The following is a 57,671-nucleotide window of genomic DNA, read 5'->3' as shown; positions in this document are numbered from 1 at the left end:
CGCCGATCAGGTCGACGTAGTGATCGGCGCAAACCAGTTCGATGTCGAGTTCCGGATAGACGGCGCGCAGATCGACGAGCGCGGGCGCGACGATCTGCGCGCCGTAGTCGACAGGCGCGCTCACCCGCAGGGCGCCGCGCGCGGGCGTGGCCTCGTCCGAGACGGCCGCGAGCGCCTCTTCCGTCATCTGCAGGATACGGCAGCTGGCGTCGTAGAACGCGCGGCCTGCATCGGTCACGGAGAGCTGACGCGTGGTGCGCGTGATCAGGCTCGCGCCGATCTCGCGTTCGAGGCGCTGCATGTGCGCGCTGACCATCGTCTTGGCGATGCCGAGCCGCTCGGCCGCGGCGGTCAGCGAGCCCGCTTCGACCACGGCGACGAACACCGCCAGCCGGTTCAGATTCACGTCGCGTACGTCGGTCATCGGCGATTGTCCACTCTCGATAGAAAATGAATGCAAGCTTAGCAGTCTTCTGGCGCGCGCAGCCATTGCCTATTCTGAACGCTCACTGACGCTTCATCCCGAGGCGCTTTCGTTATGGAGAATGCGATGCCCGCTGCCCGTCCCGCCACGCCGATCCGCTTGTACACCATGCTGCTATCCGGCCACGGACACCGCGTCCGGCTGTTCCTGTCCATGCTGGACCTGCCGTTCGAGATCGTGCCGGTGGATCTCGCCGCGGGTGAGCACCGCCAGCCCGCGTACTTGAAGCTCAATCCCTTCGGCCAGGTCCCGACCATAGTCGACGGCGACACGGTGTTGTTCGATTCGAACGCGATTCTCGTCTATCTGGCGAAGCGTTACGGCGATCCGTCGTGGCTGCCCGACGACCCGCTCGGCGCGGCTGCAGTGCAACGCTGGTTGTCGCTCGCAGCCGGTCCGATCGCGTTCGGCCCGTGCGCCGCACGCCTCGTCCATGTATTCAAGCGCGATCTCGATCTCGCGCGTGCCCAGCAAATCGCGCAAACGCTGCTGCCGCTGCTCGATGCCGAACTCGCGCACAAGCCGTTCGCCGCGGGCGAGCAGGTGACCATCGCCGATATTGCCGCGCATACCTACATCGCGCATGCACCGGAAGGCGGCGTGTCGCTGGAGCCGTATCCGCATCTGCGCGCATGGCTCGACCGCGTGGCCGCGTTGCCGGGCTTCGTGCCGATGCCATCGACGAAAGCGGGCCTGCTCGCCGCCTGAACCCCACTTGCGCGCCGCTAGATCGAGGCCGTCATGACCGCTCTCCCCGAACTGAATCCGTACCGCGCCGCCGGGCCGTTTCACGACGGCGAGCGCGAGGCCCAATTGCGCGCGGGCGTGGCCGACGTTGCGCTCGAAAACGGCTCGCGCGGCATCCGCGACTACATGCCGGACCAGCATCGCGCGTTCTTCGCGATGCTGCCGTTCATGGTGTTCGGCGGCGTCGACGCAAACGGTCAGCCCTGGGCCACGCTGCGTGCGAACACGGCGGGCTTCGTGTCGACGCCGGACAGCCGCACGCTGCGCATCGACGGCGGCGCGCTGGCGGGCGATCCGCTCGAAGGGAACTGGGTGCCGGGCGCGCGTATCGGCGGGCTCGGCATCCAACCGCATACGCGGCGGCGCAACCGCGTGAACGGCGTGATCGAAGCGGTCGATGGCGGCGTGGTGACGCTCGCCGTCGAGCAGAGCTTCGGCAACTGCGCGAAGTACATCAATGGAAGGGAACCGGTATTCGTCGGCGATGCGCCAGCGCACGCCACGGTCGAGCATGTGCAGGCACTCTCGGAGGAAGACCGCGCGCTGATCGCGCGCGCCGACGTATTTTTCATCGCCACCGCCAATCTCGACGATGCAGCGGGAGCGGCGGGCGGCGCCGACGTGTCGCACCGCGGCGGCATGCCGGGCTTCGTGCGGATCGACGACGCGCGCACGCTGACTGCGCCCGACTTCAGCGGCAACAAGTTTTTCAACACGATCGGCAACCTGCTGCGCGATCCGCGCGCGGGATTGCTGTTCGTCGACTTTGCGCGCGGCGATCTGTTGTATCTGGCGGTACGCGGCGAGGTGATCTGGGACGGTGCCGAAATCGCGCAATTCCCGCTGGCACAGCGGCTGGTGCGCTTTCATGTGGCTGCAGTGCGCCGCGTGCGGGACGCGTTGCCGTTGCGGTGGTCGGCGGTCGACTATGCGCCGCAGTTCGCGCAGGCTTCGACAGAATCCTCGCCAGCCGCTGCACCGAAGAACGCCGACACGCGCCCGTGGCGCACGCTGCGCGTCGCCGAGGTGCGCGACGAGTCTCCGACGATCCGCTCGTTCCATTTCGAAGCGGTGGACGGCGAACCACTCGCCCCGTTCGAAGCGGGACAGTACCTTCCGCTGCGCATCGCCATGCCTGGCTCGGACAAGCCGCTCATGCGCACCTATACGCTCTCCGCGGCGCACGATGCCGCGCATCCGGCGCGCTACCGGATCAGCGTGAAGCGCGACGGCGCGGCGTCGCGCTGGCTGCATGAACACGCACGCATCGGCGCGCTGATCGACACGCTGGCGCCGCGCGGATCGTTCACGCTCGATGCACGCAGCCCGCGCGCGATCGTGCTGGCGGCGGCGGGCATCGGCATCACGCCGATGCTGGCGATGCTCGACGCGGCGCTCACGCTCGAACCGCAACGCCGCATACACGTGTTTCATGGGACGCGCGGCGAGCACGAAAGGCCGTTCGCAGCGGCGCTGCGGGAGATCGAACGCGCGCATCCGAACGTCTCAGTGCATCTGTACGACAGCGCCGCGCAGCACGACTCGCCCGATGAAGACCGGCTCGCGGGCCGCGTGAACATCGATGCGTTGCGTCGCTTCCTGCCGTTCGACGACTACGACTTCTATCTGTGCGGCCCCGAAGCGTTCATGCGCGATCTGTACCAGGGGCTGCGCGCGCTGAATATTGCGGACGAGCGGATCCGCTTCGAGGCGTTCGGGCCATCGAGCCTGAAGCGTGCGCCCGATCACGCGCCCGTGGCGAACGAGGCAACGCCAGCCAGACCGGTGACCTTCGCCCGCACGGCGCAAACGGTGCAATGGCAGCCGCAGCAGGGCTCGCTGCTCGAAACCGCCGAGCGCTGCGGCACCGACGCGGTGTCCAGCTGCCGCTCCGGCATGTGCGGGACCTGCGCCACGCGCGTGCTCGATGGCAGCGTGGAATACGACGAACCGCCCGAGTTCGACGCCGAGCCGGGGTACGCGCTGATCTGCGTCGGGCATCCGGCAGCGGGCGGCGTGACGCTCGATCTCTAGCCGCCATGCTCGCTGCGCGCGCGACGAGCGTCAGCTCGGCGCGCGCAGAAATCGCACGACTTCGTCGTTGAACCTCTGCAGGAGAACGCACCGATGATTTATTCAGGCAACACGCCAGCTGCGCCGGCGCATCAAGACGTTCTGGCCATCTTGCTGCGCAGCTGGCCAGCCGAAAGCCACAAGGCAGAGATCAGAAAGTAGACGGCGCCGACCGCTGCATAGCCCGCCACTTTGTCGATCGCAGAGGCCAGAGGCGCGCCGCCCTGCACGATGAAAAACACCCCTGCCAATGCCGATTGAGCACCGCTTAGTATCATCGCCCATTGCGCGCCGAAGCGTTTCCAGCGACGCACGGCGGTGCCGAGCTGAAGCAACCCGGCAAGAATGGCCCACACGCCAAACACGCCCAGCACCCCGTGCGCGCCCAGCTTCAACGCCACCATCACGGCGACCGTCGTCAAGATGCTGATGCCGACGTTGACGACCTGTGTACGGTTTTCCTCCGCCCCGCCGCTGCGCAACATGTCGAGATAGTTGGCCACGGCATCCCACGCCGGATAGACGACGAGCAGCGCCGCGATTCTGGCCGGCGAATGCTGCCCGAGCGAGAATGCCAGTGCGACCCAGGCGACGGAAAACGCGGTCCGCACAAAGTAATACTGCTTGAGCCAGCTCGCTTCGCGAGTGAGCGTGATATCTGCGTGTCGATCAGCCATGGCAACTCCTGAACAGTTCGTGACAACGGTGCAAAGGATCGCACTCGCCTCGTTTTTGCGGCATCGGTCGAATGACCGACCCTCGCGGGGTCGAATGGCGTTGTGACGTATAGTGATCGAACGCCTGACGTGCGCCCTGCCTCCCATGCCGATGACCGACGACCAAGCTGGCCTTTTCCCGCTGCGCGTGTTCGATGCCGTGAAAGCACTCGCCTTCATCGGCGATCTGAGCATGGGCCAGCCCACCGATCATTCGCCGCGCACCGCATGGCTCGCGGCGCGCCTCGCGCAAGCCGCCCGGCTCGACGCGTCGACGATCGATACCGTGCGGGAGACGTCGCTGCTGCGCTGGTCGGGATGCACGGCAAACGCGGCGGGCTTCGCCGACGTTTTCGGCGACGACATCCAAAGCCGCGTCTCGATGCTGGACGGCCGCACAGACTGGGTCGCGCCACTCGAGTCGCGTGGCGGTGCCGCGGCGGTGCTCACGCCGCTCGCGCAGACCCACTGCGAAGTGGCGGGCGAAGTGGCGCGCGTGCTGGGCCTCCCGCTCGCAACCGAAACGGCGTTGCGTCATATCTTCGAAATGTGGGACGGCAACGGTGTGCCCGAGCATCTTGCACGCGAAGCCGTGCCGATGCCGGTGTTCGTCGTCGCGCTTGCCGGAGATCTGGAGATTTTCAGTCGCACGTATGGTGTCGAGCAGGCGCTCGGTCTCATTGCGCAACGCGCCGACATACGCTATCCAGTGCGGCTCGTCGAGACCGTGCAGCGCAGTGCGGCCCTTTGGCTCGCGGAACTGGAACATGCGTCACTCGCCGCGCTCGACGCTGCACTGACGACCTCGCCCATGCAGCAGGCAACGTCGGCGGAGTTGATCGCCGACGTCATCGACCTCAAGCTGCCCTGGATGACCGGCTTTTCGCGCGCGGTCGCGGCAACGGCCGCCCGGTGCTGCGAACGTCTCGCAACGGACAAGGCCGCGCACGAACGCGTCTATCGCGCAGGATTGATTCATGGGATCGGGCGGGCGGCAGTGCCCAACGGCATCTGGAATCTGAGCGTGCGTTTGCCCGCAAGCGCCTGGGAGAAGGTGCGCCTCGTGCCCTACTGGACGTCTCGCGCGGGCAGGCAGGCCGGCGCGCTCGGTGACGCGGCCGAACTCGCATCGTATGCGTATGAGCGGCTGGACGGCTCGGGTTATTTTCGCGGCGCACGCGGCGAGGCCATGACGCTGGAGGCGCGCGTGCTGGCTGCTTCGGTGGCGTGGGTCGCGTTGCGCTCGGCGCGCCCGTGGCGGCCCGCGCTCTCCGACGACGCCGCCGAGCAACAGCTGCGCGACGAGGTCACGAGCGGCCGGCTGAGCGGCGAAGCGGTCGATGCGCTGCTGGCCGAAGGCGCAGTTGCCGTCAGGCGCCCGATGAACAGCACGCCGCAGCGCGCGCCGCTGACGCCGCGCGAAATCGATGTGCTGCGTGCCATCTCGCGCGGTGCGAGCAACAAGGAAGCCGCGCGAGAACTGGCGCTGAGTCCGAGCACAGTGCGCACGCACGTCGAAAGCGTGTTTCGCAAGTTCGAATGCTCCACCCGCGCGGCGGCGACACTCAAGGCATCGGCAATGGGCCTGCTTTAGCGATCATGCCGATGCGTTCCGGAAGAGAACGCCGCGCGTTGCCATGTCCGGTGGCAGCAACGCGTTGCGGCTAGTGCAAGTTAATGGTTTTTCCCCTGCTTTTTTGGTGGTCTCTCACGCTTCCCGGATTTTTAGGTGGTCTCTCACGCTACCCCAACTTGTTTGATCTCCTCTGCTCCCCCGAATCAGGCATGACTCAGTCTATTTCTTGTCCCCCGGCTCTGGCCGCGAACCGATCCAGCAAACACTGCAGCCGACGCTCCTGAATGTGCAGGATCCCCGGTGTGGAACGGAGCTCGAGCACGCGGGAGTGCCAATAACTCGCACCGAAAATCGCCATCGCCTTGTCCGCGCTGATCGCGCTTTCGAGGTGAGCAATTGCCGTGTCGAGCGTGTGGACAGTGTAGGGACTCTGCGGCCGCCTTCCTGTCTCTGTCTTTATCTGAATCGTTTTCTCGCGCCCTGCCCGCTTGCCTCCCGCCTGGCTATCGCGCTCCTGCGAGAGCAGGGATTGCAGGCGCTGCTCATCGAGCGCGTCGTACCGGATGGAGTTGTCTCGCATCGCACGGTCTCCTCGTCGGCGATCGCTCACCAATTACCGTCGAGCATGTTCCGGCGCTCGCTGATGATGACCGTCGGGCCCGGATTGTCGTGATTAACCAGGGTCGCATCGGTGCACACGGTGCGGGCCGCTTTGGCGCCACGGCGGTGGCGTGCGACGGACTCCAGCAGGCTCAACGTGATGCAGAAACTCCGGTCGATCTGCTCCGTCCAGCACTTCTGGTCATAGGCGGCCAGCGCCTGCACGAAGACGTCGTAGATCTGGTCCGGAAAAGTCACGCCGCTCGACTCGATGCGAACCATGAGCGCCCTTGCCCGAAGCAGTTCGGCCAGGATCGTCGCGTCCGGCTGCGTCGCCGGTTCAGGCTCCGGCTTGCAAGGGCGTGCGCGCGTTTCGTCGTCCGACGCAAAGCGGAAAATATTCAGCAGACTTTTGAAGTCGGGATGCGGCGTATGCATGATGGTGTCCCTCATCGTCCGAACTGCAGCGACTCCATCCTGCGCGTCCCGGGGCGCTGGCAAAACCGGCCATGGCGGGGGAAAAACGCCTCCAGAAGGCGGCCCCACAAGCGTCCCCCGCTATGGGGGGATCGCAACCTGCAGGATTACGGGTACAGTGGGGACGACTAGAGAGGCGCTCGATGGACAACCTGTATTTCCGGCACGTACTGCTCGTCGAAGACGAGGGCTTGACGCGTATCGCGATGAAGAGCCTGATCCTGACGTCGGAACCGACGCTCGACATCGACGAGGCCGGCTCGTACGACGCTGCTGTCGAACGGCTGCAGAACAAGGCTTACGACCTGGTCTTTCTCGACTACCAGATCGGGGACAATCACACCGGGCTTGATTTGCTGCGCTGGCTGCAGGAGAACGAGCGCGCGGCGCACGTGGTCATGCTGTCCGCGCAGGACGACCGCGAGACCGTGCTGGACTGCATCAAGAATGGCGCCGGCGGCTTCATCTCGAAGGCCAGCGAGGAAGGCGGTGCGGTGTTCCGGGAAGCCCTGCAGACGATCCTGAATGGACGGGTCTACCTGCCCAACAGCGTGCTCGGCAAAGGCGGCCATACCCCGCAGTCACCGGGTCCGAGCAAGGCCATTCCGATCGACTCGCTGAACCTTCCGCCGCGCCTCGCGCAAACCCTGGGCTTTGTCCTGCAGGGCATGTCGAACAAGGCCATCGCGCGCAAGATGAATATCTCGGAGAACACCGCGAAGGAGTACATCAGCGATCTGCTGAGCCGCTTCAACGTATCGCGGCGCACTTTCCTGATCGTCGAGATGGCACGCCGCGGCATCGAGATTCCCACCGTTGCGCACGCCCCGGCGGTCTAGGTCGCCCGCGCCGATGCCTCCGTCAATTCGAGCATGCGCGCAATCAGCAGGTCGGGAGCCAATGGCTTGCTGAGCACGCAGCGCTCGGGCAACACGCCCTGCGTGCTTGCCATGGCTTCCCCCGTCACCACGAGGCACGGCACGGGCCGCGCAACGTGCTCGCCCAGCAGACGGATGACGTCGTGGGCGGTCGAATTCTCCGGCAGCCGGTAGTCGCTGATCACGAGGTCCGGCACGCGCTCGATCGTCTGCAACAGTTCATCGAGTTCGGCAGCGGAGCGAACCGAATCGGACAGCACGCCCCAGCGTGCAAACAACGCCTCCATCGAGGCACGCACCAGGCTGTCGTCCTCGACCAGCAACACGTAGAGACCGCGCAGCGACGACGGTGACAGCGACGATGCCGCATCGGCGGGCGATAGCGCGGCATCCTCGTGCGCGAATGGGTCCGCCACCGGCATGCGCACCGAAAAGCGCGACCCGTGACCCTCGATCGACTTGAGTTCGAGACGATGGCCCTCGAGCAGGGACACCACCGCATTCACGATCGACAAACCGAGTCCGAGCCCTTTCTCGCGGTCCCGCTCCGGGTTGCCGAGCTGGACGAACGGCTGGAAGATCGCATCCCAATGCTCCGACGCGATGCCGATGCCGTTATCGAGCACGTCGAGACGCACATAATTAGGCATACGGACCAAACCCACGAGCACCGTGGAGCGCCCTGCTTTCGCGGGATCCGAATATTTGATGCCGTTCGCAATGAGGTTGCTCAGCACGCGGGGAATCCAGTCGGCGTCGGTGCGTACCCATGCGGGCTTTTGCAGCGCCTTCGCATAGCGTAGCACCACGCCGCGGCTCGCCGCGAACGACGCGAGCTGCTCGACCGCCTCCTCGGTCACGCGGCTCAGGTCGACGCTCGTATAGGTCGGGTTGACGTGCCCCGATTCGAGCTTCGACAGGTCGAGCACCGCGTTGAACAGGCGTGCCGTCAATACCGACGCCTTGCGCGCTTCGCCGATCAGCTTGCCCGATGCTTCGATGTCGCGTGCTTCCAGCGCTTCGTCTGCCGCCGCGAGAAACAGGTTCAGCGCATGCATGGGCTGGCGCAGGTCGTGTGCGGCCGCGGCCAGAAAGCGCGACTTCGCCCGGCTCGACTGCTCGGCGGCTTCGCGCTGCTGCTCGCGCAAGGCGATCAGGGCTTCCGACTTGGTCTGCTGGTCGCGCCGTGCGCGCTCGAGGTCATGATGCTTTTGCGCGAGTTCGGCGTTGGCGCTTTGCAGCGCGGCGTTGCTCTGCGCGAGTGCCTGCACGGCGACATAGCGGTCGCGCACATGCCTCTCGGCATTCACGTTGACGCTATGCCCCAGCACGGCGACGTTCAACAGATAGAACATGCCCGCGGCGAAGTTGTCCGGCTCGACCGCCTGGGTGACCAGTTGCGCCATCACGATCACGGCGATCACGCATGCGGTCAGCATGAGCGTCGCCTTGGCCCGCAGGCGCAGAAAGCCGAACAGATAAAAGAGAATTAAATAAAAGCCGACAAAAAAATGGGTGAAATTGAATGGGCGCGGGGCAAGGACCGTTTGCATCAAGAGGCAAAAGCACATGAACGCCAGGCCCGACAGCAGGATCCAGTGTGCAACCTTGTCCCGATGAAATTCGAGCCTGAAGGCCAGCACGATGCCGACGGTCGCGCCGAGCGCACCGGCGCAACGGAACGCGAAAACCTCCGGGAAGTACGGCCGGAACACCGGACTGGTCTGCGCAAGGCTGATTTCCCAAAAGCCGAAGCACACCCAGATCAGGGTTCCGAGCACCAGCGCCGCACGGCGAAAGTCGGCGAAGCGCCGGCCATACTCCTCCGTAAATTCCCGTTCGACCTGCGGATCCTCGAAGCGGGCAGGCCAGCAAAGCATATCGACCAGCCATGCGCGAACCGCACTGGGCGCATGCGAGCGTTTGAGGAATGCCGATTCCGTCGCCGATTGAAATCTGAATATGCTCATCGCATCTCGCCGGTATGCTCGCTGGCTAACGAAGCAGGAAGCACGTCTCGCGCTTAGGCATGCCAATCCATTCTAGCCGGTCACAGCCTGCCCCGCCCGCTTCCCCGCTGGAAGCGAGGATATCTTACGCCTGCGGACCACAAGAGATGTCATATAACATGGTGTTCGGCGCGCGACGATCCGGTATCGCGGCGGCTCTCTCCAGGCATCTGCGATACTTCGTATTCCTTCCGAATTTGGACAAAGCATACCGATGCCGGGGTCGAGGCGTTCCTCAATGTGCGACGTGGCCGGCCTCCCCTCCCAATCCACGCATCAATCTATTTCCCATTTTGAGCAGCATTCATCAGATGTTTCCTGGGCAACGAACGTAATGCCATGATTAAGCTGCAAAAATCGGCATACGCGAGGTTGCGCCAATCACACGAAAATGACGCTGGGATGGCCAATAAACTTTCAATTTCCTTTTTATTTAACGAAACTGAAACGGTGTTTTATCGCCATAAATGCGATCGTGTCATGTTTTCCCTCTAAGATCTGTCGCGACGTTTTCACGCAGCCTGGACTGGAGAACAGTATGGATCTGGCAAGAATCCGCCGCGATGCATTCGCGATGCCCATGCACAATCCCGCGTATCCGCGGCCGCCGTTTCGCTTCGTCAATCGCGAATATTTCATCATCACGTACGAGACCGATCCCGATGCGCTGCGCGCCATCGTGCCGGAGCCGCTGAAGGCGGAAAACAATCTCGTGCATTACGAATTCATCCGTATGCCCGACTCGTCGGGTTTCGGCGATTACACCGAAAGCGGTCAGGTGATTTCCGTACGCGATCCGCAAGGCCGCCTCGCGAATTACACGCATTCGATGTATCTCGACGACGAAGGCCCGATTGCGGGCGGCCGTGAAATCTGGGGCTTCCCGAAGAAGCTCGCGCGCCCCGTGCTCGCGGTCGATGGCAACGACACGCTGCTCGGCACGCTCGATTACGGCACGCAGCGCATCGCGACCGGCACGATGGGCTACAAGCATCACGTGCTCAACAGCGAAGACGAGCGCCGCAAGCTCGCCGACACGCCCAACTATCTCCTCAAGATCATTCCGCATGTGGACGGCACGGCGCGCATCTGCGAACTCGTGCGCTTCTATCTGCGCGACGTGACGGTGCGCGGCGCATGGAGCGGCCCGGCCGCGATCGAGCTGCATCCGCATGCGCTCGCGCCCGTCGCCGATCTGCCGGTGCGCCGAGTGGTGGGTGCACGCCACGTCATTGCGGACCTCACGCTCGATATCGGCGAAGTCGCCTTCGACTATCTCGCCGCGACATCGAGCCAGGACGCCGCCCTGGGCGAGCCCGAAGTCGAGCTTGCCTGATCTGCTTAACAATCGCTTTTAGTAAGGAATACATATGTCGTTGAAGGACAAGGTTGCAGTCATCACGGGCGCCGCGAGCGGCATTGGCGAACATTGCGCGCGCACGTTTGCGAGCCAGGGTGCGGCGGTCGTGATCGCCGACCTCAATCTCGCGAACGCCGGCAAGGTGGCGGACAGCATCGTGGCCGCGGGCGGCAGGGCCCTCGCCGTGGCGATGGATGTCACCAACGAAGAAGCCGTGAATGCGGGGATCGACGAAGCGGCAAAAGCCTTCGGCGGGATCGACGTGCTCGTGTCGAACGCGGGCATCCAGATCATCAGCCCGGTGGACGAGTTCCCGTTTGCCGACTGGAAGAAGATGCTCGCGATCCATCTCGACGGCGCGTTTCTCACCACCAAGGCCGCGCTCAAGCACATGTACGGCAGTGGCAAGGGCGGCTCGATCGTCTACATGGGATCGGTGCACTCGCACGAGGCGTCGAAGCTCAAGGCGGCTTATGTCACGGCGAAGCACGGTCTGCTCGGCCTGGCCCGCGTCGTGGCGAAGGAAGGCGGTCCGCGCGGCGTGCGCGCCAACGTCGTGTGCCCGGGTTTCGTGCGTACGCCGCTCGTCGACAAGCAGATTCCCGAGCAGGCCAGGGCGCTCGGCATTTCGGAAGCCGACGTCGTCAAGAACGTGATGCTCAAGGACACCGTGGACGGCGAGTTCACCTCGCTCGACGACGTGGCCAACACGGTCGCGTTCCTCGCGGGCTTCGGGTCGCAGGCGTTGACGGGCCAGTCGGTGCTCGTCACGCACGGCTGGTCGATGCACTGAGCAATCAACGAACGAAGGGAGAACGTATGCGCAGCAGCAATCTAACCGCCCGCACGGAGCGCAAGCCGTTTGAGCTGCCGCGCTACGACGAAATCGCCCTTGTTTTGCAGGGCGGCGGCGCGCTCGGGTCCTATCAGGCCGGCGTGTTCGAAGGGCTCGCGCAGGCCGGCGTCGAACCGCATCGCATTGCGGGCGTGTCGATCGGCGCGCTCAACACGGCGATAATCGCGGGCAACGAGCCCGCGCGGCGTGTCGAAGCGCTGCGTGGTTTCTGGGAGTCGATCTGCCATCCGCTCGACTGGTTCGGCAACCTCGGCGCGCTCGCCATGCCGATGTTCAGCCAGCAGGAATTTTCGCGCCGTTGGGCCAGCATGTGGGCCGCGGGTCGCGCGCTCACCGAAGGTCAGCCGGGCTTTTTCGCGCCGCGCCGCCCGCTGCCCGTCGCGGGCTGGCAGAAGGCGACGCCGAATGCGGTGAGCTACTACGACACGGCCGCACTGAAGTCGACGCTGCAACGTTTCGCCGATTTCGACCGCATCAACGACGGCCCGATCCGCGTTTCCGTGGGCGCCGTGAACGTGCGCAGCGGCAATCTCGTCTATTTCGACAACGCGAAAATGCGGCTCGAGCCCGAGCACTTCATGGCGTCGGGCGCGCTGCCGCCGGGCTTTCCGGCCGTGGAAATCGACGGCGAGTATTACTGGGACGGCGGCCTCGTGTCGAACACGCCGCTCACGGAGGTGCTGCGTGACGCGGACCACAAGGACACGCTCGTATTCCAGGTCGATCTATGGAGCGCGAGCGGCAACGTGCCCGCCGATTTTCTGGACGTGGCCGAGCGCGCCAAGGACATTCAATATTCGAGCCGCACGCGCGCCATCACCAACATGCTTGCCGATCGGCAAAAGCACGCGCGCTTCATCAAGGAACTCCTCGAGCACGTGCCCGCCGAGGCGCGCCGCAGCGATCCCCTCTTCCAGCTCGCGGAGAAGGTGGCCGATGGGTCGTCGATCAACGTGGTCCATCTGATCTACAAGAACAAGCCTTACGAAGGGCATTACAAGGACTACGAATTCAGCGCCGACACCATGCAAGAGCACTGGTCGAGCGGCGTCGAAGACATTCGCGCGTCGTTCGCGCAACCGGACTGGTTCGCGATCCCGAGCCGCGAGCAAGGCTTCGTCACGCACGACATCCATCGGCGCGCGGGCGAAGTGCCCGAGTCGGATCGCGCCGAGCTGAGCGCGGGCGCATCGGGACAGGTGGATCTGACTCGCAAGGTCGCGTAGGCGTAGCGCAAGAGCCGACCCGGCGTCGGGCCCGCGCCCGAGGGTTTTCCTTGACGCCGGCCCGGCAACATCGCCAATGGTTGACCGACGGAGGACGTGCTAGGCTCCCTTCAAACAACTCCGGAGACAGCGATGCCGTTCATCTGCGAAAACGTTGAATGTCGTGCCGTACTGGCTCGCGGTCAGGTCAGAGCCAGTCACGAGGACGACGGGTGGTGTTTCTACTGCCCGGACTGCAAGACCCGGAACGAGTTGAAGGATGTCGGCATCCCCGGCGGTCCTGCCGAGTTGGTTCAGCCGGAACGATCCGGCCCCCCGCACAGGATCATCGCGACGGCTCGCCCCCTCGAGGACGGCGGCTACGCAGCGCAATTGCGCGTGCAAAGGGCGCTCGCGATAAAAGGCACCTACGCGGTCGAGGAGCGCTGGGAGCAGCTCGGCGTGTTCCCGAACGCGCAGGAGGCCGTAGCGCATGCAAATACTTTCGCGTCCGAACTGCTGAAGGCCTGATCGCAGGCGGCCCGGAGGATCGATTACCCGGGCCGAAAGCCTCAACGCGAAGCCATCGTGCCCACCGGACCGGCTTTCGGCACGACCACGTCGTCCTCCGCTTCGAGCGGCGCCTGCAGATCCCGTTCGTCCAGTTCCCACACCACCAGTTTGGGCGGCGTCTGGGCGTACGCGGCGCTCGCGAAATACGCGCGCGCCGAGCCGCCGAACTTGCCGCCTTCGCGCGCGAAATTCCCCACGCCCTGGCCTGATGCCAGCGCCAGCTGCGGCACGAAATCGGAGGTCGTCGAATATGAGGTGCCGATGACCGCGATGCCCGGCAGATCGGCATCGCCGAACAGATCGTCGGCCGACGCGGCCGCCTGGGCCACGTGAAGGTACGCCCGGCCAGTCACGATCTCCGCTCGCGGCTGCCAGGAGACCGGCAACGCATCGAGGCCGGCCAGCCGCACGAGGTCGCCGGGCCGCCGGGCGGGCGCCTTGTCGGCCACGCGGTAGCCGGGCTGGCTCGAACCCGGCGGCTCGTCCAGCGCCCGAATGCGCTGCGCCACCGCGCGCGCCGCGGCGCCCGCGCCGTCCTGGGTCCAGTGCGTGTCGGTCCGGAAAAACGCGTCGCCCGGCACGCCGCGCAGCGCCGGGCCCAGGTCCACCACGGGCACGCCAACGGCGGCGAGACGCGCTGTCCAGTCGCCCAGACGCGCACTCAGCGATGCCGGCCGATACAGGCCGCATAGATGCTGCGGTTCGATGCGCGACTTGTCGGGCACCACGGCAACGAGCAACGCAATGCCGTGCCGCGCCAGTTCGCGCTGCACGGCGGCGACCGTCGCGGCGCGCGCCGCGAGATGGCGCTCTGCGTCGGGGTAGACATTCAGTTCGTCGCGCAGGAACAGCCAGCCGGGGCAGCCCTGCCGCACGCGCGGGCCCAGATCGCCCAGCGTCAGCCAGCCCAGCGCGCGCTGCATGCGCGCGGCGTCGGCGGCGATCGGCGTATCGGCCATGCGGCTGGCGAGTGCCTTCGGCACCGTGCCGTCCAGCATGCCCGCGCGCGTGACGGCGTGCGGCAGCAGCGCTGCCGTCGTCGCCGCGAACCGGAGATTGAAGAACAGGCCCGCGAACAGGAAGCCCATCAGCATGACGGCAACGGCCTTGCCGGCGCGCGTAGCGGGTAATGGCGGAAGCGGCTTGGGATCTTCCATGGCGTCAGAACTGGAAGTAAAGGAAAGGCACCGCGCCGCGCGCGACGATCAACCCGAACGACAGCAGAAAGCCCGCGAGCGGCCACACGGCCTGCCACAACCGGCCCGGCACCGTGTCCGCGAGGCGTTCCCAGCGCGATTGCCAGACCGGCAGCAGCACACAGACGATGCCCAGCGTGGCGGCCAGCCCATGCACGGGGCGCAGCAGCACAAGCGTGGCGTCGCTGAAGCCGATCCCGTTCAAGCCGAACTGGCCACGATACATGGCGAGCGCCGCATGGAAACCCACCGCGCGGAACAGCGTCCACGCGAGCATGACGAAAACGAGCGTCAGCACGTGCGATAGCCACAGCGGCACGGCGGGCATGCCGGCGCGCCGCCAGAGGCGCGCCACCGTCAGCGCCACGCCGTGGGCGATCCCCCACAGCAGGAAGTTCCAGCTATCGCCGCCGTGCCACAGGCCCGCGATGGCCATGGTCAGCAGCAGGTTGCGGCAGGTTTGCCACTCGCCGTCGCGGTTGCCGCCCAGCGGGATGTACAGGTAGTCGCGAATCCAGCTCGACAGCGACAGGTGCCAGCGGCGCCAGAAGTCCTGAATGCTGCTGGCGAGGTACGGATGGTCGAAGTTCTCGGGGAAGCGAAAGCCCAGCATCTGCCCCAGCCCGATGGCCATGGCGCTATAGCCCGCGAAATCGAAGAACAGCTGCAGCGTGTAGAAGCCGCAACCGAGCCATGCGTCCGCCAGCGTGGGCGCATGCATGGCGAACACCGCATCGACGATGGGCGACAGCGTGTCGGCCACCAGCACCTTCATGCTCATGCCCACCATGAGCCGCCGCGCGCCGGCCGCAAAAGCGTCCCAGTCGACCGTGCGCGACGCCAGCTCGCGCTTGACCCACGCATAGCGGATGATCGGCCCGGCGATCAGGTGTACGAACATTCCCTGATAGGCCCCATAGCGGATCACGCTGCGATCGGCCGGGACCGTGCCGCGCTGCACGTCGATCAGGTACGAAATGGATTGCAGCACGATGAAGGACAGCCCGATGGGCAACACGACGTGCTGCCACGGAACCGGCCCCGCGTGGCCTGCCGCCAGCACGTTGTCGAGGCTGTCGACCACGATGTTGGCGTACTTGTACCAGCACAGGATCGCGACGTTCACGACGATGAAGACCGCGAGCCAGCCGCCGCGCGCACGCGGGCTCGGCGCCCGGTCGATGACCACGCCGCCGAACCAGCCGCAGAAGGTCAGCGCGATGAACAGCAGCAGAAAGACCGGGCTCCACCAGGCATAGAAGAACCAGCTGCAAAAGAGCAGCACGCCGTTGCGCCAGCGGGCCGGCGACACGACGTAGATCGCCAGGAAGACCGGCAGAAACAGCGTCAGGAATTCGAGGGACGCGAAGACCATGCGATCAGCGGCTCACCGCGTCGTTCGCGAAGAAGATGCGCGACTGCGCGCCGGCCGGCACGAGGAACACCGTGTAACGCTGGCCCGCCGCGAGCGTGCCCAGGTTCAGCGGCTGGCCCACCGGCTGCCCGCCGCAGGCCAGTTGCACCGACAGCGCGACCGGGTTGACCTGGCGGCGCTTGCTCTGCCCCGCGGCCACGCCGTCGAGCAGCACGATGTCGCGGCCCGGCACTTTCAGCGTGGGCGCCGCGCAGTGCGCATCGAGGTTGTAAAAGCCCACCGAGGCTTTGAGCGCGTTGAAGTCGTCCGGCTTTTCGCGCACCGTCACGACCTGCGAATGCGCGCCCTTCTGCGCCCCGTCTAGCGCGACGATGCTAACGAACTCGCCGGGCTTCACGGTCGCGCTGACGTCCTGCTGCGCGCCGCCGCCCGTCAGCGTGCCGGCCACGGGTTTGCCCGCGGCAATTGGAAAGAAGCGGCTGGCCGGGTTCGCGGCATCGAGCGTCAGGCGCGCTTTCGAACCTGCCGAGGTCACATCGACGGGATGCGATCCGCCATCGACGAAACGCACGAACGACGCATCCTCCGCCGGACCGCTCGGGTACAGCGGGATATCGGCGGCCATGGCCGGTTCAATGGCGAACGGCGCGGCAAACGGTGCGGCCAGTTGCGCGGACAGCGCGAAGCCGGACAGCGCAAGGCCGCGAAGCACGAAACGCAACGGCTGGGAAAGGACGTTTTTCATTGTTTTTCTCAGACTCTCGATGTGACGAAGCAGCGGCGGCAGTGCCTTACTTGTGCTGCACGACCGGTAGCTTGACCAGCGCCTTCATGATGTCCGCGCCCCAGTACTTGTAGCCGGTCGTCGTCAAATGCTGACCGTCGACCGTCGCCCATTCGCCCGGCTTCGAAAACGTGAGCGAGTCGATGTACTGGCACGGCGCGACGTTGGTGGCGAGGAAGGACGAAAGCTGCTTCACGCGCGCAAAGCTCTTCTGGTACTTGCCGCCTTCCGAGCCCCACGCCGGCCCGACCCAGATGCACGCCGTCTTGCTGGCCGCCAGGTCTTGCGTGAGCGCCGTGACCTGCTGCCACACCCAGCTCTTGGGGAAATCGTCCTTGCCGTAGCCGCCGATGGTGTCGCCTTCGACGATGATGACGAGGTTGGCCTTGTTCGCTGCGACGAGTTGATCGATCGGCTGCGTCTTCGCGCTGTGATCGACGACGAGCGGCGCCTTGCCGTTGCGCGTGGCGCCGCCGCAGGTGCCCGGCACCGACTTCACCCAGTCGCCCGGCACGCTGCCGCACACCCCGTAGGTGTGCACCTGCGCACCGGCGGCGATCAGCTGGTCCTGCAACGTGTCGATGAGATAACCGGGCTCGCTCAGATGGCTGTCGCCAATCATGAGAATGCTGAGACCTGCAAGTACGGAAGCAAGCATGAACTTGAAACTCCTGAAAAACGATCGATCTGCGATCGATCGGGCTACTGATCGTTGTAATGCGACTGGTAAGGCATGACCGGCATATCCAGCGACTTCGTCTGCGGTGCGAAGCTAAAGCGCAGATACAGTCCGGCCACCCACTGGCGGTAGCTGGACGCATTGTTGGCGCCCACCGATGCGCCGCCCGTGAGGTGATTGCTGAAGCGGTACTCGGCCGCGGCCAGCAGGTTGTAGCCGACGCCGGTCTTCGACTGCGCGGGATGGACCGCGCCATCGCTCAAGCCAAGCGACGTCGCTGCCGAAGCGGCCGCCGCCTGCAGCGTGCTGTCGGTCGGGAAGTACGGCGCGCCGGCCTCGTGGTAGTACTGCAGACCTGCCGAACCCTGCAGCTTGTAGGTCCAGCGATCCGAGCGCTGCGCCCACGTGATGGGCACGGTGAACGCATAGAAGCGCTGCGGACTGAAATAGCCGCCGTTGCCATAGGTGAAGTTGTTCTGGTCGTGGCGGTAGAACTCGCCGCTCAGGTTCATGCCGATGGTCAGCATGTTGCTGGCGCTGCGCAGCAGGTACCAGTACGTGCCCGCGCCGACCTCGGCGCCCTCGTTGGACTGGACGCTGTAGCCGTCCAGGTATTTCACGGCGCCGTAACCGTAAAAGCCGTAATCCTGGTTGTCGACGCCGATCGCGCCATGCAGCCCCGTGGCGGTCACGCCGCCCCAGCGCAGGCCCGAGCGCGCGTCGGTCGAACCGGCGAACGACGTGATGCTGTCGGTCACAGCGCGGCGCGACACGCCCGCGTTGAACCAGCCGCCCTTCGCACCGATGGCGCTCTTGAACGACACGCCGCCGACCACATTGGTGTACTGGAAACCCAAAGGCGTCGTGCCGATGTCGAACGCCCACTTGCGCGTCTCGTAGCCCACGCCCAGACCGACGCCATGGACGCTCTGCGCACCCGGCGCAGCGACCGTGCCGCTTTTCTGATCCTGTGCCGCAACCGGGCCGCCGCCGAACTGGCTGCTGCTGTAGACATCGGTGCCGAGCGTGCCGCCCTCGAGTTCCACCGGCGTCACGCGCAACGACAGCTTGCCGTTGCCGACCGGCAGCAGCGCTTCGAGCGGCTGCTGCACATTCGTCAATTGGGAGGTCCCGCCGGCGCTGTTGTTCGACGAGACGAACAGGCCGCCGCGAATCTCCGCTGAACGTTCCGAGCGGATATCGTCGAGTTCGTTGCGCATGTCGTCGAGCGAGATCGCGCCCTCCTGAGGCGCGCTCGTGGCCTGCGCGTCCTGCGGCGCCTGCTCGCCGATCGGCGTGCCGGCCACGGAAGGCAGCGCAGAGGCACGCGCCGCCTTCGACGTCGTTGCGGACGAGCCACCGGAAGCCGTTCCAGCATCGCTCGCGAGCGCGCCATCGGACGCGGTGCCCCCAGAGCCCTGCGCGGCAAACGCAGTGGCAGCCGGCTGGCGCTTGTCGCGAGCCGCACGGCGGCGGCGATCGTCGTCGTGGACGAAGGGATTGCCCGCCACATGGACGCCTTGCGCCTGCACGCCGAGACGCTTTTCCTTGGCGGCGATGGCCGTCACCAGCAGCGCCTGCGCCTCGCGGGTCTTGCCCTGCATGGCATAGATGCGCGCAGCGCCCGCCAGCACGTCCGGATCGTTCGGCGCCTTCGCAACAGCCCGTTTCAGGGCTGCGTCCGCCACGTCGCCCTTGCCGGCCTGCACCGCGGTCATCGCCACGCCTAGCTCCAGACCGGGGTTGTCGGGGTCGTTCGCGAGCGCCTTCCGGTAGAGCGACAGCGCCTCGGCGTACTGGCCATCGGCCGCATACATGCGCGCGAGCGCGGCGTTGGCCAGGCTGTCGTTGGGCCGCTTCGCGAGAACCGGCGCGAGCGTGTCGTAGGCCTGCGCAAGATCGCCTTGCTGACGTTGCTGCTCGGCCAGACGCACGGCGTAGAGGTAATTCAGGTCGTCCAGTTGCCGGCGCTGGTCCGCGGTCAGCGTCTCGCCCTGCAAACCGCGGATTACGTCCTGGGCCTGAACGTTCTGGCCGGTCTTGAGCAGCAGGCCCGCGTAGGCCAGTTGCACATCGGGACCGCTGCCCTTCAGGCCATTCGGCATCAGTCCATGCATCAAGGCCATGGCGCGCGGCAGATTGCCCGCGTCGACATAGGCCTGGGCCAGCGCGCTCACCCGCGCCGGGTCCTTGCCCGCCGACGCTTCGAGCCGCGCCAGCATATTGCGCGCGTCGTCCAGGTTGCCGTCGCGCGCCAGCTGCGAGGCCTGCGCCGCCACGGCCTGGAAATCGATCTGCTGCGCCGTCGCGACCATGTTCGGCGTCCGCGCGGCAGTGGGAATGCGCGCCATCGTGTCCTGCGCGCGCGTCCAGTCGCCCATCTGCATGGCGAGCAGCGCGCTCGCGTAGAGGGCGTCGGGATTGTCGGGGTTCGAGGCGAGCAGGCCGTCGACGAGTTCCCTCGCCTCGTCGGCATGGCCCTGCCGCAGTTCGTAGCGCGCCAGTTCCAGACGGATCCACGGATTGTCGGGATCGCGGTGCTGCGCGTCTTCGAGGATACGTCGCGCCGCGTCCAGATCGCCGCGCTGCTCGGCGGCGTCGGCGCGGCCCGCGGCGACCGCCGCACGCAAACGATCGAGGCCGCCGATGCCGGCCTGCTGCTCGGGCGACATGCCGTCGACCCACTTCTGGGCCTCGTCGGCGCGCCCCGTCGCAGCGAGGATATCGACGAGCCCGCTCACCGCCTCGCGGTTGTTCGGGTGCGCCGCCAGCACCTCGCGGTAGACCTTTTCGGCTCGGGTCAGATCGCCCTGCGCCGCATACAGCCGGGCCGACGCATTGCGCCCGCCCGGCTCGGCCGGGTCCATGCGCAGCGCCTGGTCGAGCTTGCTGCGCGCGGCGGCGTAGTCGCCCGCGCTTTGCGCGCCTTCGGCCTGATTCACGAGCAGCCAGTAGCGTGCCGAAGCGAGCGCCTTGTTCCAGTTGGCGCCGGCCCCAGGACGCGCGACGGCGCGCGCGAGCAGCGCCTGCGCCTGCGCCAGGTCGCCCTGTTGCATGCGCACCAGACCCAGCCCGCCGAGCGCGTCGGTATCGTTGGGTTTGTCGCGCAGCACGTCGGTAAAGGATTGTTCGGCGGTCGTGATGTCGCCTGCCTTGAACGCCGCGAAGCCGCGCGTCAGGCGCGGGTCCATGACCGGCGCGGCAGGGGCGCCAGCTGCGCGCGGCGACACCATCTGATGGCGGATTTCATCGTCATCGGGATGCAGCTTCAGATAGTCCTCGAACCACGACTTGTTCTTCGGCGTGGGCGTGACCCAGGTCAGCACGGAGCGCCAGGCTTCCGTGGCCGCGCCGCCAATGTCCGGGCGCGCGGCCAGCTTTTCCAGCAACGCGACGCCTGCCGCGCGATAGCGTTCGTCGCGCACCTGATGCTGGGCCAGCGCCAACTGGGTATACGGATCGGGCGTCTCGGCGTTCAGGCGCGTCAAGCCCTGAATGGCCGGATCCACGCCGCCGTCCGTATAGCCGAGGAAGGTGTAGTACTCGCGCGCCACATTGCCCTGCGGAGTCTTGCCGCCCAATGCCCTGTCGTATTGCGCGAGCGCGGCTGCCAGCGCTTTCGGGTCGTTCTGGTTGACGGCGTCCTGGGCCATCTGGCGCGCCTTCGCGAACGTGGACTTGTTGGGCTCCACGGCAAGACGCAGGTCCTGCTCGAGCAGCGGCACGTAGCGGCTGTCGGGCGCGGCAGCGCGCAGCCTCGTCAGATAGTCGTTGGCGACCGCAAACTGCTTCTTGCCGACGGCAATCGCCCCCATGCCATAGAGGCCTTCGGGCTGCTTCGGGTCGGCCAGCAGCAGCTTCGACCAGGACTGCGCGGCCAGATCGGGCTTGTCATGCGCCTGCCAATAGCGGCCCTGCTCGAGCAGCATTCTGGAGCTGGCGTCCTGCGCCCACGCGGGGTGGCTGACCGAGGTGAGCAACAAACCCAGAACACAGGCCTGGCTGCGGCTGACTAACATGACGGCTTCCTGATTATTGTTGTGCGTGCTGCTTTGCGCGCAGCCGTGCCTCGGCTTCCGCATCGCGCCGCGCCTGACGGCGCCGCAAGGCCACGAACCCACCCGCCGCCAGCAGCACGAGCACGACGACACCGAACGCCTTCAGCAGCGACGCCAGCGACACGCCGAACGAAGCCAGCCACCAGTCGAGGCCGCGCCACAGGCCCAGATGCCCGACGTAGTACGTGTGCTCGCCCACGAGCGCATCGACTTCATTGCCGCGGATCGACACGAGGCTGCCCTGGATGGGCTGCTTGTCGTAGTTCGGCACGCCCAAGAGCGCCGCGACCGCATCCTTCAGGCCATCGGGTTGATTGCTGACCAGCATGACCACGCTGCGGCCCTTTTCCTTCGGCGACTCGAAGCCCGCCAGCACGGCGCTCACGCCCGGCCCGGTCCAGGCGAGCGACAGGCGCCCCGGTGCCGCGTCCAGACGCGGATTGGCGTGGAACCATCCGCGCACGCGGCCCGGCAGATCCGAAACCGAGAACTGCGCACCGTGGTCGTACGCCGCGGGCATGTACGGCGCCCAGTCCTTGAGCCACGCCTGATCGGCGCCCGAGGCGATCACGAGCAGATCCTTCGCCGCGGGCATGGCGTCGATGCGCTGGCCGCGCAGCACGGTGACGCCGCGCGCCGGATAGCCGGTCGAGTCGCCCATGCGGCCCATCACGGCCAGATACGTGCTGTATTCCTGCGTCCCTGCATTCGCGCCGAGCACGACGTCCGTGTCGGACAGGTCGGCCATACGCGTGAACGGGAAGCCCGCCTGGGCGAACGCGGCCAGGTTCGGCATCGCGATGTAGTGCGGATAGGTCGACAGATCGATCGTCGACTCGGGATCGATCGCGCCGCGCACGTTGTCGATGATGATGTCGCGGCACTCGCCCTGCTTGATGTAGTCGTACATGTAGCGGAACTGCAGCTGCGTGTTCGGCTGCAGGAGCGACTCCAGCGGCACTTCCAGTTTCGCCTGACGCGGCAGGCTGCTGTCGGGCAGCACTTCGGCGCGCAGCTTGTCACCGCCTTCGAGACGCTCGAGCGGCAGCAGCGGAATCGACTTCATGAACTGGTCGCTGACGTTGAACAGCAGCGACGAATTGACCATGTAAGGCTGCGGCGTGTAGCGGTAGTGCAGGTCGATCGGCACGTTGGGCGCATGCCAGCCGAACAGGTCGGGCGGCACGCGCGTATTGATGCGGATGAGGTCCGGGCTGTAGCCCGACACACTCAACTGTTTGGTGTCGATCAGCTCACCGAACGACACGGGGCGGTCGGTGCGCAGCCAGCGCGGGGCGTCGTAGGGCTTGCGCGGCGCGAGGTCGGCGAAATGCGTGATGAGCGCGCTCGAGCCCGACAGCGTCTGGCTGCCGGTGACCAGCGCGTCGGCCGCCTGCTTGAGTTCCTTGCCGTCGCGGCCCATGACGAGCAGCAGCTTGCCGTTGGGATCGTTCGGGTTGCTGACGATGGCGAGCGTCGGACCTTGCAGCGGCGCCCCCGCGATTGCCGCCTGCTGCGTGCCTTCGACGATGACGACCGCGTTGCCCTGCGCGGGCACGGCGGAGAGCGACACCGGGAAGTCCGCGCCGCGGAAGCTTGCCAGCGCGCCGAACCACGACGACACGGCCCCTGCGGCCTCGAGCGCGGCCGTATCGGGATTGCCCGCGAACACGACTGGCAGGTTCAGCCGGCGGATGTCCTGGCCGTCGAAGAACGGCTTGGGCAGGCGCGCCAGATCGTTGGCCTGCGGCAGCGGCTGCGTGTCGATGCTCAGCGTGCTTTCGTTGCTGATGTTGGCCCACAGGCTCGAATGCAGCGGGTCCTCGCACTGCGTGGTGTAGTGGCCGATCAGTTGCAGACGCAACTTGCTGTTCGAGGCGAACAGATACGCCGGCAGCGCGATCGTGCGCTGCAGGCTCGCGCCGGCCGTGTCCTTCGGCACCGCGATCGAGGCCGCCACCTGGTCGTTGACCAGCACGTTGATGTGCGAGAGATCGGGCAGCAGCGCCGGCGAATAGGCGTAGCGCAGATTCAGGCGCGCACCGCTCACGACCTGATCGTCGCGCACGCCGACCGGCAGCGTATTGCTGCCGTCGACGCCGCGCAGATTGAGCGCGTATTGCGCACCCAGTTGTCGCAACGACCAGGTCACAGTCGCTGACGACGCAGCAGCAGCCGCAGCGGGCTGCGCCTGCACATTGTTTGCGGCATTGCCGCTCGCCTCAGCCTGGGCGTGCGCCGTCGAGACGAGGGTGCAGCCGAGCAGCAGTGCCGGCAACGCCCGCAATACCGGCTGTACGGTCATGCAACGCGCGAGGCGTGCCCGGGAAATTGCAGGCCGTCTTTTAAACATGAGAACCTCGTCGTCCTTCTTCACGTTGCGATGTCTGGAGAATGTCCAGATTCAGGCGGCTCAGCGCGCGCCGATGCAGGAGTACGCCGCCGAGCAAACCGATGAGCACGACGCTGACGAGCGTCGCCGCGAGCAGCAGCACGATGTGACTCGCGAAGAACCACTCGACCGCGAGCCGCAGCGGCAAGGAGCCGATGAAATAGCTCTGGTCCTTGTTCAGCGTGGTGAGGATGCCGTCGTTGACGACCACGAGGCTGCCGCCGATCGCGTCGTCGACGCGGTAGTGGCGGGCTTGCAGCGCGTCCGCGACCGCGCTGAGGCCGCCCGGCGTGTTGCCCGCTACGACCACCACGCTGCGGCCATGCGCCAGCGGCGACTCGAACCCGGCCACCATGCCGTCGTGGTCGTCGCTGCGATAGAGCGCGGCGATGTCGGCCTCGCGCCTGGCTTGCGCCTGGCCGCCAGTGAGCTTGTCCCACCACCCGGCGAGCCCGTCGCCGGACGGCGGTGCCGGAGCGAAGAAGCCGCGCGGTAGATCGCTGCGCCACGCCTTGAGCAACGGCTGGTCGTCGCCCGAAGCCAGCACGAGCAAGTCCTTTTGCCGCAGCGCTTCGACTTGGGCCGGATCGCCCACCGTCACGCCCAGCACCGGGTAACCGGTGGCCTGACCCATGCTGCCCATCAGCGTCAGGTACGCGGAATAGTCGTCCGCTACCGGCTGCGTGGGCAGGATCACCGCGGTTTCGGACAGATCGGCGAGGCGCGTGAACGGAAAACCCGCATTGGCGAACGCGCCCAGATCCGGCATGGCCGTGTAACGCGGCAACTGCGAAATGTCGATCGTCGAAGTCGGATCGATGGCGCTCAGCAGCGGGCCGCCGGGCACGTCCTGCCAGTGGTCCTTCGTCTTGACCGCCTCGTAGCGATAGTCGAATTGCAGCGTCGTCAACGGCGGCAGCAGATACGTCGGAATCCGGATCACGGCATGGCCGTCCGATGCGTCGCCCGGCAGCGGCAACGCCGCGATCGGCGTGTTGCCCGCCAGCACGTTCAGCGCCGAATGCGCCGATTCCGGGCGCGCCGTATAGCGATAGCGCAGATTCAGCACCGCGCCGCCGTTGTTGAAACCGAACAGGCCCGGCGGCAGGCGCAGGTCCACATCGATCGCGCCGGGCCGGAAGCCCTGGATCGTGAAGCGGTCCGCCGGCAACAGTTCGCCCAGTTCGACCGGGCGGTCGCCCGGCAACCAGTTCGGTGCGTCGAAGGGCTTGCGCGGCGCGGCCGATACCGGACCGTCGATGCGGACCTGCGGGCCCGCCAGCGTCTTCGCGCCCAGCACCAGCGCCAGCGCCGCCGTGCGCAGTTGCGGCTCGTCGCGGCCCGCGACCAGCAGCAGCCGGCCGTTGGGGTCGTTGGGGTTGGGCACGATCGCGAGCGTCGGCGCATCGATGGCGATTGAGGCGAGACCGAGGGCCGGCAATTCGTCGCGCAGCGCCAGCACGACGGCATGGCCATGTGCGGGCAGCGCGCCGAGGCTCGCGGCAAAGTGCGAGCCGCGATAGCCCGCCTGCGCGCCCAGCCACGAAGCCACGATCCCCGCGGATTCGAGGCGCCGCGCGCCGGGCACGCGAGGCAGCACGACAGGCAAATTCACGCGGCGCACGTCGCGAGCGTCGACGAACGGCGCGGGCAGTTGCGACAGGTCGCTGGCGCGCGCCGCCGGCGCCACGGTCAGTTCGAGCGCGCTGTTCGGGCCGGCTTTTAGCCACAGATCGGGACTCAGCGGATCGTTGCCTTGATCGCTGGCTTTGCTATGGGCAATCAACTCGAGGTTGAGGTGATTGAACTCGCTGAGCAGCGACACCGGCAGATCCACCGTCATCTGCGTCGATGTGCGCGGCGCGGGTTCCGGCAATGCAATCGTCGCGCCCACCACGCTGTTGAGCAGCACGTTGAGGTGCGAGAGCGCGGGGAGCAAGGTGGGCGAATAGCGGTAGTCGAGCACGAGCCGCGCGCCGACCACGCGCTCGTCGCGGCGCAAGCCGAAGTCCATGCCGGCATAGGCGTCCTCGCCGAGCAGCGTCAGCCCTTGCGCCGCATTTTGCCGAAGCAGCGGGATGCGGTAGGTATAGGTTTCGCCGGCGTCGGTGGCCGCCTGCGGCTGCGCCGATGCAGGCGCTTCGGCCGTCACGGCCTGCGACGCCAACGACGGCGCCGATGCGGCCGGCGCGCCGGGCGCACTCGCGGCCAGCGCAACGTTGGCGCCGCACGCGAGCACGGCGAGCACCAAGCCCAACCGCGGCGCCAACCGGCGCGTGCACGCCAGGGCGCGCCAAGGCAACAGATGGACGGGACTCACGATTGCTTCGATCCCAACTCGCCCGCCTGCGCCTCGGCCGAACGTGCGAGACGCTCGCGTGAGCCCATCAGCAGATGCCGGAACAACTCCTTCAGGCCGCGCACGCCGACGCCGAGCACCTCGAACAGGCTGCGCAACGGCCGGTCGCGACGATAGCGGCCCCACGACGCAATCCAGCTGTCGGCGCGCGAGAACGTCACGCGCATCAGGTCGCGTTCCTGATCGATCGTCAGGGCCGGGAAACTCACGCCCACGGTGCGGCCGCGGCACACCTGGACCTCGGCGGGGAACCTGCCCTCGTAGTCGTCGCGGAACACCGAGACCACGACGCGCTCGCCGCGCTGCGGCAGCGGCGCGTCCTCGGGCAGCACGAGTCCGAGACCGCCGTGCGAATAGTCGCTGGTCTGGCAGACGACGCGACATCCGTCGGCCAGACGGATTGCGGCCGGTAATTCGATCTGCACGCGCGGCGTGAGGCGCAGCTGCTTCGATTCGGACGCCACGCCTGCCGCCGCGCTCAGGTTCATGACGTTGTAGATCACCCAGACCAGGTTGAACAAAATGCTCATCGCCTCGGGCCAGCCGGGACTGCGGATCAGACCGGCCACCCCCACCGCAAAGCCGGCGAGGTTGATCAGCAACAGGCCGATGTAGGGCCGCGCCATCGCCCAATCGAGGAAGGACTGCCGGATCACCCCGCCCTTGGACGTCACGTTGAAGCCTCTCGTGCCGGGAAACAGCACGGCCTGGAGCGCGGGCAGAATCACGTACCACGCGAGCACCGTCTCGTAGACCTCGCTCCAGAACGAATGGCGGAAGCGGCCCTGAATGCGCGAAGCGCCGATGCTCGAAATCACGAGATGCGGCACGGCATAGGCCAACACCATCAGCGCCGACGCGTGAAAGACATGTGCGCCGAAGAACAGATAGGCCATCGGCGTGATCAGGAACACGATGCGCGGCAAGCCGAAGAAGAAGTGCATCATCGCGCTGAGGTAGCACAGCCGCTGCGGCAGCGTCAGCCCCGAAATCAGCAGCGGGTTGAACTGGCGGAAGATCTCCGCCATGCCGCGCGCCCAGCGAATCCGCTGACCGATGTGGCGGCCCAGGCTTTCGGTCGCGAGGCCCGCCGCCTGCGGAATGGCGAGATAACCCGTGTTGTAGCCCTTCATGCTCATTTTGAGCGCGGTCAGCGCGTCTTCCGTGACGCTCTCGGTCGCCACGCCGCCCACCTCATCGAGCGCAGAGCGCCGCAACACCGCGCAGGAACCGCAGAAAAACGCGGCATTCCAGAGATCGTTGCCGTTCTGCAGCACGCCATAGAACAGGTCGCCCTCATTGGGCACCTTGCGGTAGGTTTCGAGGTTGCGCTCGAACGGATCCGGCGAGTAGAACACGTGCGGCGTCTGCACCATGGCCATCTTCGGATCTTTCAGGAACCAGCCCATGCAGATTTGCAGAAACGAGCGCGTGGTGACGTGATCGCAGTCGAACACGGCGATGTACTCGCCGCTCGTCTTCGCCAGCGCCGCGTTGAGATTGCCCGCCTTGGCGTGCGTATTGTCGGGGCGCGTCAGATAGTCCACGCCGGCCTGCTCGCAGAAGGCCCGGAACTCGTCACGACGACCGTCGTCGAGCAGATACACGCGCAACTTGTCGGCCGGCCAGTCGAGCAGCGTCGCGGCCAGCACCGACTGCCGCACCACGTCGAGCGGCTCGTTGTAGGTGGGGATGTAGACGTCCACCGTGGGCCAGGCCGACGTATCGGCCGGCAGCGGCGCAGGCCGGCGATGCAGCGGCCAGAGCGTCTGGAAGTAGCTGCACAGCAGCATGAGCACCGCGTAGCCTTCGGCCAGCAGCAGCAGATAGCCGAAGGTCCGGTCCAGCGAGTTGGTGAAGGACAGGGTCTGCGTCACGCGCCAGTACAGGTAGCGCAGCGACATGAACACCGACAACGTCACCAGCGACACGGTGAGGACGCGGCCGCGAATGCGACTCAGCGCGATCGCGACGCCCATGCACAGGATCGCGAACAGCCACTGCTTCGACACCGCCAGATGGACCGTCATGGCCGACGTGAACAACAGCACGGCCGCCAGCGTCACGAGCACGCGTGACCAGCGCGACGCGAGCAGCGACGCACCCGCTTGCAGCAGTGTGTCGTCCCAGTCTCCGGCATCGTCGCTTTGCCCGGCACCGGCCGCTTGTCGTTGCGGCCGCATCGATTTCGGTTTGAGGATCATGGCGCGCCACGCTGCGCAACATCGCCGCGAGGCTCGTTGCGTTCCATGAGGCGTGCAAACACACTGCTCAGCGCGGCAGACTGCTGCACAGCGACGACAGGCTCGGGCAAGGGTTGAGCGACGGGCGCTTCGGCTGCGGCCTGCTCAGCCGGCGGAGGTTCGGACGCGGCGGCAGCAGGCGTGGCGCTAACCGGGTCGGGTGACACATCGGTCGTGGCGGGCGCATCGAGCGTATCAGCCGTAACGAGGATATCGGCCGGATCAGCGGCGTCGCCCTGCGCCGACGCGACAGGCGCGGGCGCAACGGGGTCCGGCTCCGCCGCGTTCAGCGTGGACCAGCGCCCACGCAGGCCTTGCGACTGCTCCGCCCTTTCCACTTCCCGGTACTGCGATGGGCTTGCGTCCGCTACCTCGAAAAGATTCGCAATGTCCGATGCACTGCTCATGCCCCGACCCCGTATATTCGTTGTGCTGTCCATCAAGGCGCGTCATGCGCGCAGCACGTTCTGTGTTTTTTTACTGAACTGCCGACCTGCCGACCTCTACTTACCAAACAGGAAAGCCATCGTGCCCGATGCGTCGGCAGGACACGCCGTGGTCATGCGCAACTGCGTATCGGCGCCCAACTGATGCATCCACGCTTCATAGGCCCCTTCGAGGAACGCCCCGGCCCACGCCACGTTCTCCGCGCCGAATACGGCCTTGAGCGGCGCGTGGTAATGCGTGAGCACCAGCCAGTCCTGTGCCTCGCGTATCTCGACCTGGCCCCAATCCAGCTCGCTCCACACCTGATTCATGGCGTCCCGCATCGCGGCCACGGTGGCCGCCTCACCCAGTGCATATTGATGCGCGAACTGGCCGCCCGCAGCACGCATAAGCTGGGTCAAAAACCTGGGCGTCAGGTTCTGCGTCAACTCCTGCGTGAGAAACGACAGGAACGGACGCCATTGCGGTGCTGGCATGGAATTCATCACCTATTCATGCGCCCGGAAAGAAAGCGCACAGGGTCAACAGAATTTGCAGAAGCGGCCATGATCACCATTCGAACGGTGACCGGCGTTAAGCGCAGGCGATCCTGGTGGGTGATTCCGGAAGGACGGTGGATCAACTGACGCGCGCGGCGGATTATACGTATTATTTTCGCAGTGTTTATTATTTAATTTGCCTGCAGCACTCAAATTGTCACGCGTTCGCGACAAATCAAAAACGACAACGTTTGCGCATAAAAAAGCGGCACGCCAATTTAACGCCCCATTACATTCATTAGCCCACACGCCCGGCTTCCCCGAATACGAAATACGAATTCGGTCGTATTCATTTTGACCGGGAAATTTCGCCGCGCATTTATCAATTCACCTGGATTCGCTAAATATTCACGTTGAAGTGTCATTTCCGCGAATTCAATCAGGTGCAAACGTTTGCAATTCATTTGCGCGGCTGAATGGCTGCCGCCGCGATAGCCGCTCCAGCGAACGCGCACGCGGCGGACACAACGGCGACGGCACGCAGCGCGTCGAGCATGGCCTCCGCTTCCGCACGCGCCACCAGTCTTGCGTGCGGCGTGCCGGCGCCGTCCGGTGCGAGCCCGCCTTGCGCGTCCGGCTCCAGCAACTGGCCGATCTGGCGTACGTCCACCGTCACGTGCAATGCTTCGAGGCGCGCCGCCAGCGCTGCGTGATGCGACCACACGAACACGATGCCGAGCACCGCTACCGCCAGCAGGCTCGCCACGCGCGCAACGGCGTTGTTGATGCCGGACGCGACGCCGGTGCGCTCGCTCGACACCGCGCCCATCACGGTCGTGGTAAGCGGCGCGACGGTGATCGTCATGCCGAGGCCGAGCACCGCGAGCGCCGGGAAGAATCCGCTCCAGTAGCTGCCGCGCACGAACGGCAACGCCAATAGCGTGAACCCGAGTCCGGCGACGCCCGGGCCAATGGTCAACAGCGCTCGCGAGCCGAAGCGGCTCGTCAGTCCACCGGTGAAGCGCGACAGCAAACCGATGATGACGGGCACCGGCAACAGCGCCGCGCCCGCTTCGGTCGCGGTAAAACCATGCGCGCGGATCAGCGTGAACGGCAGGAAGAAGAATGCGCCGCCGAGCCCGAAGTAAAGCAGCAGTGTGACGAGGTTCGCGCCGGTGAAGTCGCGCGAACGGAACACATCGAGCGGCATCATGGGATTGGCGCTGCGTGCTTCGATCATCACGAACGCGGCGAGCACGAGCACGCCGGCGCCGATTGCAACCAGCACGAACGGATGCTGGAAGCCTCGCGCCGACGCCTGGGTCAGCCCGAAAGTCAGACCGGCGAGTCCTGCCGCCGCGGCCAGCGCGCCGGGCCAGTCGAGCTGCCCGGGTGCATCGAGCCTGTGGCTGTTGGGCACCGATGAAACGGCGAGCGCGATCGTGAGCGCGGCGAGCGGGACGTTGAGGAAGAAGATCGCGCGCCAGGAAAATGCATCGACGAGCCAGCCGCCCGCCACGGGCCCCACCGCCGACGTGATCGCGCCGACGCCCGCCCAGGTGCCGATCGCCCGCCCACGCGCTGCGTCGTCGAACACCGCGCCGATGATCGCGAGGCTGCTGGGTACGAGCAGCGCCGCGCCGATGCCTTGGACCGCGCGCGCGGCGATCAGCGCAGCCGCATTCGGCGCGAGGCCGCAAGCCGCCGACGCCAGCGTGAACAGCGCGATGCCAGCGATGAACACCGTGCGGCGGCCAAGCTTGTCCCCCATCGATCCGCCGACCAGCACGAGCGAGCCGAGAAACAACAGATACGCGTTGACGACCCATTGCATCGCCGCGACGCTCGCACGGAGTTCGCTCTGAATGGACGGCAGTGCGACGTTGACGACCGAGCCGTCGATGAACGCCATGCTCGACCCCAGGATCGTCGCCGCGAGCGCGAGACGCTTGCGCCGGCACGGACGGTCGACTGAGGCGGGCTGCGTGCGGATCACGAGCTCGTCGCACGGGCTCGCCTGCGCGGCGACGACATGCGCGCCCTTTGGCCCGCTTTCAACAAGATCCGGGTTGGCCAAGTTCGCTCCCGTGTGGATCGATGATGACTAGAGTCTGTTGATGCCAGCGGCGCGAGTCAACCCGGGAGAGCGCATAGGCGCCGGCCGCGGATCACCGTGCGGACGCGATCCAGATCAGGCTGGTATACATCGGTCTGCCGGCCACCGCGCTGCGCCGTCCCCCATTTCGCCACACGCTCGTGCGTGACCGCGCGAATGGCCTGGATCCTTCATGACGCGCCCTTACCCATCACGCATGCCGCGTTGCCCGCCGTTAGCCCATGTGTTGGCCAATGTGTCGGCCCTCCTCGCTGCCGCGCTGCTCTGCGGCTGCGCGATGGTGCGCGTGAACTCGCTCGGCCCGCAGCAGTACTTTGCCATGCGTCGCGGAGATATTCTCTCGACCGGCCAGTTGAGCGCGGCGACACAGGCCACCTTGCGGGTCGCGGCCCTCGACGAAAGTTCGTGCCAGAGCGCGCCGCAAGCGTGTATCGATACGATCGCAACCGTCGGCGGACTCAGTACCGGACAGCGCCTTGCCTGCCTCGCCGAGTTATCGCTCCAGATGGCGCTCGAGCAAACGCCGCCTGCCGGCACCCCCTGGACCGACGCGCAATTCGATTCGTGGCTCAAGACAGCGCGATACGCGTACGCGTTTCTGTTCCTCGGCCAGCGCACGGCTGGCGAACGGGCCTTCGAGGACCGCCAGACGCAGGTTCGCGACTACTACAACTATGCGGTCCAGGAGCTGGCCGGCGCGCTGTTTCTGCGCGGCACCGCTGAAACGACCACCGGCCATCGCGATCCGGCAAATCAGTTCATCGCAGGCTGGACCATTCATATCGACCTGAGGGAGGTCCGGCTGCCCGAGGGCGTGCGCGAACTCAGCGAAGTCATTCCCGCCTCGGGACTGTCGTTCGCGGGACTCCACAGTACCTATCGCCGTGACGGCCTCGGTGCGGATCTGGTTGCGGTCACACAGCCCGCCCAGCCCGACGCAAATAGCGCTACGACTCACAGCGCAACGACAACGGCTGAAGACGATGCGAACGCGAACGCAGGCGCAACCTTCTGGTTCGCACCCGGCTCGCGTCCGTTCAATGAAATGCCTTCGCCGAACGTCACCGCACTGCTGCTGTTTGGCAATGGCACGCTCGAGCAGCTGCTCGCTTCGCACGACGTGGTGTTCTCCGCCTACGATCCGTTTCGCGTAGAGAGCGTGGAGATCAATGGCGAGACCGTGCCGCTCGCGGCCAACTTCAGTGCGGGCTACGGCATCTGGCTTGCCCGCTCCGGCTTTGCCAGGCAGTCCTTGCGTTCGCTGCTCGGCCGCACGAGGGGCATCGATCGTCCGCGCATTTACATGATGCAACCGTTCGATCCGGACCGGCGCATCGCTCTGATGCTGCACGGCCTGGCCAGCAGCCCCGAGGCATGGGTCAACGTCGCCAACGACATTCAGGGCGACGAAATGCTGCGCCAGCACTTCCAGGTCTGGCAGGTCTATTACCCGACCAACGTGCCCATTCTCATCAACCTCGCGAGAATTCGGCAGGCGGTGCAACTCACACTCGCGCATTTCGATCCCGCAGGCAAGCTGCCGGCTTCGAACGGCATGGTGCTGATCGGGCACAGCATGGGCGGCGTGCTCGCGCGCTTGCTCGTGTCGTCCTCCGACGATGTTCTGTGGGTAACCATCCAGAACAAGTACCTGCCCGAAGGGGTCGACATCGTGCGCGAGGATGAGCGGCTCGATCGTCTGCTGCGTTTTACGCCGATGCCACAGGTCGAGCGCGCGATCTTCATCGCCACGCCACACCGCGGCACGCCGTTCGCGAGCAATCGCCTGTCTCGCTGGGTCGCGAACCTGGTACGCTTGCCGCTTGCGCTGCTCAAGGAAATCGACGAGATGCTGCAGAGCGCCACCAACGCGGATAGCACCCAGCGGGCGGGAAAGACCATCATGGTTCCCAACAGCATCGAGCAGTTGCGGGAGACCGATCCCATCATCCAGTCGATCTCACGACTACCGATCAGCCCCGATGTGTGCTTTCACTCGATCATTGCGCGGCGCCGCGAGACAGGCCCGCTCGAAGATTCCGATGACGGGGTCGTCCCCTATCGCAGCGCGCACCTCGACGGCGCGCTCTCCGAAAAGGTGATCGTCGCGGGACACAGCGTTCAGGAAACACCCGAGGCGATTTTCGAAATCCGGCGCATTCTGCACGAGGATATCGAGGTGTTCGATAACCAGGGCGCACACGAAGGCGCTTGCGGCAGGCGCGCGGCGGTACATGAGACGCAGTGAACGGCGCTCTGGTCTAGTCCGCCGCCATGCGCTTTCGCGCGGTCATAAAAGGTCCCGTCGGCTGGCGTGCCGGCGCGAAGCGATCGAAGCCCACGGGGGCGGGCATGTCGATATACACCGCTTCCATTCCCTGCCGGCTATAGCTCTCATGCCAGAAGCCCGCGCCGCCGCTGTCGCGCAGGAACTCGCCCCACCAGCGAGAATGCGGCGCGCTGCGGGTAAACGCTTCGAGGCTTTCGAGGTCGCGCCAATACTGGCGGATGCCGACATGGTTGAGGGCGAACAGGAACTGCTCGCTGGAGAGCAATCCCTCCGGCGGATTCGAATCGATTTGCCGCAAGCCTTTGCCGATGCCGAACAAGGTCGCGAGCCCCCGCAGCCGGCGTACGCGGAAACCCAGGAGGATGACCACAAGATTCGGATAGGCGCTGAGGTCGACGGACTTTCGGGTGACGGTGGCTTGCATGATGGCTCCCGGTTGTTTACGCTGTAAGCATAGTCCGGAATGATTACAGTGTAAACAACCAATGAGCGATTCGAATTTGACCCTCCGTGACCGTCTGGTCGATTGCGCGCTGGCCTTGCTCGAACAGGGCGAAAGCGACGTCAGCCTGCGTGCGGTGGCGCGGGCGGCCGGCGTTTCGGCGATGGCGCCCTATCGCCATTTCGAGGACAAGGCGGGGCTGATGGGCGCCGTCGCGCTCAAGGGCTTCGCCATGCTGGAGACAGGCGCCGCGCGCGCCAACGAGGCGGACGACGCGCGCGCAGCCCTCGAGGCGCAGGGCGTGGCCTACGTTGGCTTCGCCCGCGCGCATCCGGCCCTGTTCCGGCTCATGTTCGCGGACGGCGCAGGACTCGCCCTGCCCCATGAGGATTGCCGGGGCGCTTATACGCTGATGGCACGCAACGTGGCGGCGCTGGCGCCGCATTGCGTCGAGGCGGGAGTACTCGCCTGCTGGGGGCTGGTTCACGGTCTGGCCACGCTGGCGCTCGACGGAAGAATTCCGGCCGATCCGGCCGGTGAGCGTGCGGCGATCGCGCTGATCACCCACGCGCTCAAGGCCGCGCCGCCCTCGCTCACCGGTTCCTGAGGCGGCATTCGCAGCACGCGCATTCCCTCTCGCGCGTACGATTGCCGGCAACGCGACGACGACGAGAGAGGAGCCATGGCGACAGACGAATCCACGAGCGGCGGGCAACAGTCCGGCCCCAAGGTCGCGCTTGCCCTGCAAGGCGGCGGCTCACACGGCGCTTTTACGTGGGGCGTGCTCGATCGATTGCTGGAATCGACATCGCAGGGCACGCCGTTCAGTGTCGAGGCGATCAGCGGCGCGAGCGCGGGCGGAATCAACGCGACACTCTGCGCGGCGGGCCTGGCCAGCGGGGGAGCCACGAAAGCGCGCGAGAAACTGCGCACCTTCTGGGAAGCGGTGTCGCACGCCGGGGAGCAGGCCGGCAATGCGCTCTTCGGCTTTTCCGAGCCGGGGCCGTTCGGCGGCTGGAATATCGACTGGAGTCCTGGCGCCATCTTCTCGGAGATCGTGGGACTCGTCGCTTCGCCTTACAACAATCCCTTCTATCGCGATCCGCTCGGCCCGGTGATCCGCTCCGCGCTCCCGGAAGCGGATCTCTCCGCGCTCAACGCGAAGAACGGGAGCCCGCAGGTCTTCGTTTGCGCGACCAACGTACGAACCAACGAACGCACCATCTTTACGCAGCCCAAGATTTCAGTCGATGTGCTGCGCGCATCCGCATGTCTGCCAAATGAATTCCGCACCGTGAACCTCCACGGCGTGCCGTACTGGGACGGCGGCTATCTGGGCAATCCGCCTTTGGCGCCGTTGATCGCCCATGCCCAGGACCTGATCCTGATCCTCGTGAATCCGTTCGTGCGCCACGACATGCCGCCGAAAAATGCGCGCGGCATTCTGGACCGGCTCAACGAAATCGGTTTCAACGCTTCCGTCGTGCTGGAGATCAACGCGATCGAAGCGGTCAACCGCGTGCTCGATTCGGTGGGCGAGGAAGCCGCGAGCCAAAGCCGCTTCAAGACCGTCCGGTTTCACCTGATTCGCGACGACGCTTTTCTCGCGCAGTTCGGCTTCGTCTCCAAGAGCAGCACGTCCTGGTCGCTGCTCAAAACGCTGTTCGACCGTGGACGCGAGGTGGCAGACGCGTGGCTCAAAAAAAACTACGCGAATCTCGGGCAAGCGTCTTCGCTCGACGTCAAGGATGCGCTGCTCGATCCGACGCTCAAGCAGATCAGCGGATCACACACGTAGTAAGGGGCGAGTACGCTGGCCCGGCTCGCCTCGAGGGAGCAGATCAATGCCGTTCGAATATATCGACGTCGAAACCGCAATGCAGCGCGACATCTTGCGTTGCCGCTATCGCTATAGGTGAACGGAGCGAAACCAGGTGAACACAGAATTTGCCCGCCTTCCTGTCTACTTCTATGGCTACGACGACATAGAAACGTTTTGCCTGTCCAAAAGAGAGCAGCTGGTTCAGGAAAACATCGGTTTGATACTCGGCATCTTGCGCGGAGGTGCCATACCGGCCCTGATGCTTTCGCAGATGTTGGGCCTGCACGTCGACTTCGTACACTACGATCGTCGGGAAGCCAAGGCTGAAATCAACAACGAGAAAGTGTTTGATCTTGTCGATGCCTGCGTCAAGGAGGGCAAGAGAATCCTGCTGGTGGACGATGTTGCCGGCGTTGGATATACGCTGGCCAACTGCTACGAGTATCTGCTTTCGTTTGTTAAGGACGCGTCTTTGATCAGAGTGCTGACACTGGTGCACCACGTCGATAGCAGAACGGCGGCAGACCACTACAAAGACTGTTCTTCTGTGCGCGCAGTATTGCCATGGGAGCGGTATGTCACCAGCCGTCAGTGCCTCGATGATTTCGTGAAGACGGAAGCGGCGCTGCTGGAAGATCAAGGCTATAAAAAGACATTGGCCATCGACGATTCCGCCTATCCGTTGAACCTGAAACGGGAATGGAAGGTGGATTGCCGCCTGGAATTCGCGGGCGATCACCACTCGCTCTTGAAAACCATCGAGTCCGTTGGACCAGAGGAGATTTATTGCAACAACGAATCTCTGATAGAAGTCTTGCTTAAAGCATTTCCGTTTTCCATCATATATAAAACGATCAACAGCAAGCGGTACAGGATCAGCGCTTCTGATTAGCGATTGACTCTGCACTCGGCACCTCGGCGAGTACGGGTACCAGGCACGTTGTAAGCAAACGGAAGCTTGTGCGTACATCGGCGCACTGCGACTATCTCGTGCCGAACGGCTTGAAGGACGACCTTCAATACCTCGTATTCTCGATGAGAGACTGGTTCGCGATACAGTACGTGAAGACGGAGGTGAAAATGCCTGTCCCCTACGACCCGTCGCGCGACGCGCTCAACTCACCGCAACTCAGGCCGACGGTATTCACCGCGGGCGGCAACTACGATATCGACGGACTGTGTGCGGAGTTCGCGCGGCTTGCCTACATACGCTACGAGAATGGCGGCGCCGAACTCCAGCGGCTCGAACAGGCGCTCGCGCTGGTGGGTTTCGAAGGCGCGGTTCCCTTCAACAATGCCGACGACGACACGCACGGCTTCGGCGCAGTGAGGCGCTCCGATGGCCTCGCCGTCCTCGCCTTCCGGGGAACGGAACCGCAATCGCTCGCCGATATCGCAATCGACCTCGAAGGCAGCTTGACCGCCTGGACCGAAAGCGCCGGCCAGGTTCATGCTGGATTTGCACGTGCCGCCCGCGGCTTGCACGAAGCAGTCGGCAACTGGTTGAACGAGACCGCGCCGACGAGAAAACAACTCATCTTGACAGGCCATAGCCTCGGTGCGGCCATCGCGACGCTCTTTGCCAGCCTATGCACGCCAAACGCCCTCGTGACGTTCGGTTCGCCACGCGTAGGCGACGCGGCGTTCGTCGCCACGCTTGCCCCTGTCGGCATCAGGCGCTATGTCGACTGCTGCGATCTCGTCACCGATTTGCCGCCGCCCATTGGCGGATACGTTCACACGGGAGCGTCGAACTACATCACGCGCGAAGGCAAACTGGCACCGCATGCGGACGACGCATTCGTGCAGGCAGACCGCGCCGCCGCCCGGGAGGACTATCTGCTCCAATACGCCTGGCGCATCGGTGACGTCATGGTGCGTGACCTCGCGGATCACGCACCCATCAACTACGTGAGAAGTCTGGTTCCGTGAAACGACACGTCGCCGTCAATCAGACTAACCGAGCCCTTTCACCTGATTCGCTGCGTCTCCCTCGCGATGCACGGGCTGCGTCTCCTTCAGGCTCTTCGCGAGCCGCGACGCCTGCAGATAGCCGGGATTCGCGGGCCGCTTCAGATACCGCCCGGCACCGCGCCGCGCCCGCAGATCGCCGTTCGCCCACACGAGTTCGCCTTGCGAGACCGTATGCGTGGGCACGCCGCGCACCGTCATGCCTTCGAAGACGTTGAAGTCGACGTTCTGATGATGGGTCTTCACCGAGATCGTGCGCGTAGCCTGCGGATCCCAAACGACGAGATCGGCGTCGGCGCCGGCAGCCACCGTGCCCTTGCGCGGATACAGGTTGAAGATCTGCGCGGCGTTCGTGGAGGTCACCCGCACGAACTCGTTCGGCGTGAGCCGGCCCGTATTCACGCCCTGGTCCCACAGCACGGCCATGCGATCCTCCACGCCGCCGCATCCGTTCGGAATCCTCGTGAAATCGTTGCGGCCCATTGCCTTCTGCGATGCACAGAACACGCAGTGGTCGGTCGCCGTGGTGTGCAGCAGCCCGCCTTGCAGCCCGCGCCAAAGCGCGTCGCGATGCTCTTTCGTACGGAACGGCGGGCTCATCACATGGGCGGCGGCGCGCGTCCAGTCCGGGTCGCGATACACGGACTCGTCGATCACCAGATGGCCGGCGAGCACCTCGCCGAACACGCGTTGCCCTTCGCTGCGCGCGCGGGCGATGGCTTCGAGCGCGTCTTTCGCCGAAACATGCACGATGTACACCGGCACGCCCAGCACCTGCGCAATGCGAATGGCGCGGTTCGCGGCCTCGCCTTCGACTTCGGGCGGCCTCGAAAGCGGATGCGCCTCGGGCCCCGTGAAGCCGCGCGCAAGCAACTGGCGCTGCAACTGGAAGACGAGTTCGCCGTTTTCAGCATGCACGGTGGGCAGCGCGCCCAGTTCGAGCGAACGCGCGAAGCTGTTCACGAGAATCTCGTCGTCGGCCATGATGGCGTTCTTGTACGCCATGAAGTGCTTGAAGCTCGACACGCCATGTTCGTTCACGAGCAGGCCCATGTCGCGATGCACGCTGTCGTCCCACCACGTGACCGCCACGTGGAAGCCATAGTCGGCGGCGGCTTTTTCGGCCCAGCCGCGCCACTCGCGAAACGCGTCCATCAGCGGCTGCTTCGGGTTCGGAATCACGAAATCGATGATCGACGTCGTGCCGCCCGCCAGGCCCGCCGCCGTGCCCGTGTAGAAGTCGTCGCTCGCCGTCGTGCCCATGAACGGCAGCTCCATGTGCGTATGCGGGTCGATGCCGCCCGGCATCACATACTGGCCGCCCGCGTCGACCACGGTCGCGCCCGCGGGCGCGTCGAGGTTTTCGCCCACGGCCTGGATCACGCCGCTTTCGCAGAGCACGTCCGCGCGCCAGCTCTTGTCCGCATTGACGACGGTGCCGCCTCGAATCAGGATCGCCATGATGCCCAGTCTCCTTCAGTTGAACGAATTCACGCTGCCACCACTCACGCGCTTGCCACACTCGGGCGCCGGCTCTTGCCGAGCTTCATCATCACGCCATAGACGAGCGCCGCAATCGCGAGCCCCACGAACCACGCATAGGTGTAGATGCTCTTGAACGCGTCGGGCACGGAGGAAAACACATTCGGGAACGCGGTGTTGAGAAAGCCCGGCAGATTGGGCAGCACGCCCAGCACCAGCGCGATCACGGCCGCCGGGTTCCAGCCGTTCGAGTAGGCATATTCGCCGTTCTCCTCGAATAGCTGAGCCGTATCGAGGCGCGTGCCGCGAACGAGGAAGTAATCGACGATGAGAATCCCCGCCACGGGTCCGAGCAGCGCCGAATAGCCGACGAGCCAGGTGAAAATGTAGCCCTGCGTGGTGGCGAGAATCTTCCACGGCATCATCACGATGGCGATACCCGCGGTAATGAGCCCCCCGGCCTTGTACGAAATGGCCTTGGGCCAGAGGCTCGAAAAATCGTAGGCCGGGCCGACGAGATTGGCAGCGAGATTGCAGCACATCGTGTCGAGCGTGAGGATGACGAGCGCGATGCCCACGCCCACGCCTTCCATGCGGCTCGTGAGATCGATGGGGTCCCAGATCGCCTTGCCGTAGATCACCACCGTGGCCGACGTCACGACGACGGAGACCACCGAAAGCAGCGCCATCGGAATTGGCAGACCAATGGCCTGCCCCACGAACTGGTCCTTCTGCGTTTTCGCGAAGCGCGTGAAGTCGGGAATATTCAGCGCGAGCGTGGCCCAGAAGCCCACCATGGCCGTGAGGCTCGGCCAGAACGTCGCCCAGAAGAGCCCCGCCTTCTTGCCGCCAGCGGCAAACTGGGAAGGCTGCGAGAGCATCGAACCCACGCCGCCCGCCTTCGAACAGGCCCACCACACGAGCACCACGCACATCACGACCTTGATGGGCGCTGACCAGCTCTCGAGCCAGCGGATCGAATCGGTGCCGTGCAGGATGAAGTAGAGCTGCAGCACCCAGAACACGAGGAAGCACGCGCCCTGGCCGATCGAGATGCCGAGAAACGGCAGCGCGTCGCCCACCAGCGCGTTGTGCGTGAGGATATTGGCGAGCGTATAGATGGCGCTGCCACCAAGCCAGGACTGGATGCCGTACCAGCCACACGCCACGATGGCGCGCAGCATGGCGGGCAGCTTCGCGCCCTGCGTGCCGAACGAGGAACGCACCAGCACCGCGTAGGGAATGCCGTATTTCGTGCCTGCGTGGCCGATCAGCAGCATCGGCACGAGCACGATGAGATTGCCGAGCAGCACCGTGAGCACGGACTGCCACGGCGACATGCCCTGCTCGGTGAGCCCGGCCGCGAGCATGTACGAGGCGATGTTCATCACCATGCCCACCCAGAGCGCCCCGAAGTGATACCAGCGCCACGTGCGCTGCGCTGCGCCGGTGGGCGCGAGATCGTCGTTGTATAGCTCGCTTTCGGCGCGGCGCGCGCTGGCGTCGCCTGTCAATGGCTGACTCATGGTTGCAGTTCTCCGTGACTTGTCGTTGGTCTGGTTCGGTTCGGCTCAGTTCTGTTTCGATGCGTCAGGCGGCTTTCGGATCGGCCACGCGCGCCGGGTTGTTGGGATGCGTGGTCCAGTTCGCGTAGCGGCCCGAGTCGACGCGCTCCATCGTGATGCATTGGTCGACCGGGCAGACATGCATGCATAAATTGCACCCGACGCAGTTGGCGTCGACCACCTCGAAGTGACGCTTGCCGTCGCGCGTGGCGGTAATAGCTTGATGGGAGGTGTCCTCGCAGGCGATATGGCAGAGCCCGCACTGGATGCAGCGGTCCTGATCGATGCGCGCCTTGATGTCGTAGTTGAGGTTCAGGTACTGCCAGTCGGTGACGTTGGGCACGGCGCGGCCGCGAATGGCGTCGAGATTCGCGTAGCCCTTGTCGTCCATCCAGTTCGAGAGCCCGTCGATCATGTCGCTGACGATTCGGAATCCGTAGTGCATCGCAGCGGTGCAAACCTGCACGCTTCCCGCGCCCAGCACGATGAATTCGGCGGCGTCGCGCCAGTCGGAAATGCCGCCGATGCCGGAGATGGGCAAGCCGTGCGTTTGCGGGTCGCGCGCGATTTCCGCGACCATGTGCAGCGCAATGGGCTTCGCGGCGGGGCCGCAGTAGCCGCCGTGCGTGCCTTTTCCATCGACGGTCGGCAGCGGCGCCATCACGTCGAGATCGACGCCCACGATCGAGTTGATCGTATTGATGAGCGAGACGCCGTCCGCGCCGCCCTTCATCGCCGCGCGCGCGCCGTGGCGTATGTCGGTCACATTGGGCGTGAGTTTCACGAGGCAAGGCAGGCGCGTGCCCTCCTTCACCCAGCGGGTGACCATTTCGATGTATTCGGGCACCTGCCCCACGGCCGCGCCCATGCCGCGCTCGCTCATGCCGTGCGGGCAGCCGAAGTTGAGCTCCACCGCATCGGCGCCGGTATCTTCCACCTGCGGCAGGATCCACTTCCAGTCCTGCTCGGTGCACGGCACCATCAGCGAGACGATGAGCGCCCGGTCTGGCCAGTCGCGCTTCACCTGCGCGATTTCCTTGAGGTTCACGTCGAGCGGCCGGTCGGTAATGAGCTCGATGTTGTTCAACCCCGCCATGCGCTGGCCGCGCCACGTGGTGGCGCCATAGCGCGAGCTCACGTTCACCACGTGCGGGTCGAGCCCGAGTGTTTTCCAGACCACACCGCCCCAGCCCGCCTCGAAGGCGCGGTTGACGTTGTAGGCCTTGTCGGTGGGTGGCGCGGAGGCGAGCCAGAACGGGTTCGGCGATTCAATGCCGGCAATCGTGCAGCGCAGGTCGGCCATGATGCGACTCCTTCGTATTGTCTGGATTCGGTGTGTTGCTCGCGTGGATCGAGTTGCGCGGCTCAAGCGGCTTTGGCGGACTGACTCGCAAGGTAGCGGTCGATCGCGCGCGCGGCGAGCTTGCCGTCCTGCACGGCCTGCACGGTGAGATCGGTTGCGCCATGGGCTGCGCAGTCGCCGCCGGCGAATACGCCTTCGATGGAGGTCGCACCATCGGCATCCACGGCAATGCGCGCGGCGCCCGCGGTAAGTCGCAAGGCGTCGAGGCCAACCAGGCCTTCGGGCAAGAGCTTTTGGCCAATGGCTTTCAGGACCATGTCGGCTTCCACACGCACGATCTCGCCGGTGCCGCGCAACGCGCCGCCCGCATCGAGCGCGGTGCGCTCGAACTCCACGGCCTGCACGCAGGTGTCGCCGGTAATGCGTAGCGGCTTCATCCACTCGACCAGCATCACGCCCTGCGCCCGTGCGAATTCCTGTTCGGCCCAGGTGGCGCTCATCTGCGCCGCACCGCGGCGATACGCAAGCGTCACCTGCTCGGCGCCCAGCTTGCGGCTTTGCACGGCGGCATCGATGGCCGTGTTGCCGCCGCCGATCACCACCACCTTGCGACCCACCGCCAGCGTCGAAAGATCGTCGGTTTCGCGCAGGCGGGCGATAAATTCGACAGCATCGCGCACGCCATCGAGCGCTTGGCCTTCAATGGAAAGCGCTTGCGTGCCGCCGAGGCCCACGCCGACGAACACGGCGTCATAGGCGGCTCGCAGTTCCGTAAGCGTGACGTCACGACCAAGCCGCTGACCCTGACGTATTTCGATCCCGCCGACGGAAAGCAGCCATTGCACTTCGCGCTGCGCAAAATCGTCGACGACCTTGTACGCCGCGATGCCGTATTCGTTGAGCCCGCCCGGCTTCTCGCCCGCGTCGAACACGCTCACGCGATGCCCGGCGAGCGCCAGCGTATGCGCGCAGGCGAGTCCAGCCGGTCCGGCCCCGACCACGGCCACGCGCCGTCCCGTCTCGCTTGCGCGCTTGAAGAGCGCCGGCGCGCCGGCGGCTTCGCGCGCCATCTGAAAGTCGGTGGCATGGCGCTGCAGCGCGCCGATTCGAACTGGTTCGCCATCCTGATGATTCCGGACGCACGCGCCTTCGCAGAGAATTTCGGTCGGGCACACGCGCGCGCACGTGCCGCCCAGCGGATTCGCGCTCAATATATCGCGCGCCGCGCCCTTGAGATTGCCGTTGCCGATCTTGCGGATAAAGCCCGGAATGTCGATACCGGTCGGGCAAGCCGCGACGCACGGCGCGTCGTAACAGTAGTGGCAGCGGTCGGCGGCGATGACGGCCGCATTGGCGGACAGTGGCGGCGCGACGTCGGCAAAGTTGCAGCCAAGCTGTTCGGCCGTGAGGCGGCCAGGCGCGATGCCGTCGGCGGCATTCGAGTTGGACTGGGACATCCGGATGCTCCTTGCGAGGCAAAACACGGGTCCGCCGGCTGTGCGCGACGCGCGCAGCCGGTACGTGGGGAAAGCGTGAAAGACAGCGCGGCTCTCAGGCCGCTTGCGTTGGCGTCAAAGGCGTCAGCCGGGTTCGCTCGCGCGTTCGAGCATGGCGTGCAGCAGCACGTTCGCGCCCGCCTCGATCCATTCGATCGTCGCGTCCTCGACCTCGTTGTGGCTGATGCCGTCGATGCACGGCACGAACACCATCGAAGTCGGCGCGACCGTCGCGAGATAGCACGCGTCGTGGCCCGCGCCCGAAACGATCTCGCGGTTCGAGTAGCCAAAGCGCTCCGCCGCCGCGCGCACGGAGTTCACGCAGGCCTTGTCGAACGGCACCGGTGCGTAATAGAAAATCTGCTCGAGCTGCGTTTCGAGCTTGCCTTGCTCGGCAATCCTTTCGATGCCTTCGCGCAGTTCGGCGTCCATCTGCGCGAGCACGTCGTCCTGGGGATGGCGGAAATCGATGGTAAAGAACACGCGGCCCGGAATCACGTTGCGCGAATTCGGATGCACCTGCATCATGCCGACCGTCGCGCAGGCCAGCGGCGCATGGCGCAGTCCGATTTCGTTGACGAGCTGCACGACACGCGAGGCGCCCAGCAGCGCGTCGCGGCGGCGTGGCATGGGCGTCGGGCCCGCGTGCGCTTCCTGTCCGGTGAGCACGACTTCGTACCAGCGCTGGCCCTGCGCGTCCGTGACGACGCCGATAGTCTTGTGTTCGGCTTCGAGTATCGGCCCCTGCTCGATATGCAGCTCGAATGCCGCGTGAATCTTGCGGCCGCCACACGGCAGTTCGCCCGCGTAGCCGATGCGCTGCAACTCCTCGCCAATGGTCTTGCCGTCGACATCCTTGCGCGAGAGGCCGTAGTCGAGCGTGAAGACGCCCGCGAACACGCCCGAGGCGACCATGGCCGGCGCGAAACGCGAGCCTTCCTCGTTGGTCCAGATCACGGTTTCGACGGGGCGCTCGGTTTGAATGCCGTGATCGTTGAGCGAGCGGATCACCTCGAGACCGCCCAGTACACCGTAGATGCCGTCGAAGCGCCCGCCCGTGGGCTGGGAATCGGCGTGCGAGCCGGTCATCACCGGCGGCAGGTCGTCGTTGCGCCCCGCGCGGCGCATGAACACGTTGCCCATCTGATCGACGCTCACCGTGCAGCCCGCCTCTTTCGCCCATTGCACGATGAGATCGCGCCCTGTCTTGTCGAGGTCCGTGAGCGCGAGGCGGCACACCCCGCCCTTGGGCGTGGCGCCGATCTTCGCCATCTCCATCAGGCTGTCCCACAAACGCTGGCCGTTCACGTGAATCGCGGTCGTCAGCGCGGCTTCGCTTACTGCGTTCATGCGTGTTCTCCTGTCCGTGTTCGTCAAACGTGCATTCGTGCCACCTTCTGGGGCGGGAAGAGCCATGGCGGTGCACGCTCGAATGGCGCTTCACGACTCCCGAAACCTCGCCCCGCGAATCCTGTCCGATTGGACAGGTTGTAGACGATAAACTTTGCGAATTCAATGCGGTGTTACCAGCGAGAAGCGTGCCATCGATGCTGCAGTGCGCGAAAACGCCCCCGCGCTCCGCGCGTTTTCCCCGAGGGCGGTGAATGCACGAGGCGCTTACATCGTGACTACAATGAAGCCGACATGGGCGCGGCAGCCGTGCGCCGCCTCTTCCCTTCTGAACGGACCGACCATCATGCGCGACGACGAACCCACCACGCGAGCCGCGAACCACGCGATGCGAGGCCCGGCGCACGAACGGGATGCCGCTGACGCAACGCACAAGCCGCGTCGGCGCAAAGCCGCCATTCGCGAGTCGAACGAAGCGCATCTGCTCGCCTGCGCGGAGGCCGTGTTCGCCGAGCGCGGCTTCGAAGGCGCGAGCACGGCGCTGATCGCGGAGCGCGCCGGCCTGCCGAAGGCCAATCTGCACTACTACTTCCCGACCAAGCTCGCGCTCTACTGGCGCGTGCTCGACGATCTGTTCGAGGAATGGAACGCGGCGGCCAACACCTTCGACGCGAGCGACGATCCGGTCGAGGCGATTGGCGGTTACGTGCGTGCGAAGATGGAACTCTCGCGGCGCAGGCCGCTGGGGTCGAAAGTGTGGGCGAACGAGATCATCAGCGGCGCGACGCATATGCAGGACATCCTGCTCAAGCGTGTGAAGCCGTGGATGGAAACGCGCGTGAAGCTGATCGATCGCTGGATCGCGGAGGGATTGCTCGCACCCGTCGATCCGAAAACGCTGCTTTTCATGATCTGGGCGACCACGCAGCACTACGCCGATTTCGAGGCGCAAATACGCGCGCTCTCGGGCAAGCGCGCGCTTTCATCGGCGGGTTTCGAGGCGAGCACCGAGGAAGTGGTGCGGCTGATTTTGCGCGCGAGCGGCGCGCGCTCGCCTGGGCATTGAGCGAAACACGATTGCCGCCCTTTTTCCGCCCCGTTCCAAAACAAACGATGGCGCGAAATACTAAAACCGTGGCGTCCAATCGCAAATGCGAGATCCGCGTTTGCCGTATCGTGCGACTTCAACCATGAACCCAGTACCGACGACGCTTCGTGTGAAGAATCACGCCATGACGGTCGGGCCGCGCCAGCATGCTGCGCCTCGCTACGCGAGGTGATCGTCTTCCCCGCACGGATCAACAAGACGGCTGAACGCGATCACCATTTCCTTAGGATCACGTATGAACGACATCGCAGGATACGACTTCGAAGACCTGGCACCCGGGATGAGCGCGAGCTTCGCCAAGACCATTACCGACGCGGATATCGTGCTGTTTGCCGGCGCCTCGGGCGACAACAATGCCGTGCACATCGATGAAGAGTTCTCGCGCAAGACGCCCTTCAAGGGACGCATTGCGCACGGCATGCTCAGTGCAAGCATTATTTCCGCGGCCATCGCCGGCCGGTTGCCGGGCCCCGGCACGATCTATCTCGGGCAGAACCTGCGCTTCAAGGCGCCGGTCAGGCCGGGCGATACCGTGCAGGCCACGGTGACGGTCCGCGAACTCATTCCGGGCAAGCGCCGGGTCGTGCTGGACACCATCTGCACCGTGCAAGGCAAGGTTGTCATCGACGGTGACGCGCTCGTCATGCCCACTTCGCGCGCGGATCGCGCCAGCGAAGCACGTTGCGAAGACGCTTCGACGCATACCGCAGTGGAACCGGCATGAGCAATCACTTCAATATGCCCGACGAAGTCGCGCACGGCTTTTCCCGCTCGGCAAAAGATTTCCTGAACGCATTGGCCGGTATTCCGGCGAGCGCAGCCGTTGCGCCGGCTGTCATGCATGAAGCCGGCACTCGCTACTGGGAACAGCAGTGGGCGCTGTGGACGACCGTGCTGAACCCGCAGGCGGCAGCCGGTCAGGCATCCCGCGACCCACGGTTTCGGGCCGACGAATGGACCAGCAACGCCTGGTACAACCTGCTCCGGCAGAGCTATCTGGCCAACGCGGGCCTGCTCGAAGACATGGTCGGCGCGACCGGCTATAACGAGAGCGAAAAGCACAGGCTGCGCTTTTTCATGCGCCAGTTCATCGATGCGGCGAGCCCCACCAACTATGCCGCGACCAATCCCGATGCGATCCGGATGGCCATCGAGTCGAACGGCGCCAGCCTTCGCACGGGCATGACCAATCTGGTTGGAGACCTCGCGCGCGGCACCATTACGATCACCGACGAAGCCGCCTTCGAGGTGGGTCACAACGTTGCCGTGTCCAAAGGCGCGGTGGTCTTCGAGAACGCCCTGTTTCAGCTGATCCAGTACGCCCCGCTCGGCACGCACGTAGCGAAGCGTCCCTTGCTGATCGTGCCGCCTTGCATCAACAAGTTCTATATTCTCGACCTTCAGCCTGAAAACTCGTTTGTTCGCTTCGCCGTCGAGCAGGGACAAACGGTCTTCATGGTGTCGTGGCGCAATCCCGATGCGGAAACTGCGCATACGACATGGGACGACTATCTGGAAACGGGCGTGATGCAGGCCATCGACGTCGCGCTTGCGATTACCGGCGCGGACAAGGTCAACACGGTAGGCTGGTGTGTGGGCGGCACGATCCTCTCTTCGGCGCTCGCGGTGATACGCGCGCGCGAAGAAGAAAAGGTTGCGAGCCTGACGCTTCTGACGACCATGCTCGACTTCACCGATCCGGGCGATCTCGGCGTGTTCATCGACGAGCAAACCGTGCTGCAGCGTGAGCATTCGATAGGCAGCGGCGGCATCTACCCGGGGCGCGAACTCGGCTTCGTGTTCCAGATGCTGCGCGCCAACGATCTGATCTGGCCAAATGTGATCAACCACTATCTGAAGGGAAAGAGCCCCGCGGCGTTCGACCTGCTCTACTGGAACGCCGACAGCACCAATCTGCCCGGCCCCATGTACACCTGGTACCTGCGCAACATGTACCTCGAAAACAACCTGCGCGAGCCCGGCAAGCTCACCATGTGCGGCGTGCCGGTCGACCTCGGCCGCGTCGACATGCCGGCCTACGTGCTGGCGACCCAGGAGGATCACATCGTGCCGTGGAAATCGGCATGGCGCAGCACCCGGCTCCTTGGCGGCGAAGCCCAGTTCGTGCTCGGGGCGAGTGGACACATCGCCGGCGTCATTAATCCGGCGACAAAGAACAAACGGAGCTATTGGGTCGACAGCGGCCCGAGCGGCAATCCTGAAAGCGACGCTGAAGAGTGGTTCGCTTCTGCGCAGCAGACTTCGGGCAGCTGGTGGAATCACTGGATCGCGTGGCTGCAGCCGCATGCGGGTGGTCAAGTCAAGGCGCGCACGAAGCTCGGAAGCACGAAGTTTCGGCCGATAGAGCCCGCGCCTGGCCGTTACGTCAAGGCGCGGGTGAATTGAGTCCACGTGCACGAGCAGTCATGGCACGTGCTACGTGCTCCTGATTGCCTCCGGGTGACCCAATTCACGCTGATGCGCACTGAATCATTCGCTGTGCATCCTTCATAAATCCATGGGCGGGTTGAAACGCCGAACGCGATTTTCTGACTACACTCCAGATACACGTGCTCACTGAGCACGACCTCCCGATTGCGGCGTGGCTTCACTATCGGTCACTTTATGCGCCGCGATTCATGCCATCGCGGCGCGATGTCTATGGGAAGCCCAGCGCATGTTCAAGAAGCGGATTCGCGCAGCATTGCTGGGGCTTTTCGTCGCCGCCATCGCGCCTGCCAGTCACGCGCAATACATGACCGACTGGCTCGCCAACACCTTCGGCACGCTCGCCGCACACGTCGGCAACGGCGCGCGCTCGATGTGGGTCGCGCCCGAAGGTGTCATCTATACGTCATCGCGCTGGGACGAAAACGCGGGTGGCGTCGCGCTCTACCAGAACGGCGCAACGCTCGGCACCATCGGTGCGCACGACGAGTTCCAGGGCAGTGCGATCACAGGCAACGCGACGTCGATCTTCGTCGCGCTCGGTTATAGCCGGGCGTACGGCAGCGGATCGGTGGGCCGTTACAGCCGAAGCTCGAAGACCCGTGACCTTCGCATTGCCGTGAGCACCTGGACCGGCATCCAGAACGCGGACGTGATCACCGGCCTCGCGACTGCGGGCACACTCCTCTATGCCAGCGACTATTACGGCAACCGCGTACGTGTGTACACGACCGACGGCGTCTGGCAACGCGACATCGGCGTCCAGCAACCCGGTGCACTCGCAATCGACGGTGCGGGCAACCTCTGGGTCGCACGCGCGAACGCCGGTGTGATTGCGCAGTTCAGCCCGGCTGGCGCGGCGATGAACACGATCCAGATGGCCGCGGGCGGCCGGCCATCGGCGCTCGATTTCGACGCACCGACGAACCAGCTGCTGGTTGGCGACGAAGGTCCCGACATGAACATCAAGTGTTATGCCCTGACCGGGGTGCCGGCGCTGGTCGGCACGTTCGGTGTACAGGGCGGCTATCTCGACACCACGACGGGCATCAAGGGGCAGGTCGGCGACAAGCGCTTCACGCGCGTCGCCGGTATCGGCAAGGATGCGGCGGGCAATCTGTACGTGCTCAACAACGCGTGGGGCGGCGACTGGGACCTCGGCCGCAACGGCAGTACCGACATTCATTCGTACAACTCAACGGGCACGCTGCAGTGGACTTTGCAAGCGCTCAATTTCGAGGCGGTCGCGGCACCCGACCCGGCAACCGATGGCGCGAACTTCTACAGCGGCAACACCATCTACACGGGTACATCGGGCGGCACGTTCGTCGCAAACACGATCGATCCATTCAGCTGGCCGACTGACCCGCGCCTGAACATGAACGACTATCAGCGCGGCCAGCTTTTCGGACAACTCGTGGTGGTGGGCGGCAACCGCATTCTCGTCGCCTCCGGGCAGAATCCCGACACCTTCAACTTCTTTCATTTCCAGCCGTCGAGCGGGTACATTGCCATTCCCGACGGCTCGATCCCGGGCAAGGCGTTCAATACGAATACGAAGGTGACGGGTGGCTTCGCGATCGACGGCAATGGCGACGTCTGGGCCGGCCTCGACCGGACCAACCAGATCTACCATTACCCGCTGACCGGCTTCGACGCGAACGGCAAGCCATCATGGGGCGCCGCCAGCACGATCCAGATCCCGCGGACCGTGCGCCCGCTCACGCGCATCGTCTATCAGTCGGACAGCGACACGATGATCCTCGCGCAAGGCATTGCGGGGAGCTGGGACTGGACAGCCATGAACGGGCACATCGAGATCTATCGCGGCTGGAAAGCGGGCAACACGAGCGCGCCGGGCCCGGTGATCGATCTCACCAGCGCGAATCCGAAATCGATCGCGGCAGCGGGCCATTACCTGTTCGTGGGCTACGTGCATACGGTACCGAATATCGACGTGTTCGACCTGAACACCGGCAGTCTCGTCACGACATTGACGAACTCGAACCCGACGGCGATGGATGTCGGCAACGACGTGGATTCGATGTACGGCATCCGCGCGTACCTGCGCTCGACCGGCGAATACGTCGTCACGAAAGACAATTACAACGGATCGAGCGTCGTGGTTTATCGCTGGCACCCGTAACAGCTGACCTTGCTCGGCTCGCAACTCGTGCGGGTAGCGCGCGGCGAACTGGCGCTCGTGAATGCGATTGCCGGCTATGAAACGCAGATGCGCCGTTATGGCTTTCACGCGGTGGCCGAATCGCGCAAACAGTTCGACGAGCGCGACGCAATACATCGGCCCATTGTCGGAAGCTTTGCGCTCGGTGCGATGCGCACGGCAATGCGCGGCGTCAACAATGTGCCGCCACTGAAGCGGCGCATGATCGATTCGGAAAACCGCTTTCGCGGCAGCGAAGAAGAAGACGCAATGGCTTCGCATTAGGACACGCGGCCGGGCCTGACCCCGCCTACGCCCGGATGTCGCCGACTCCTCGCTTCATTAAAAGCGTTTGGTGAAAGCGCTTTGTTTGCCCGAACCCACGCCATTCGCTAGCATTTCTTCGCCAACCTGGCCCATCTCAGCTGCAAGCCCGGACAATCTACCTATAGGCTGCGTCGTTTACCGAGTCTGCAAATCATACGAATGGTATTGATTCGCAATGCGAATCAACTGAGCGAAGACGTGGCTTTCTAATCGCCGTATCCTGCAGCGATACATCATTGCGTTCCGCTTATGAGGGGCGGCGTCGCGATGAAGATAGTCCTTCTGAACCATGCCGACGACGCGCACCGGGGGAGCGCGTTGCGGCACATCGCTTGCGCGCCTGTTGGCCAACGCGCGGAGCGGTTTTGCGCGGGCAAGTCGGGCATTTGAAGCGGCTTGCGCGAAATAGGGGGAACGATGAACCGATCAACCAAGCAGACCGTGGTATGGGTGCTCGCTCTGGCCCTGTCGGGTGCCGCTTATGGTGCGGGCGGCGGTAACGGCGGAGGGAACGGCGGCGGTAATGGTGGGGGCAACGGCGGCGGTAACGGCGGCGGCAATGGCGGCGGCGCGGGTGCTGGTGCTGGTGCGGGTGGTGGTCACGGCTCAGGGTCGGGCTCAGGCTCTGGGTCGGGCGCAGGCTCTGGGTCGGGCTCAGGCTCAGGCTCGGGTTCGGGATCAAGCTCGGGCTCCGGTGCAGGTAGCTCCGGCGCAGGCAGTTCCGGCGCAGGCAGCTCCGGCGCAGGCAGCTCCGGCGCAGGCAGCTCCGGCGCAGGCAGCTCCGGCGCAGGCAGCTCCGGTGCAGGTAGCTCCGGTGCAGGTAGCTCTGGCGCAGGCAGTTCCGGCGCGGGTAGCTCCGGTGCAGGTAGCTCTGGCGCAGGCAGTTCCGGCGCGGGCAGCTCCGGCGCAGGCAGTTCCGGTGCGGGTAGCGCCGGTGGAAGCAGCGCCGGTGGCAGTAGCGCTGGGGCAGGCGGTAGTTCGAGTGCGGGTAGCTCCTCAGGTAGCGCGAGTGCAGGCGGCCCCGGTGGACCTATGGGCCGCGGCGGCTCACCAGGTATGAGTGCACGGACGGCCATGGTCGAAATCGTGCCGCCTCCTCCACCTGCGCCGATCATCGACGCACCGGTTACAAACGCATATAGCCCACCGCCGCACTCGGATTATCGTCCGAATGCGTTGGTGATACCCACGCCAGCGGGGAGCGACAATGCCCCGCCGCCGAGCGCGACCACGTCGGTCCGGGGCACAACCACCGGGGCACCCACTGCGCCGGTGGCGAACTACGCGCCGCCGCCGGGCGTACCGCGTCCGCCCCCCGTTGCGGTCGCAAGACCAGCTGCCGAGCCGGTTGCGAACGACTACGGTCCGCCGGGCGTATCCGGTACGAGCAGCGGCGCGGGCCACGGCGCCGGTCCTGCACGGGCCGCGAACAACTCAGGCTCGCCTGGCGTGGGCGGCACGACCAAAGCGGGTTTCGCGGTGGACACGGGCGGGTACGAACCACCGATCCTGACCCCAACGAGCACGCCATAGACGCATTCGTGCTCTCGCGCGACACATCGCTTTGGATTCGGCACGGTGACGCATCGCCGTGCCGAAATCTTGTGTAGCAGCGCCGATGAGCGACCCGCAGCACGAGTACAAATTGATCAAGATCAATGCACTGTGAGATGCCGGGCGCATGGTGAATCAGCCGCGGCTGACCATGCTGAGTGTGGCCGATGGCATGGCGTCCGGCTCCGGGCCACGCAGCGCCATGCTGATGCGGGCAGTGCTCTACTACGTCAGCGAATTCCCCGAGCAGGTTCATCACCCCAAAGAGGAGCAATACCTGTTCGCGCGGCTTCGCAATCGCACCGAAGAATTCGACGCTGTCATCGGGGAACTCGCGCGCCAGCACGAGGGCAAGCTGCGCGTTCATGCACTCGAACGCGCACTCACACGCTATGAACTGGCCGGCGCCGACATGCTGCCGGCGTTGCGCGAGGGCGTGTATGGTTACGCGAACTTCTACGCCAGTCACCGGCACCTTGAAGAGTCCGTCATCCTGCCGGCGCGCAACCTTATTTGACGCTATCGGACTGGGTGGCGATCGACGAGGCGTTCGGCGCGAATCGCGATCCGTTCGAGAGTCTGGAGACCGAGGACAATCTTAACGATCTTTACAGATTGATCGTCCAGACGATGCCCGAAGCGTAAGCCTGAGCGACTTCACGCGATGTGCATCGTGGATCGCCGCCCGTCCGGACTTGCAGACGCTCGATCGAGCCCTGGGTCTAGCGCGAAAAAACATCTGCAAACGGACTACACGAATTCACAGCAACGTGGCAAGCCTGCGGCAAACAACCGCAGCCCAAACGCCAGATGAGCTTGGGCCGTGCAATCAGTCCGCGTCGTACACTGTGCGTTTCGACGCTCGTAGCCCGGAACGCCGTCGTGCCCATTCACTATCTGCGCAGCTTCACCTCTGTCGAACGCACCGAGCGGGCCAACCTGCGGCTTGGCCGTGCACTGGCGTGGGTCGCCGGTGCAATCAACGCCGGCGGGTTCCTCGCCGTTGGGCAATACACGTCGCATATGTCGGGCATCGTCTCGTCGCTTGCCGACAGCACCGCGCTCGGCGAGAGCGGCATCGCGTTGTCCGCTATCAGTTCGATCCTTGCTTTCGCGAGTGGCGCCGCGACGTCCGCCATTCTGATCAACTGGGGACGCCGCCGTTGCGCGCGCAGCGTCTACGCGCTGCCACTCCTGCTCGAAGCCGCCCTGCTCCTTTGCTTCGCCGCGCTCGGCGCGAATCCCGGCATCCATCGCGTTCTCTTCGTGCCGCTGACGGTGGCTGTGCTCTGTTACATCATGGGCGTGCAGAACGCCATGATCACGAAAATCTCGCAGGCCGAAATCCGCACGACGCATGTGACCGGCATCGTGACGGATCTGGGAATCGAACTTGGGAAGGCGCTCTACTGGAACTGGGGCGTGCCGCCTTCAGCGGCGCATCACGTGGCGGCCGACATGCAGCGCGTCCGCGTACTCGGCTCCCTGCTCGGAATGTTCCTGCTTGGCGGAACGCTGGGCGCCGTGGCTTTCCGGCATTTTGGATTTGCCGCGGGCGTGCCCTTGTCGATGCTGCTGGTGATCCTGGCGAGCGTGCCGGTGACCGACGATTTGCGTCGCCTGCCGCTGCGCGACCTGTTTTGACGAATACGTCGGTCGCCGGCGGCCAATACCCGCCAACTCATTCGCTTATCAGAAACCGGTCGCGATTCTTCGCGTCCTTGATCCAGTTCGGCGCGCGTCCCCTGCCGGACCAGGTCGCGCCGCTTGCGGGATCGCGATATTTCGGCGGCGCCGCGCTATGCGAAAGCCCGGACCTGCCGCGACGACTACCAAAGATGTCCTGCTGCGTGTACCCGAATTCGGCCACCTTGGCGCGGATATCCGCGAGAACCGTCTCGAACTCCTGTTGACGGGCGACGACCGCCTGACGCTCGAGTTCCGCGAGTTGCGCCTTCAGTTCCTTGTACGTTGCCACGAATCGTCTCCTGCGCGTGGACACCATTCGCCAATCATAGTGGCTTTCGCTCACACCCCCTTCCAACGTGATCACCCGACATGCGCAGCGGGCACAGCAAGCCCACGCGGCAGACCGTTCAGGCCGTGACGAAGACGATTGCCCCCGCATCGGCAACCTGGGCGAACAACCGTACGAAACGATAGCTTTGCGCCTGGATAGTCAGTTCGTTGAGCCCGGAGCGCGTGCCCTCCAGTATCGCCCGGGCCACGGGTTCCGGAATCGCGCCGAGGTGCGCCCAGTCTTCCGGCAACAGCGCGGGATCGCCCAGATAGACCTCGTTTTTCCCGCCAGGCGTGCGAACGAGAATCAGGCTTCCCCCCTTGTCGAGCGCAATCTCCAGGTACTCGGACAAGGTCGCCAACGCCTCTGTGTCGACATCGCGGGCTGCATGTGTGTTCGAAGTCATAGGGGGGCCACGCTGAGTAGTATGTCGATCACTATCGTACCCCCGCTCCTGCCTGTTCGGCGCATTTTGGCAGCGGGATGCGTTCAGGGATGTAGCCCGAACATACCGTGCCAGATCGTACTAAAGAGGTTGGCGTGACGACGATCGTCGGACTTTTGCGACTCCTCGTCGCCTGCGCCGTGCGACGAAGACGGCGGCTCGGCCTGGTCCGGCTCTGCGGCATTGCGCGACGCGGCGCTGTCCGCCTGACGCGACAGGTGCAGCGCGATAGCGCCATCGGCAATGCGCCCGGCCAGCTGGGATTCGCAATCACTCGCGAGCAGTGCACCGAACACGACGTCGCGGTTGTAGCCCTGCTCCGCGAAGCGCATGGCCACGCTCACGTGCCGCGTATACGCCTCCTGACGCGCGGCCTCCTGCAAACGCGCCTCTTCTTCCCGCTCACGGGCCATACGCCCCATCTCCTTGGCATAGACCGCGTCGTAGACGCTGCGCTGCGCCGGATCGGAAAGAATCGCGTAAGCCTCCTTGATCTCCTGGAACTGCGCATGAGCAGCGGCTTCGCGTCCCATATTACGGTCGGGATGCGCTTTCATCGCGGCCCTGCGGTAGGCCCGCTTGATATCGGCGTCGCTCGCGTCGTCGCTTACGCCCAGCAAGTCATACAACGTCGCCATGGCTCGCACAAATGGAAGTGAGATGCGGTCGATCGTAGCATGTCGTCCGCAGATGCACCGCGCATGCGATGACGATCGCCAACCGGCAACCGGTCAATTGTCCTAAGCAAACAGACCGCGGAAATCGAAATCCGCCTGCGCCACCAGCGCGCAGCACCCGGGTACTCAGCGTCGAACCCGTGTCCAGCGACACCAGTCGTGGTGATCGAGATTGCGCAGCAAATCGGCCCTGCGCCGTTCGCGCCGATAGTGAGCGGTGACACCAACTGCGGCTATTACGAGCACGATCGTGCCGGCAGCCATACCCAGCCAGGACTGGTCCACGTCAGCCTCCTCGGATCCATGCGGATCGCAACCCAATTGTGAGCAACGCACTCTGAATATAGCCTGTCCGTGTGACAGACTATGCGGTCTCGACCGCCAATCAGCGCACGCGGGCGACCGCTCTCAGGAGCGCATCGCCTTGAGGCGTCACGCGGGGCGTAGGGAAGCCGGATTCGGGCGTATCGACGATGACCAGGTGAAGATCGCGAAGCGCACCGAGTTCCTCCCGGTCCGGCTCGATCCGCCCCGGCGCATTCTTTATCAGCATCAACGTGGCAAGTTCGTGGGGGCTCAACATGTCATTTCCCTCCCGCTTGATCCTGTTTGATCACGCTTCTTCGCGGCTGCGAGCGCACTCGCGGCCCGAATGCGATGCGTGCTACCGCAGCTTCGCCGCAGTCTCCGCCGCGATGTCCATGCATGCGCGCGTGTACCCGGCCGCCTGCGAAGCAACCCACGGCAACATCTCGACCTGGTTGCGGACAAATTGCTCGGGCGTCTGCACGGACAACATGCCTTCGAAGTGCTGTTGCGAGCCAGCGAATATCGACCTGCAAGTCGCGAGATTCAGGCGTGAGAGTTCACAAAAGCCATCGAATAGATGACCGGTCAACGTAGTGAACTTTGCGGCCCACGATTCGCTTCCCGCCGCCGCGAATTTTTGATTAGACATACTAATTTACCCCCCCGTGCATTTCATCAATCGTTATGTCTGTATCGACCGCGTTTGATGTATGGCTTCTCAACGCGCGTAGCGTTGCTCATTCAGAAGCGAATGCCGGTGTCGATCTAGAGCCTTGATTCTAACTTTGTTAAATCCGCCTCATGAATGCTAGTTGAGTCAGGAGTTTCCCCAATTTATTACGCGGATGGATTCACCCCGAAGTATGGCGGCGGCAAGTGCAGAACAGGCTTGTGAAAAGTTGACTTGTCAGCCTGGATCTCAGCCAGTCAGACAAGAAAAGACGAATTACGGGTTTTGCGCTGTCTGGTGAGGCAAGAAGTCAAACAAGGTACCGCTTGCGATGCGGATTCATCGCAAGCGGATTGGGAGTGCAGCGCTGTTGCGCCCTCGAGCAAAGTTGAACGGGCCAATCAATGCGCGCTGACTTTCACCGCATTGCGTTGCGCAAGCAGCTCGCGTATGCGCGCCAGATGCAGATCGCCAACGGCCGTATGAACGGGCTCGACCTTGCGGGCCCGACGCCGCGCAGCAGGCGGCCACGCGCCGAGGTATCGG

50 protein-coding genes (2 of these 50 running past the window's edge) are annotated in these 57,671 nt (G+C 64.9%); 23 read left to right on the top strand and 27 right to left on the bottom strand.

The window, feature by feature from the left end; all coding sequences use genetic code 11:
* Window positions 1–424 carry the start of a LysR family transcriptional regulator gene (locus AB4Y42_RS17600; protein WP_368687910.1) on the bottom strand. Its footprint begins 521 nt before the window's first position, so the window shows 424 of its 945 coding nt (coding positions 1–424); its start codon is at window positions 422–424; its stop codon lies off the left edge, out of view.
* Between the two features lie 126 nt (window positions 425–550).
* On the opposite strand from AB4Y42_RS17600, the gene AB4Y42_RS17595 reads away from it, so the two are divergent.
* Window positions 551–1,192, top strand: a complete 642-nt coding sequence (locus tag AB4Y42_RS17595; RefSeq protein ID WP_368694855.1) for a glutathione S-transferase family protein — start codon at window positions 551–553, stop codon at window positions 1,190–1,192.
* Window positions 1,193–1,225: 33 nt separating this feature from the next.
* Window positions 1,226–3,265 (top strand): pyridoxamine 5'-phosphate oxidase family protein, encoded by a 2,040-nt coding sequence (locus AB4Y42_RS17590; RefSeq protein WP_368694854.1) that lies wholly within the window; start codon window positions 1,226–1,228, stop codon window positions 3,263–3,265.
* Window positions 3,266–3,396: 131 nt separating this feature from the next.
* Here AB4Y42_RS17590 and AB4Y42_RS17585 read toward each other — a convergent pair whose 3' ends face one another.
* Window positions 3,397–3,981 (bottom strand): DUF308 domain-containing protein, encoded by a 585-nt coding sequence (locus tag AB4Y42_RS17585; protein ID WP_368694853.1) that lies wholly within the window; start codon window positions 3,979–3,981, stop codon window positions 3,397–3,399.
* 151 nt (window positions 3,982–4,132) lie between these two features.
* On the opposite strand from AB4Y42_RS17585, the gene AB4Y42_RS17580 reads away from it, so the two are divergent.
* Window positions 4,133–5,614, top strand: a complete 1,482-nt coding sequence (locus tag AB4Y42_RS17580; protein WP_368694852.1) for an HD domain-containing phosphohydrolase — start codon at window positions 4,133–4,135, stop codon at window positions 5,612–5,614.
* A gap of 196 nt (window positions 5,615–5,810) precedes the next feature.
* Here the strand turns inward: AB4Y42_RS17580 and AB4Y42_RS17575 are convergent, their stop codons facing one another.
* Together AB4Y42_RS17575 and AB4Y42_RS17570 are read right to left on the bottom strand one after the other, a co-directional pair.
* On the bottom strand, window positions 5,811–6,176 hold the full coding sequence (locus tag AB4Y42_RS17575; RefSeq protein WP_368687915.1) for a hypothetical protein: 366 nt from the start codon (window positions 6,174–6,176) through the stop codon (window positions 5,811–5,813).
* A 26-nt stretch (window positions 6,177–6,202) separates the two neighbouring features.
* Window positions 6,203–6,634: a hypothetical protein gene (locus AB4Y42_RS17570; RefSeq protein ID WP_368694851.1), complete on the bottom strand. Its 432-nt coding sequence runs from the start codon at window positions 6,632–6,634 to the stop codon at window positions 6,203–6,205.
* Window positions 6,635–6,816: 182 nt separating this feature from the next.
* On the opposite strand from AB4Y42_RS17570, the gene AB4Y42_RS17565 reads away from it, so the two are divergent.
* Entirely contained in the window at window positions 6,817–7,512 is a 696-nt protein-coding gene (locus AB4Y42_RS17565) for a response regulator transcription factor (protein WP_342921697.1), read from the top strand.
* Here the strand turns inward: AB4Y42_RS17565 and AB4Y42_RS17560 are convergent.
* Entirely contained in the window at window positions 7,509–9,431 is a 1,923-nt protein-coding gene (locus tag AB4Y42_RS17560) for a hybrid sensor histidine kinase/response regulator (protein WP_368694850.1), read from the bottom strand. The two genes, AB4Y42_RS17565 and AB4Y42_RS17560, sit on opposite strands and share 4 nt — an antisense overlap.
* Before the next feature lie 667 nt (window positions 9,432–10,098).
* On the opposite strand from AB4Y42_RS17560, the gene AB4Y42_RS17555 reads away from it, so the two are divergent.
* The 4 genes from AB4Y42_RS17555 to AB4Y42_RS17540 all read left to right on the top strand — a co-directional run bounded on the left by AB4Y42_RS17555 (window position 10,099) and on the right by AB4Y42_RS17540 (window position 13,512).
* Complete coding sequence (locus AB4Y42_RS17555) at window positions 10,099–10,896, top strand: acetoacetate decarboxylase (RefSeq protein ID WP_368694849.1); 798 nt, start codon at window positions 10,099–10,101, stop codon at window positions 10,894–10,896.
* 34 nt (window positions 10,897–10,930) lie between these two features.
* On the top strand, window positions 10,931–11,713 hold the full coding sequence (locus tag AB4Y42_RS17550; RefSeq protein WP_368687919.1) for a 3-hydroxybutyrate dehydrogenase: 783 nt from the start codon (window positions 10,931–10,933) through the stop codon (window positions 11,711–11,713).
* Between the two features lie 26 nt (window positions 11,714–11,739).
* Window positions 11,740–13,002, top strand: a complete 1,263-nt coding sequence (locus tag AB4Y42_RS17545) for a DUF3734 domain-containing protein (RefSeq protein ID WP_368687920.1) — start codon at window positions 11,740–11,742, stop codon at window positions 13,000–13,002.
* Window positions 13,003–13,134: 132 nt separating this feature from the next.
* Window positions 13,135–13,512, top strand: coding sequence for a hypothetical protein (locus tag AB4Y42_RS17540; protein ID WP_368687921.1), 378 nt, complete (start codon window positions 13,135–13,137; stop codon window positions 13,510–13,512).
* A gap of 41 nt (window positions 13,513–13,553) precedes the next feature.
* Here AB4Y42_RS17540 and AB4Y42_RS17535 read toward each other — a convergent pair whose 3' ends face one another.
* The 11 genes from AB4Y42_RS17535 to AB4Y42_RS17485 all read right to left on the bottom strand — a co-directional run bounded on the left by AB4Y42_RS17535 (window position 13,554) and on the right by AB4Y42_RS17485 (window position 31,643).
* Window positions 13,554–14,711, bottom strand: coding sequence for a cell division protein FtsQ (locus tag AB4Y42_RS17535; RefSeq protein ID WP_368694848.1), 1,158 nt, complete (start codon window positions 14,709–14,711; stop codon window positions 13,554–13,556).
* A gap of 4 nt (window positions 14,712–14,715) precedes the next feature.
* The gene (locus tag AB4Y42_RS17530; protein ID WP_368694847.1) at window positions 14,716–16,125 is read right to left on the bottom strand and encodes an MBOAT family protein; all 1,410 of its coding nucleotides are present in this window, start codon (window positions 16,123–16,125) and stop codon (window positions 14,716–14,718) included.
* Window positions 16,126–16,129: 4 nt separating this feature from the next.
* Window positions 16,130–16,870, bottom strand: coding sequence for a cell division protein FtsQ (locus AB4Y42_RS17525; protein WP_368694846.1), 741 nt, complete (start codon window positions 16,868–16,870; stop codon window positions 16,130–16,132).
* A 46-nt stretch (window positions 16,871–16,916) separates the two neighbouring features.
* The gene (locus AB4Y42_RS17520; protein WP_368694845.1) at window positions 16,917–17,567 is read right to left on the bottom strand and encodes an SGNH/GDSL hydrolase family protein; all 651 of its coding nucleotides are present in this window, start codon (window positions 17,565–17,567) and stop codon (window positions 16,917–16,919) included.
* Window positions 17,568–17,611: 44 nt separating this feature from the next.
* Window positions 17,612–21,607, bottom strand: a complete 3,996-nt coding sequence (locus AB4Y42_RS17515) for a cellulose synthase subunit BcsC-related outer membrane protein (protein WP_368694844.1) — start codon at window positions 21,605–21,607, stop codon at window positions 17,612–17,614.
* 13 nt (window positions 21,608–21,620) lie between these two features.
* Window positions 21,621–23,951 (bottom strand): cellulose biosynthesis cyclic di-GMP-binding regulatory protein BcsB, encoded by a 2,331-nt coding sequence (gene bcsB, locus AB4Y42_RS17510; RefSeq protein ID WP_368694843.1) that lies wholly within the window; start codon window positions 23,949–23,951, stop codon window positions 21,621–21,623.
* Window positions 23,952–23,991: 40 nt separating this feature from the next.
* Window positions 23,992–26,358 carry a cellulose biosynthesis cyclic di-GMP-binding regulatory protein BcsB gene (bcsB, locus tag AB4Y42_RS17505; protein WP_368694842.1) on the bottom strand — a complete coding sequence of 789 codons (2,367 nt, stop codon included), beginning with the start codon at window positions 26,356–26,358 and terminating at the stop codon, window positions 23,992–23,994.
* The gene (gene bcsA / locus AB4Y42_RS17500) at window positions 26,355–28,601 is read right to left on the bottom strand and encodes a UDP-forming cellulose synthase catalytic subunit (protein WP_368694841.1); all 2,247 of its coding nucleotides are present in this window, start codon (window positions 28,599–28,601) and stop codon (window positions 26,355–26,357) included. Before bcsA ends, bcsB (AB4Y42_RS17505) begins: the two co-directional genes overlap by 4 nt.
* Complete coding sequence (gene bcsR, locus AB4Y42_RS17495) at window positions 28,598–29,047, bottom strand: BcsR/BcsP family cellulose biosynthesis protein (protein ID WP_368687929.1); 450 nt, start codon at window positions 29,045–29,047, stop codon at window positions 28,598–28,600. The genes bcsA and bcsR overlap by 4 nt, the downstream gene beginning before the upstream one ends.
* Window positions 29,048–29,143: 96 nt before the next feature.
* A complete protein-coding gene (locus AB4Y42_RS17490) occupies window positions 29,144–29,572 on the bottom strand; it encodes a cellulose synthase (RefSeq protein ID WP_368694840.1) in 429 nt (142 codons plus the stop codon).
* A gap of 454 nt (window positions 29,573–30,026) precedes the next feature.
* A complete protein-coding gene (locus tag AB4Y42_RS17485) occupies window positions 30,027–31,643 on the bottom strand; it encodes an MFS transporter (protein ID WP_368694839.1) in 1,617 nt (538 codons plus the stop codon).
* 274 nt (window positions 31,644–31,917) lie between these two features.
* Here AB4Y42_RS17485 and AB4Y42_RS17480 point away from each other — a divergent pair, with 274 nt between their 5' ends.
* Entirely contained in the window at window positions 31,918–33,930 is a 2,013-nt protein-coding gene (locus AB4Y42_RS17480; RefSeq protein WP_368694838.1) for an esterase/lipase family protein, read from the top strand.
* 13 nt (window positions 33,931–33,943) lie between these two features.
* On the opposite strand, the gene AB4Y42_RS17475 is transcribed toward AB4Y42_RS17480, so the two are convergent.
* Window positions 33,944–34,396 carry a DUF4188 domain-containing protein gene (locus AB4Y42_RS17475; protein WP_368694837.1) on the bottom strand — a complete coding sequence of 151 codons (453 nt, stop codon included), beginning with the start codon at window positions 34,394–34,396 and terminating at the stop codon, window positions 33,944–33,946.
* 61 nt (window positions 34,397–34,457) lie between these two features.
* Between AB4Y42_RS17475 and AB4Y42_RS17470 the strand changes: the two genes are divergently transcribed.
* The 4 genes from AB4Y42_RS17470 to AB4Y42_RS17455 all read left to right on the top strand — a co-directional run bounded on the left by AB4Y42_RS17470 (window position 34,458) and on the right by AB4Y42_RS17455 (window position 38,168).
* Entirely contained in the window at window positions 34,458–35,021 is a 564-nt protein-coding gene (locus tag AB4Y42_RS17470) for a TetR/AcrR family transcriptional regulator (RefSeq protein WP_368694836.1), read from the top strand.
* 75 nt (window positions 35,022–35,096) lie between these two features.
* On the top strand, window positions 35,097–36,212 hold the full coding sequence (locus AB4Y42_RS17465; protein WP_368694835.1) for a patatin-like phospholipase family protein: 1,116 nt from the start codon (window positions 35,097–35,099) through the stop codon (window positions 36,210–36,212).
* 136 nt (window positions 36,213–36,348) lie between these two features.
* Complete coding sequence (locus tag AB4Y42_RS17460) at window positions 36,349–37,128, top strand: phosphoribosyltransferase (RefSeq protein WP_368694834.1); 780 nt, start codon at window positions 36,349–36,351, stop codon at window positions 37,126–37,128.
* Window positions 37,129–37,196: 68 nt separating this feature from the next.
* Complete coding sequence (locus tag AB4Y42_RS17455) at window positions 37,197–38,168, top strand: lipase family protein (protein ID WP_368694833.1); 972 nt, start codon at window positions 37,197–37,199, stop codon at window positions 38,166–38,168.
* A 24-nt stretch (window positions 38,169–38,192) separates the two neighbouring features.
* Here AB4Y42_RS17455 and hydA read toward each other — a convergent pair whose 3' ends face one another.
* From hydA to AB4Y42_RS17430, 5 genes are all read right to left on the bottom strand, one after another.
* The gene (gene hydA, locus AB4Y42_RS17450) at window positions 38,193–39,668 is read right to left on the bottom strand and encodes a dihydropyrimidinase (RefSeq protein WP_368687938.1); all 1,476 of its coding nucleotides are present in this window, start codon (window positions 39,666–39,668) and stop codon (window positions 38,193–38,195) included.
* A 44-nt stretch (window positions 39,669–39,712) separates the two neighbouring features.
* On the bottom strand, window positions 39,713–41,215 hold the full coding sequence (locus AB4Y42_RS17445; protein WP_368694832.1) for an NCS1 family nucleobase:cation symporter-1: 1,503 nt from the start codon (window positions 41,213–41,215) through the stop codon (window positions 39,713–39,715).
* Window positions 41,216–41,279: 64 nt separating this feature from the next.
* Window positions 41,280–42,557 carry an NAD-dependent dihydropyrimidine dehydrogenase subunit PreA gene (gene preA, locus AB4Y42_RS17440; protein ID WP_321898899.1) on the bottom strand — a complete coding sequence of 426 codons (1,278 nt, stop codon included), beginning with the start codon at window positions 42,555–42,557 and terminating at the stop codon, window positions 41,280–41,282.
* Between the two features lie 62 nt (window positions 42,558–42,619).
* Window positions 42,620–44,014 (bottom strand): NAD(P)-dependent oxidoreductase, encoded by a 1,395-nt coding sequence (locus AB4Y42_RS17435; protein ID WP_368694831.1) that lies wholly within the window; start codon window positions 44,012–44,014, stop codon window positions 42,620–42,622.
* 123 nt (window positions 44,015–44,137) lie between these two features.
* On the bottom strand, window positions 44,138–45,403 hold the full coding sequence (locus AB4Y42_RS17430) for a Zn-dependent hydrolase (protein WP_368694830.1): 1,266 nt from the start codon (window positions 45,401–45,403) through the stop codon (window positions 44,138–44,140).
* 388 nt (window positions 45,404–45,791) lie between these two features.
* Between AB4Y42_RS17430 and AB4Y42_RS17425 the strand changes: the two genes are divergently transcribed.
* The 8 genes from AB4Y42_RS17425 to AB4Y42_RS17390 all read left to right on the top strand — a co-directional run bounded on the left by AB4Y42_RS17425 (window position 45,792) and on the right by AB4Y42_RS17390 (window position 54,648).
* Window positions 45,792–46,469 carry a TetR/AcrR family transcriptional regulator gene (locus AB4Y42_RS17425; protein ID WP_368688090.1) on the top strand — a complete coding sequence of 226 codons (678 nt, stop codon included), beginning with the start codon at window positions 45,792–45,794 and terminating at the stop codon, window positions 46,467–46,469.
* A gap of 277 nt (window positions 46,470–46,746) precedes the next feature.
* The gene (locus AB4Y42_RS17420) at window positions 46,747–47,235 is read left to right on the top strand and encodes a MaoC family dehydratase (protein WP_368687943.1); all 489 of its coding nucleotides are present in this window, start codon (window positions 46,747–46,749) and stop codon (window positions 47,233–47,235) included.
* Window positions 47,232–48,917 (top strand): class I poly(R)-hydroxyalkanoic acid synthase, encoded by a 1,686-nt coding sequence (phaC, locus tag AB4Y42_RS17415; RefSeq protein ID WP_368687944.1) that lies wholly within the window; start codon window positions 47,232–47,234, stop codon window positions 48,915–48,917. The genes AB4Y42_RS17420 and phaC overlap by 4 nt, the downstream gene beginning before the upstream one ends.
* Before the next feature lie 271 nt (window positions 48,918–49,188).
* Window positions 49,189–51,105: an SMP-30/gluconolaconase/LRE-like region family protein gene (locus AB4Y42_RS17410; RefSeq protein WP_368694829.1), complete on the top strand. Its 1,917-nt coding sequence runs from the start codon at window positions 49,189–49,191 to the stop codon at window positions 51,103–51,105.
* A 9-nt stretch (window positions 51,106–51,114) separates the two neighbouring features.
* Window positions 51,115–51,408 (top strand): hypothetical protein, encoded by a 294-nt coding sequence (locus tag AB4Y42_RS17405; RefSeq protein WP_368694828.1) that lies wholly within the window; start codon window positions 51,115–51,117, stop codon window positions 51,406–51,408.
* A gap of 1,723 nt (window positions 51,409–53,131) precedes the next feature.
* Entirely contained in the window at window positions 53,132–53,521 is a 390-nt protein-coding gene (locus AB4Y42_RS17400) for a hemerythrin domain-containing protein (RefSeq protein ID WP_368687947.1), read from the top strand.
* On the top strand, window positions 53,518–53,649 hold the full coding sequence (locus tag AB4Y42_RS17395) for a hypothetical protein (protein ID WP_368687948.1): 132 nt from the start codon (window positions 53,518–53,520) through the stop codon (window positions 53,647–53,649). The genes AB4Y42_RS17400 and AB4Y42_RS17395 overlap by 4 nt, the downstream gene beginning before the upstream one ends.
* A gap of 237 nt (window positions 53,650–53,886) precedes the next feature.
* A complete protein-coding gene (locus AB4Y42_RS17390) occupies window positions 53,887–54,648 on the top strand; it encodes a YoaK family protein (protein WP_368687949.1) in 762 nt (253 codons plus the stop codon).
* Window positions 54,649–54,685: 37 nt separating this feature from the next.
* Here the strand turns inward: AB4Y42_RS17390 and AB4Y42_RS17385 are convergent, their stop codons facing one another.
* The 3 genes from AB4Y42_RS17385 to AB4Y42_RS17375 form a co-directional block, all read right to left on the bottom strand.
* The gene (locus tag AB4Y42_RS17385) at window positions 54,686–54,982 is read right to left on the bottom strand and encodes an H-NS histone family protein (protein ID WP_368687950.1); all 297 of its coding nucleotides are present in this window, start codon (window positions 54,980–54,982) and stop codon (window positions 54,686–54,688) included.
* Window positions 54,983–55,100: 118 nt separating this feature from the next.
* Window positions 55,101–55,430, bottom strand: coding sequence for a hypothetical protein (locus AB4Y42_RS17380; protein WP_342921722.1), 330 nt, complete (start codon window positions 55,428–55,430; stop codon window positions 55,101–55,103).
* Window positions 55,431–55,513: 83 nt separating this feature from the next.
* A complete protein-coding gene (locus AB4Y42_RS17375) occupies window positions 55,514–56,107 on the bottom strand; it encodes a DnaJ domain-containing protein (RefSeq protein WP_368694827.1) in 594 nt (197 codons plus the stop codon).
* 198 nt (window positions 56,108–56,305) lie between these two features.
* Here AB4Y42_RS17375 and AB4Y42_RS17370 point away from each other — a divergent pair, with 198 nt between their 5' ends.
* On the top strand, window positions 56,306–56,473 hold the full coding sequence (locus tag AB4Y42_RS17370) for a hypothetical protein (protein ID WP_176732827.1): 168 nt from the start codon (window positions 56,306–56,308) through the stop codon (window positions 56,471–56,473).
* A 58-nt stretch (window positions 56,474–56,531) separates the two neighbouring features.
* On the opposite strand, the gene AB4Y42_RS17365 is transcribed toward AB4Y42_RS17370, so the two are convergent.
* The gene (locus AB4Y42_RS17365) at window positions 56,532–56,729 is read right to left on the bottom strand and encodes a hypothetical protein (protein WP_028204658.1); all 198 of its coding nucleotides are present in this window, start codon (window positions 56,727–56,729) and stop codon (window positions 56,532–56,534) included.
* An 81-nt stretch (window positions 56,730–56,810) separates the two neighbouring features.
* Entirely contained in the window at window positions 56,811–57,104 is a 294-nt protein-coding gene (locus AB4Y42_RS17360; RefSeq protein ID WP_368687952.1) for a phasin family protein, read from the bottom strand.
* Between the two features lie 452 nt (window positions 57,105–57,556).
* Between AB4Y42_RS17360 and AB4Y42_RS17355 the strand changes: the two genes are divergently transcribed.
* A protein-coding gene (locus AB4Y42_RS17355; protein ID WP_368694826.1) for a hypothetical protein crosses the window boundary here: on the top strand, window positions 57,557–57,671 show its 5' end (the start). The gene runs 134 nt beyond the window's last position; 115 of the gene's 249 nt are visible here — the first part of the coding sequence; the start codon lies at window positions 57,557–57,559; its stop codon lies off the right edge, out of view.

This window comes from Paraburkholderia sp. EG286B (genome assembly GCF_040965655.1).
GTDB lineage: Bacteria > Pseudomonadota > Gammaproteobacteria > Burkholderiales > Burkholderiaceae > Paraburkholderia.
Note: the sequence above shows the minus strand (reverse complement) of the source record. Positions and strands in the feature narration are given on the sequence as shown.

Coding starts and splice junctions, on each gene's coding strand:
- AB4Y42_RS17595 (WP_368694855.1), top strand. CDS start 551: ATGCCCGCTGCCCGTCCCGCCACGCCGATCCGCTTGTACACCATGCTG.
- AB4Y42_RS17590 (WP_368694854.1), top strand. CDS start 1,226: ATGACCGCTCTCCCCGAACTGAATCCGTACCGCGCCGCCGGGCCGTTT.
- AB4Y42_RS17585 (WP_368694853.1), bottom strand. CDS start 3,981: ATGGCTGATCGACACGCAGATATCACGCTCACTCGCGAAGCGAGCTGG.
- AB4Y42_RS17580 (WP_368694852.1), top strand. CDS start 4,133: ATGACCGACGACCAAGCTGGCCTTTTCCCGCTGCGCGTGTTCGATGCC.
- AB4Y42_RS17575 (WP_368687915.1), bottom strand. CDS start 6,176: ATGCGAGACAACTCCATCCGGTACGACGCGCTCGATGAGCAGCGCCTG.
- AB4Y42_RS17570 (WP_368694851.1), bottom strand. CDS start 6,634: ATGCATACGCCGCATCCCGACTTCAAAAGTCTGCTGAATATTTTCCGC.
- AB4Y42_RS17565 (WP_342921697.1), top strand. CDS start 6,817: ATGGACAACCTGTATTTCCGGCACGTACTGCTCGTCGAAGACGAGGGC.
- AB4Y42_RS17560 (WP_368694850.1), bottom strand. CDS start 9,431: ATGCTTTGCTGGCCTGCCCGCTTCGAGGATCCGCAGGTCGAACGGGAA.
- AB4Y42_RS17555 (WP_368694849.1), top strand. CDS start 10,099: ATGGATCTGGCAAGAATCCGCCGCGATGCATTCGCGATGCCCATGCAC.
- AB4Y42_RS17550 (WP_368687919.1), top strand. CDS start 10,931: ATGTCGTTGAAGGACAAGGTTGCAGTCATCACGGGCGCCGCGAGCGGC.
- AB4Y42_RS17545 (WP_368687920.1), top strand. CDS start 11,740: ATGCGCAGCAGCAATCTAACCGCCCGCACGGAGCGCAAGCCGTTTGAG.
- AB4Y42_RS17540 (WP_368687921.1), top strand. CDS start 13,135: ATGCCGTTCATCTGCGAAAACGTTGAATGTCGTGCCGTACTGGCTCGC.
- AB4Y42_RS17535 (WP_368694848.1), bottom strand. CDS start 14,711: ATGGAAGATCCCAAGCCGCTTCCGCCATTACCCGCTACGCGCGCCGGC.
- AB4Y42_RS17530 (WP_368694847.1), bottom strand. CDS start 16,125: ATGGTCTTCGCGTCCCTCGAATTCCTGACGCTGTTTCTGCCGGTCTTC.
- AB4Y42_RS17525 (WP_368694846.1), bottom strand. CDS start 16,870: ATGAAAAACGTCCTTTCCCAGCCGTTGCGTTTCGTGCTTCGCGGCCTT.
- AB4Y42_RS17520 (WP_368694845.1), bottom strand. CDS start 17,567: ATGCTTGCTTCCGTACTTGCAGGTCTCAGCATTCTCATGATTGGCGAC.
- AB4Y42_RS17515 (WP_368694844.1), bottom strand. CDS start 21,607: ATGTTAGTCAGCCGCAGCCAGGCCTGTGTTCTGGGTTTGTTGCTCACC.
- bcsB (WP_368694843.1), bottom strand. CDS start 23,951: ATGACCGTACAGCCGGTATTGCGGGCGTTGCCGGCACTGCTGCTCGGC.
- bcsA (WP_368694841.1), bottom strand. CDS start 28,601: ATGATCCTCAAACCGAAATCGATGCGGCCGCAACGACAAGCGGCCGGT.
- bcsR (WP_368687929.1), bottom strand. CDS start 29,047: ATGAGCAGTGCATCGGACATTGCGAATCTTTTCGAGGTAGCGGACGCA.
- AB4Y42_RS17490 (WP_368694840.1), bottom strand. CDS start 29,572: ATGAATTCCATGCCAGCACCGCAATGGCGTCCGTTCCTGTCGTTTCTC.
- AB4Y42_RS17475 (WP_368694837.1), bottom strand. CDS start 34,396: ATGCAAGCCACCGTCACCCGAAAGTCCGTCGACCTCAGCGCCTATCCG.
- AB4Y42_RS17470 (WP_368694836.1), top strand. CDS start 34,458: ATGAGCGATTCGAATTTGACCCTCCGTGACCGTCTGGTCGATTGCGCG.
- AB4Y42_RS17465 (WP_368694835.1), top strand. CDS start 35,097: ATGGCGACAGACGAATCCACGAGCGGCGGGCAACAGTCCGGCCCCAAG.
- hydA (WP_368687938.1), bottom strand. CDS start 39,668: ATGGCGATCCTGATTCGAGGCGGCACCGTCGTCAATGCGGACAAGAGC.
- AB4Y42_RS17445 (WP_368694832.1), bottom strand. CDS start 41,215: ATGAGTCAGCCATTGACAGGCGACGCCAGCGCGCGCCGCGCCGAAAGC.
- preA (WP_321898899.1), bottom strand. CDS start 42,557: ATGGCCGACCTGCGCTGCACGATTGCCGGCATTGAATCGCCGAACCCG.
- AB4Y42_RS17435 (WP_368694831.1), bottom strand. CDS start 44,014: ATGTCCCAGTCCAACTCGAATGCCGCCGACGGCATCGCGCCTGGCCGC.
- AB4Y42_RS17430 (WP_368694830.1), bottom strand. CDS start 45,403: ATGAACGCAGTAAGCGAAGCCGCGCTGACGACCGCGATTCACGTGAAC.
- AB4Y42_RS17425 (WP_368688090.1), top strand. CDS start 45,792: ATGCGAGGCCCGGCGCACGAACGGGATGCCGCTGACGCAACGCACAAG.
- AB4Y42_RS17420 (WP_368687943.1), top strand. CDS start 46,747: ATGAACGACATCGCAGGATACGACTTCGAAGACCTGGCACCCGGGATG.
- phaC (WP_368687944.1), top strand. CDS start 47,232: ATGAGCAATCACTTCAATATGCCCGACGAAGTCGCGCACGGCTTTTCC.
- AB4Y42_RS17410 (WP_368694829.1), top strand. CDS start 49,189: ATGTTCAAGAAGCGGATTCGCGCAGCATTGCTGGGGCTTTTCGTCGCC.
- AB4Y42_RS17400 (WP_368687947.1), top strand. CDS start 53,132: ATGGTGAATCAGCCGCGGCTGACCATGCTGAGTGTGGCCGATGGCATG.
- AB4Y42_RS17380 (WP_342921722.1), bottom strand. CDS start 55,430: ATGACTTCGAACACACATGCAGCCCGCGATGTCGACACAGAGGCGTTG.
- AB4Y42_RS17375 (WP_368694827.1), bottom strand. CDS start 56,107: ATGGCGACGTTGTATGACTTGCTGGGCGTAAGCGACGACGCGAGCGAC.
- AB4Y42_RS17365 (WP_028204658.1), bottom strand. CDS start 56,729: ATGTTGAGCCCCCACGAACTTGCCACGTTGATGCTGATAAAGAATGCG.
- AB4Y42_RS17360 (WP_368687952.1), bottom strand. CDS start 57,104: ATGTCTAATCAAAAATTCGCGGCGGCGGGAAGCGAATCGTGGGCCGCA.